Consider the following 43,824-nt stretch of genomic DNA (forward strand, 5'->3'; position numbering starts at 1 on the left):
CGCCCAGCTTCCCGTTCTCCATCGGCTGGGGGGTGCGGTACTTCAGGAACTGGAACGCCGCCCGCTCCCCGTTACGGCGCAGCACCGGCACTTTGGGCAGCACGTAGAACTTGGTGTCGGAGGCGTCGTCGCCCCAGATCGCGGCCTCGGGAAGATCGAGGGCGCCTTCCAGTCGCAGCATGGTCTTCTCCCTTCAGTTGGTCCGGAGCAGGTCGGCCACGTCCCGGCTTCGCTCCGCCCGTCCGCCGGACGCGAGCCGCTGCTCGCCGGTCAGCCGTAGCCGGTCGTGGGCGCCGTCGAGCGCGGCCCGCACCGCGTCCGCCTGCTCGGCGGTGAGCTGGGCCGACAGCGCGGCGGTCCAGGGCGGCAGGCCTGAACCGGCGCCCTCGGTGAGGGTCTGCCAATCGCCGCCGGCCGTCCGAACCTGCACGCTCACCCGCCGCACCTCGACCGGCGCGGGGCGCACGTCGGTGACCGGGCCGGCCACCCGGCCGCGTAGCGCGGCCGCCAGCGCGGCCCTGGCCTGCGGCGCCAGATCCATCCGGACGGTCACCTGGAGGAACGCGACGTCCCCGGCGGTCAGCAGGCCGATGGCGGCACGGCCCTGGGCGTCCCGTTCGAGGAACGGGCCGGGCGGCAGGTAGGCCCACAGGCCTGGCTCGCCGCGGTCGGGCCGCAGCTCGACGCCGTCCACGACCACGGTTTCGGGCTCGTCCACCGTGATGACCAGGTCGTCGGCGGGGGCGACGGGCTGCGACCAGGGACCCGGCACGCCGCCGCGGACCACCCGCCACCGCACTCCCGGCCGGAAGGGCGAGGACGCCGTCCAGCGGATCTCCTGCTGCGGGCGCACGGCGGTCAGCAGGACCGACTGGACCCCGGCCTCGCCCTTCCCGTCCTCCGGCCGCCACTGCACGGTGACCGGCGGGGCCGTGCTGACCACCCGGGCCCGGTGCCCGCCGGCCCCGGGCAGCGTCGCCAGGTTCAGGTCGATCTGCGGGTCCGGGGTCACGGGCTCGTCCACGGGCAGCTCGATCACCCGGCCCTCCCCGACCGGAGTGATCACCAGCGTGGCCGGCCGGTCGCCGGACTGCCACGGAACGGCCAGCGCCGCGGCGTCCGCCTCCAGCCGTCCGACAAGACGACCCGACTCGGTCAGCACCTGCACGGTGGCCAGCCTCAGCAGCGCGGCGTCGGCCCGCACGACGATCAGGGGCAGTGGGAAGGCCCCCCGGCCGAGGAGCAGATGCCGGGTCTCGGCGGGCCGCCACGTCCCGGCCAACTCGGTGTCCCCGTCCGGTGCGGCCAGCAGCGCACGCAGCCGCACCTCGCCGCGCAGCACCTCGCCCGGCGCCAGGACGAGGGTCGTCGTGCCGGCGCGGTCCGGCGGCGCCAGCGTGAGGCTCGTGTCGATCTGGTGGGGCCGTTTCGGCGGGGCGGGCGGCACGCGCAGGTCGGCCACCAGTGTCCGCAGCCCGGCGATCGGCTCGGGGAGATCGGCCAGCACGGTGACCGGCGTGTGCCCGGTCGGCAGCTCGGGCACCGTCACCCGGCGCACGTACCGCTCCAGCGAGCCGCCCGCCAGCGCCCGTGCCTCGGCGAACGGGTCGAAGGCGAGCAACCGGTGCACGGTGACACCGGCCGGCCGGCTCATGTCCAGCTCCACGGTGCCCTCCGGGACCAGCTCCGGCGGAAGCAGCCGAAGGCGCAGCGAGCCGTCCGGATCCATGAAGGTGAGGCGGGACAGCCTGAGCACCAGCGCCTCCCGCCGTGAGCGGACCTCCTCGGCGGGCACGTCGTCCGGGCCGCCGAGCAGTTCGTCCAGGGCGGCCCCCAGATCCTCGGGCTCGATGGCCGCGTGGACGCCGAACCGGTCGGCCAGCCGCGTGGCCAGCCGGCGCGGGTCGAAGCTCGCGGTGAACGGCAGGCGGGGGGCCACCGCCCGTAGCGACAGCCGCAGGCTCGCGGTGACCGGCAGCGTGGCATCCTCCACCAGCCGGGCGGCCAGCGTCGCCGCCCGGGAGGGCAGCACGGCCACGACCCTGCCCCGGCCCACCTGGTCGGGGGCCAGGGACAGCGGAGGGAGGAACTGCTCGCGGACGGTGGCGCCGAGCTGCACGGTGACGTTCAGCACCCCGCCGGTCGGCTCGGCCGGGACGACATCCGCCCCGTCGTCGGCCGGCGTGCCGCCGGTCACGGCGGCCAGGGCCAGCTCCAACCGGCCGACCGGCTCGAACGCCGTGCTCCGTTCCAGCGTGACCAGCAGCTCGGCGCGGCCGTCGGCCCCGCGCAACAGGGTCAGCCGGTCGGGCACCGCGATCACCAGCCCGTCCCGCCCGAAGGCCGCATAGCCGGCGCCCACCGGAGCGGCCAGATCGGGTAGTCCCTGCAGGTCGCTCATGCGGTGCCTCCGGGGGGAGTTCTGAGCGGGAACAGGATCGTCGCGTCGGTGCTCTGCCAGGGTCCGGTTCCGATCTCGCCCGACGCCCAGACGGTCTGCGTGCGGTGGCGCAGCGGCGCCAGCGGTTCCCCGGTCAGCAGGGGCCGCACGGGGGACGGCACGGTGAGGGCCGCGCTCGGCTCGACCTCGGTGAGCCGGACCGACCCGGCGCCCTCGACGGTGACGACGAACATCGCCACCCGCTCGCCCTGCGGCCCGGCGAACATCCCCGGCACCGCCTCCACGGTGACCGTCCGGGACCATTGCGGTTGGGCGCGGTCGTCGAAGACCGCCGCCCAGATCGCCGCCCGGTCCGGATCGACGGTCAGCCCGCGCTGGTCGAGCAGCAGCGCGTCGGCGCCCTTCGCGGGCAGCGGCTCGGCGGGGACCAGCGCGATCTGCAACGCCTGTCCCGCGGCCAGCACCGTGCCGGCCGGCGTCCCCTCGATCGCCATCGGCACCCGGCGCCCGGCCACCAGTGCGGTCGCGGCCAGCCCGTCCAGCCGGACCGGACTCTCGATGGCGTTGGCCAGCGTGGCGGTGATCCGCCCGGGAGCGGCCGCAGTCGGGCGCAGGGTCAGCACGTCCCCAGCGGTCTGCTCCAGCCGCAGGTCGAGGGGGACGTCGTCGGCCGGCCCGCCGCCCGCGGCCACCCGAACCTCGCCGCGCAGCAGGCTCAGCGACGCACCGAACAGGGCCTCGTAGGCCACGCGGAAGTCCGCCAGCGAGAACGTCTCAGCGTGCGAGACGCCCAGCTCCAGGTCGATCCGCGCATCGGCCCGCTCGGTGAGGGCGGTGGCGGGCGCCCCGTTCTCGGGCAGCGCCAGGCGCAGCAACGGCTGCGGGTCGGCCAGCATCTCCAGCCTGAGCGGCCCGGACGCCCCGAGCCGACGGGTCTGCTCGGTGAGCTCGGGCACGGCCTCGTCCAGCCGTTCGGGGGTGATGACCGGGCGGGCCAGGAAGTCGAGGGTGGCCCGCACGTCCGCCTGCCCGCCCCCGCCGATGGCGGTGACGCGCAGCGCGGGCGGCCGACCCGGGCCGGGCAGCCGGGCCAGCCGGAAGGCGTCCGGCAGGTAGAAGTAACGTTCCGGACGTACCGGGTCCTGCCAGTAGGAGTGGCTGCGGTCGCCGTGGGGGATGCGGATGCGCCGCATCGGCTGCACGGTCCCCGGCACGGCACCGCCCCCGAAGCGTGCCCGCTGGGCCTCCGTGATCAGCAGCGGGGTGGGCTGCGCGGTCCATTCGAGCAGCAGCGCGGCCTGCCGGTAGCCGGCCTCCCCCAGGGCTGTCGTCCCGCCTGTCGGCACGCCCACGGTGACGCCCCGCCTGACCACCAGGCGGACCGCGGCCTCCAGCGAGCTGAGCGCGGCCAGGAGCTGCTGGCGCAGCCCGGGCGTCCCCAGCGCCAGCTCGGCGGTCACCACGGTCCCGGTCTCGTCGAGCGAGACCTCCTCGAACGGCAGCTCCACCACCACGCCGCCCCCGTCGAGCACGGGGACGCGGTACTTCAGCGACACCCCGACCGCATGGGGCAGCTCGGACACGCCGGGGGCCCATGCGGGCGAGGGAACCTGGAAGAGCCCAACGACGAGGGTCTCGGTCCCCATGCGGTCGCCGATGCGGATGCGCGGCTCGGAGGAGTCCCCGACCCGGTCGAACGCCACGTCGTAGCGGGGCAGGGCGAACCGGGCACCGCCGTCGGGGCTCTCGAAGAGGTCGGCGTCGGTGGGAACGGCCACCGGCGCGATGGGCACGGTCAGTTCGTGCCTGGGCCGTCCGGCGTCCACCGGGCTCGGCGTGCCGATCGGCAGGGGAATGATCGCCTCGTCCGGCGGCCAGGTGATCAGCCCGTCCGGGATGTAGGGGTCCGGCCACACCAACGGCAGCCGCTCCTCGAGGTCGGGGATCGGCTGCTCCTCGAACGGCGGAAAGTCCAGCCTCTCCAACTCGCCGTCCAGCCCGCCCAGCGAGCGGCGGAAGATGTCCCCGAACTCGATCCTCCGCCGCCCGCGCAGGACCTCCCCCGGTAGTCGTCCGACGAGCACCTGGTCACCGGACAGCCCCAGCTCGGTGAGGTCCTCGCCGGGAAGCCTGACCACGAAGTCGCCGGGCAGCTCGACCGCGAATCCGTCCGTCATGGTCACGCTCTCCCGTCCGCCGTGTAGTCGAGATGCTGACCTCACGGCGGTCCGGGGCGCATGAGTAGCCCCTACTCGAATCGGGGCTTCGGCCGCAACCCGTTGCGGGCTCAGGCGCTCACGCGGGCCGAATTCGCTATCTCAATTCCCGGAAACACAGATAGTCGAGCGCCGCCAGCGGGTCCCCCTATCAGGTGGCGGCGTTGGTGGCGTTGCGGATCGGGCCGAGCACCGCGTTGACCAGCGCCCCGGCCATCGACTGCGCCCCGGAGATGAACCTCTGCATGACCGCCCGGCCCACCGATGCCAGGGCGCCGACGGCCTTGCCGGGCGGACTCCGGAAGAACGACACGACCCGGTCGGCCAGGGTGCAGCGGCAGTATTCGGGCACCGCGGGCTGCCCCAACCCAGCTGCGGACTCCCCGTTGTCGGCCGACCAGTTTCTCAACCTTCTGGTCGCTGATTGATCGTCATGTCGCGGCCGGCCGTGTATGCGTCGCGCCCCGCCCGCACGTTCTGCGAAACCGTCGCGGAGGGCTCGTAGTCCCGCGCCCACTGATCCAATTCTTCGGCGAACCCCTCGTTGCGCTGCGCGTACCATGCCAGCGCCTCGGCCAGCGCCCTCACCCTCGCCTCATCACCGGGCTCCTCGATCGCGTGCTCCAGCGACTCGGTCGAACGCTCGTCCCGTCCGAACACCTCGCGCACCCGCTCGCGGATGCGTTCTACCACCTCCAGGGCCGTGTGCTGGCCCATCCCCGAGACCGCGCCCGTGGCCGCCATCAGCGCCACCGCCTGCGATACCGCAGCTACATCCACCTCGCACTCCCCTTCTGCCGCATCCCGTTGGGACGATCGTAGAATGTGGGCGGCTATAACCGGACGCCGAATGCGCAATCCCGCTACTTACGGCACCTTCCGGAGAAGACGGCGTGGCAGCAGCCGAATGATCCAGGCGATGATCCGCATGGAACGGGGCGTCCACAGGACGGTCCGGCGACGCCAGACGGCTTCGGTGACCGCGGCCGCCACCGCCTCCGGACTGCTGGTCAATGGCCGATCGGGTAGGTGAGCGGTCATCCTCGTCCGTACCGGGCCCGCCCTGACCACCAGGACATCGACTCCGCTTCCGTCGAGGGAGTCGGCCAGCCCTCGATAGAAGGCGTCCATGCCGGCTTTGGTGGCTCCGTAGATGAAATTGGAGTGGCGCGGCCGTACGGCGGCCACGGACGACAACGCGACGATCACTCCATGCCCCTGGCGGCGCATGGCCCGCGCGAGGATGATCCCCACGTTCATGGCGGCGGTGAAATTGACCGTGGCCAGATGAGCGGCGGTGGCGGGGTCGTTTTCTGGAGCCGGCTGATCTCCCAGCACGCCAAAGGCCACGATCGCCACGTCGATGTCCCCGGCACTGAAACTCTGCTGAAGCGCAGTCTGCTGGGAGGCCAGATCCTTGGCATCGAAATCGACCGTATCCACGCGGGTGGCACGGGCGGTCAGCCGAGCGACGGCCGAGTCGAGTCGCTCGGACGGGCGTCCCGCGAGCACGACCCGTACCGGACGCCTGTCGAGGTAGCGGTCGACTATGGCCAAGCCGATCTCCGAGGTGCCGCCGAGCAGGAGTACGGACTGGGGAACGCCCAGCGCGTCGATCACAGGGACAGCCTCCTTGCCAGGTCGGAAGTGAAGATCCCGGCCGGATCCAGTGCGCGGCGCACTGCGCGGAACCGAGCCAGCTTCGGATACATCGCGGTCAGCACATCAGGCCGTAGCCGCGCATCCTTGGCGAGATAGACCCTGCCGCCCGCACCCGCGACCAGACGGTCGAGGCGGTCGAGACGGTCGGCCAACGCCGTGCAGGCCGGGAGATCGGCGGCGAGCGTCCAGCCCGCGGTGGGGAAGGAAAGCAGCCCAGAGCCGCCCGGCCCCAGGCGCTTGAGCACCGCCAGAGACACGCCCCGATCCGCCGATGCCAGCATCGTGATGACCCGGTGCAGGGTTTCGGCCGCGTCATGCGGGAGGACGAACTGGTATTGAACGAAACCGCCCCGCCCGTACGCCCGGTTCCAGGCGATCACCCGGTCGAGCGGGAAGAAGTAATCGGCCATGGGCCGGGCCACGCTGCGGGGAACCGATGGGGCACGGCGGTAGATCACGCTGTTCGCTGCGCCAATGACCTGTGGTCTGAACAGGGGCGACACCGGAACGGCAAGGGCGGGCGAGGATCTGACCGCGGCATATGCGAGCGGGTCCGTCCCGGGAGGCAATTCGTCCGGCTCTGCCGGCGAGCCGAGGGTGAGAACGCCACGGCCGGTCCGCGCTCCCGTACGGGAGAGATCCAGCCAGGCGACCGCGTGGTCGGCCGTCATCAGTCCGGCGAGCACCGAGTCGAGCCGACCGGCCCGCTGCCGCGTCACCCTCACCCATGCCGTCGTCACCGGGATCAGGCGTAGGGTGGCTCGCAGCACGACCCCTGTCAGGCCCATGCCTCCGACCGTCGCCTGGAAGACCTCGGAGCCCGGCGTCGCAGTACGCACGGAGCCGTTCCCGGTGAGCAGGTCGAATGCGAGCACATGGGCGCCGAATCCGCCCTGGCTTCCGTGGTTCTTACCGTGGACGTCGGCTGCGATCGCCCCGCCGACGGTCACGTGGCCGGTGCCGGGAATCACCGGCAGGCACCAGCCCGCAGGAACCACGGTGCGCAGTAGCCGATCCAGCGTCACCCCCGACTCCACGGTGACGACACCCTGCCGCGCGTCCCAGCTCACGATCCGGGCACGTCGCGTCATGTCGACGATCACGCCTCCGGCGTTCTGCGCCACGTCCCCGTAGGCTCGTCCACTGCCGCGCGCCAGCAGGCCACGCGGGCCGGCGCCCAGCACGGCGGCGATCAGCGCCTCGTCGTCGGCCCCCGTGATCACGCGGGCGGCGCTCGGCGCCGTACGGCCCCACCCGGTCAGCATCCTGCTCTCGGTCATGCGAACCCGCGTGCCGCGAAGATGCCCAGCCAAGTCATCCCGAGCGCCTGCAACGTCCTGTCCTTCTGCACCAGGTCTTCGGGATACGCCGCCCGCGCCCCGTTGATCGCCTCCATGTACCGGAGCAGGGCCAGCGCGAAGGGGATCAGGGACATCGCGGAGAAAGCATTGCCCTCACCGAAGGCCCAGATCGCGTAGGCCGTCATCGCAACCGCCACGGAGCACAACCACGCCAGCCGAAGATGCACGACCCGATATCGCGACAGTGACGGCCGGATCCGGACCTTGGCCGCGCCGAACACCACCGCCTCGCTGTAACGCTTACCTGTCACAACGAAGAGCGATCCCGCACAGGTCGTCACCAGCAGCCAGAATGAGACAGTGGCCCCGGTGGCCTGACCTCCAGCGATCACCCGCAACGGGAACCCGGAGGCCACCGCCAGCAGATCGGTGACGACAAGGTTGCGCAGCAGGAAACAGTAGGCCAGGGAGACCGCCGCATAGACTCCGATGACGCTGCCCAGCCGGATCGATAGGCCGAGCAGCAGACCGGTCGCCACCAGCAGGGCGCCCACGGCGATCGCCAAGCGCGGCGTCAGCGCCCGCGCCGCCACCGGCCGTAGCCGTTTGGTCGGATGCTCCCGGTCATGATCGGCGTCCCGTACGTCGTTGATGAAATAGACACCGGACGCGGTGAGCGAGAAGGCGACGAAGGCCACGACGAGCCGGGCGGCGGGGCGGGGCTCTGGGAGGACACCGGAGGTGAGGGACGGGGCGATGAGGAGGATGTTCTTTATCCACTGCCGCGGCCTGGCCGAGCGCAGCAGGTCGCGCAACGGCATCGCCTAGCCCAGCCTGGACACGACTTGGGCGAACGCCTCGTAGGCGTCGGAGGTGACAACGAAGTAGGAGATGCCGTATCGCTCGCGGTGCTCCTGGATGGCATCCACCAGCCTGCTGGTATCTCCCAGCAGCAGATGGGGCGACCGGAGCGCCTCCTTTGGAAGCAACCCTGTCAGCGGGGCAAGGTCGGCGGCCGTTCCCCACGCGTCGCCGGCCACCACTGTGTAGTAGACCCGGACGCTGAGCTCCAGCGCTTCGAACCGGGCCCCGGCCGCGGCACGGATCCAGTCCACCTTGGTGGCGGTCGCCGACGCTGTCATGGTCCCGGCGGCGGACGCATCCGAACGGCCCGACGCCAGGTTGGGGTTGAGGCTGACGATGTCCGCCTCACGCGCGGCCAGCGACAGGACCGCACGGCCACCGCCGCCCACCATCAACGGCGGCCGAGGCTGTTGCACCGGCCGGGGCAGCCCCGGCATCCTCTCGCAGGAGTAGTGGTCGCCGGAGAAGTCGAACCACTCGTTGCCCAGAAGGCCCTTGATGACAGCGATGGCCTCGGCGAGCCGGGCCACGCGCGTGGGCGGGTCGGGCAGGCCGATTCCGAGCCGGGCATGCTCATCGTGGTTCCAGCCGGCACCGATGCCCACCTCCAACCGCCCGCCGGTCAGCAGGTCGACGGTCGCCGCCTCCTTGGCCAGCAGCGCCGGATGGCGGAACTCGTTGGCGAGCACGTGGGAGCCGACCCGCAGAGTCGTCGTGGCGTCCGCGGCCGCCAGCATCGCCGGGATCGGCGCCAGCTGGTCGCCGAGATGGTCGATGACGAGCAGCGTCCGGTAGCCCAAGTCCTCAACGGCGCGAGCCATGTCGCGCCATCCGGCGGCGGTCCGTGCGCCCGCCGCTTCCACCCCGAAACGGAATGGCCGAATCTCCACCACGTCACCTCCGTGCGCACAGCCGGTGATCGCCGAGCCGCTGCCCCTTGCCATTTTCCGATATCGATCTCTAAATGGATACAGGGTTGGCGGGCATCGGCCACGGGCTCACTCTTACGCGAGGTGCACATGCTGGTTCCTTCCGTCGGGTGCGCGGTGGTCGGCTGCGGTGACGTCTCCACCAAATACCTGCGTACTCTGCGCGCGGCCCCGATCATCGACATCGTCGCCTGCTGCGACGTGCTCCCGGAACGGGCCCGCCGCCTGGCCGCCCGGTGTGCGCGGGCCGTCTCGGCGTCCCTTCCGGAGATCCTGGCTGACCCGGCGGTGGAGCTGGTGATCAACCTGACCCCGCCACAACAGCACACCGAGATCACCCTGCGGGCGTTGCGCGCCGGGAAATCCGTCTACACCGAGAAGCCGGTCGCCACCTCGCCGGAGGAATTGGCCGAAGTGCTGGTCATGGCCGGAAACGGCGATGCGATGTTGGGCGGCGCCCCCGACACCGCTCTCGGGCCCGCCGCCCAGGCGGCCCGCCGCGCCATCGACGAGGGCCGGATAGGACGGCCGCTCGGCGCCTCCGCGGCGCTACTGACGCCCGGCCACGAACGCTCCTGCCCCACTCCGGAGGTCTTCTACCGGAAAGGAGCGGGGCCGCTGCTGGACATGGGCGTCTACTACCTGACCATGCTGGTGAGTCTGCTCGGACCCGTGCGCGAGGTCGTGGGCGCGCACAGCCGCCCGTCTCCCCTGCGGGTGATCGATACCGGCCCCAGGGCCCGGACGTCCTTCGCCACGGAGGTACCAACCCATGTTGCGGCGCTGCTCGTGTTCGAGAACAGGGAGATCGTCACCCTGACGGCGAGTTTCGAGGTCTGGGGCACTCGGGTGCCTCATCTTGAGATATTCGGAACGGAGGGAACGCTGTCCATTCCCGACCCAAACTTCTATACCGGCGCGGTCCGGCTGAAGGCCGCCCGGTCCCGGGAGTGGATTCCGCTGCCCTACCCACCGGACGCACCGGTGGGACGCGGCATTGGAGTCATCGACATGGCGCACGCCCTGCGCGGCCTGACCGGGCAGCGACTGACCGGCGGCATCATCGGCCATGTCGTGGAGACCATGCTGGCTGTCGAGGCCGAGAAGACCGCCGCCACAACGTTGGCTTCCCGGTGCGATCGCCCGGCGCCGCTACGGTCTGCTCCGTCTCCCACCGGGTGCTGGTGGTGCGAGCAGTGCGGTGACGAGTGACCGCCGCGGCCTGGTCGCTCTGCCTCGCCCTGGTACTGGCCGGGCTGAGCCGGATCAACTGGCCCGTCCAGGCCGTCAGCCCTGATGGCCGTCGATACCTGACGGCGGGCTCCGGGCGGCCGGTGTCACTGCCCTTCATGCTGCGCTGGCTGCTGCCCAGGTTGTGCGGGGACTCCCTGCGGCGGTGGCGCTGGTGCACGACGGCCCATCTCGTCGCACTCCCGCCGCTGGTCACCGTGTGGATGGCACCCTGGGTGGCCGACGATCGCCTGCGGGTGATCGGCGGCCTGCTCCTCTGCGGCATGCCGGGCATCTGGCGGATCCAGTTGCGCTGGCCGGTGCTCGTGGACGGGACCGCGATGGCCTGGGCGCTGGGCTCGGCGATCTGCTTCCAACACGGGCTGTGGGTTCCCGGCATCGCGGCGGTCCTGGTCTCCGGATGCGTCAAAGAGACGGCCCCGGTGTTCGCCGCGTGCTTCGCCTGGCACTGGGTCGCCCTGGTCGGGCTGGCCGCCCCGCTGGTACGACGGCTGACCGGGACCATCGGGGAGGACCTCTTCGGCCAGCCGGACCTGCTGAAGGATCCGTGGCGAGCGGGCAGCCTCTACCACGCCGGCAAGTGGTTCGACCCGCTGGCCATGCTGACGCCCTGGGGTGCGGGACTCCTGGCAGCCCTCAGCGTCGACACCCGAATCGCGCCCATGCTCATCGTCACCGTGGCGCTCGCCTACGCCCAATTGCTCATCGCCACCGACACCGCGCGCCTGTACCAATGGGCGGCCCCGCCCGTGGTCCTGGGCGCTGTCCAGGTGATGCCCAGCCGCTGGGCCATCGCAATCCTGATCGTCCACCTGTGCAATCCATGGGCGGGCAGTGCCGAGACATAGAGGAGAAGATCGACATGACGGGCGTCGTGGGTTTTGGTGGCTCCATTCACGACTTCGCGACCTGGCTGATCACCAGCGACAACGGCAGCATCGCCATCGAGGACGAACGGCTCAGCAGGGTTCGGCATGCGCTGCTGGACCCCGACCCCTGCCGTGCCTCGCTGGCGTACTGCCTGGATGCGGCAGGGCTCCAGGTCGGGGACGTCCGGGCGTTCTCCGCCAACGACATGCTCACACCGTTGCGTACGTGGCAGCCAGAGATCCCGATCCAGTGGGTCAACCATCACCTGTCGCACGCCGCGAGCACGTTTTTCACCAGTCCTTTTGAGACCGCGGTGGTGTTGGTCGCGGACGGTGCCGGAAGCATCATCGGGGCAGGCTCGGCCGACCGGCACGAGCGAGAGACGACCACCTGGATGCTCGGTCACGGTAACGAGCTCACCCGGCTCGGGCAGGTCGTAGGCGCCAAGCGGGGGCCGGCCTCATCCAACGATCTCGATGCACTGATGTCCAACTCGCTCGGCGATTTCTACCGCGCGGTCACCGAAGGGATCGGGTTCGGGTTCATGCACGCGGGCAAGGTGATGGCGCTGGCGTCTTATGGCGACGGCCGTTTCACCGACACCCTGATGGAGGCCGTTGCGCTGCTCCCGGACGGACGGTTCACCATCACCCTGGACGGCCCCCACGGGGTGGTCGACCGGATACGGCGGCTGCGCGGCGATGGCGGACCCGGCGCGTTCGCGACCGACGCGTGCATCGCCCACGCGGGCCAGCAGATCCTGGAACGTGTCCTGCTGCATGTACTGGCGCATGCCTGGTCGGTGACAGGCTGCCCCAACCTGTGCCTGGCCGGAGGGGTCGCGCTCAACTGTGCCTTCAACGGCAAGATCATCAAGAACACCGGATTCGAACAGGTCCATGTGGTGTGCGCGCCCGGCGACGATGGGACCGCGCTCGGGGCCGCGATACTGGCCAGCCTCGAGCTCGATCCGCCCGCCTCGACGGTCCGGTTCCCGATCAGCCCGTACCAGGGACGTGAGTACGGTCCCGCACAGATCGATGAGCAGGTGCTGCGGCGTACCGCCGAGTTGCTCGATCAGGGCAAGGTGGTCGGCTGGTATCAAGGGCGCTCGGAGTTCGGGCCGCGGGCGCTCGGCAACCGCAGCATTCTCGCCGACCCCCGGCGTGTCGACCTGGCGAAGCGAATCAATGCTCGGATCAAGCACCGCGAGTGGTTCCGACCGCTCGCCCCGGTGGTCCTGGCGGACCACGCCGAGGAATATTTCGAGGCCGACTGCCCATCGCCGTGGATGCAGTTCGCCTGGCCGATCCGTGCGGAGCACCAGGCCACGCTGGCGGGAGTGTGCCATGTGGACGGCACCGCACGGGTGCAGACGCTGCGACCGCAGGAACAGCCTTCGCTGGCCCGGCTATTGATGGAGTTCGCCGCACTCGGCGCCCCACCGGTCCTGCTGAACACCTCCCTCAACATCCGCGGCGAGCCGATCGCCGAGACCCCGGACGAGGCCATGGCGGTGTTCCGCCGAAGCGAGATCGACGCCATCGTCATCAACGGCACGCTCCTGGAGCGTTAGTGCCGCGTTCCCCTTCGGGTGTGCCGCCTTTGCGGAACGCAGCACTAGCCGTCGGCTTCGAGAAGCCTGCCCGACACCGGGTCCATGGCGGGCAATCTGCCGAAGCGCGTCAGGCGTCGCCGCACGCTGTCCATCGGCCGCCCCAGATGGGCCGCCACGGCTGCGATGTCGTACCAGGCGTCGAAGCTCCGCACCAGCGCCGCGTCCTCAGCGTCGGTCCACGGCCGGTCCTCGGCGGCCAACGTCTCGGCGACGGCTTCGAGCAGCTCTCCGATCCGGGCAGGAGTTACCGGCTCCTCCTGCGGCGAGCGCACATGGACGGTCAGTTCCAGGGCTCTGGACTGCGCCTGGATCACATACTCTCCGTCCGCACCGGAAATGTTTCGGACAATCGCCTTCATCAGGGGCCTCCTCGGAGATAATCCGCTTGTCCCTCATGGTTCCTTCCCCGACGAGGGCTGGTGCGATGCCCGAAATGCAAGCCGGACGCGACCTGTACGTCGCCGGACGCGACCTCATCATTCATCAGCATCTGGATCGGTCTTTCGAGATCGTCGGCGGGTTGTACCAGCTCCCGCCGGACATCGCGGACTTCACCGGGCGCGAGGAGGCCATGCGGAGACTGGAGTCCTGGCTGACCGGCCCCGCCGGCACCATCGTGCTGAGTGCGATCTCCGGAATGGGCGGCGTGGGCAAGACCGCGCTCGCCGTGCGCCTGGCGCACCGGCTCAAGGGCGCGTTCCCGGATGGCCAGCTCTACGTCAACCTGCGCGGTGTGGAAGCCGAGCGGCTCGACCCGTCCGACGTGCTCGCCGGCTTTCTGCGCGCGTTCGGCGTGCAGGGATCGGCGATCCCCGAGGGCCTTGACGAACGCGCCACCTTCTACCGCGGGTTGCTGGAAGGCAGGCGGGTCCTCGTCGTCCTCGACAACGCCGCCTCCGAGGCGCAGGTGCGTCCGCTGCTGCCGGCCGCCTCCGGTTGCGCGGCCCTGATCACCAGCCGTGCCCGGCTGCCCGCGCTGGAGGGAGCGCGCGGCTATAACCTGGACGTGCTGACGTCCGAGGCCGCGACCGAGCTGTTCACCAAGATCGTCGGCGCGGAGCGTGCCCGGGCCGAACCGGATGCGGTGGAACGGCTCGTCGGGTTGTGCGGGCGCCTCCCACTGGCGATTCGGATCATCGCCGCCCGGCTGGCCGCACGGCCGCACTGGCGGCTGGCCCGGATGCTCGCCCGGCTGGAGGACCAGCACCGGCGTCTCGAGGAACTGAAGGTCGGTGATCTCAGCGTGCGCGCGTCGTTCGCCTTGAGCTATGCGGCACTCGCCGAGGAGGAGCAGTCGGCTTTCCGGCTGCTCGGCCTGGTGCAAGCGCCCGACTTCCCGGCCTGGGTCCTGGCGGCGGTGCTCGGCTCCGACCTGGCGGAAGCCGAAGACGTCATCGAGCGGCTGGCCGAGGTCCAGCTTCTCGAAACCACCGGCGAGGACAGCACGGGACAACTCCGGTTCCGCTTCCACGACCTGCTGCGCTCCTTCGCCCGGGAACGGCTGCGGGACGACGCGCCCCCGGACGACGTCCTCGAACGCATGCTCGGCGCGTACCTCGCGTTGTCCAAACGCGCCCTGTACCTAATGTCGCCCAACAGTAAGCGGGACGCACTGGCGCCCCGAGCACGGATGTGGTTGCCCGACGATCTTGATCCCGATAGCGTCATCGGCCCCCGGCCCATGGACTGGTTCGTGGCCGAGGAGGTCGGCATCGTCGCCGCCGTCGGCCAGGCGTATGAGCACCGGTTGTGGGACATTACCTGGGAGCTCGCCGATCCGCTGCATTACCACTTCCGGGTGCTCGCGCGGTGGGCCGACTGGGTAGCGACCCACGAACTGGCGCTGGAGGCGGCCAGGCTGGCGGGGAACCGAAGAGGCGAGGCGTGCATCCTGCGCAACCTGGGAAACGTCTACAAGGACCAGGGGCGCCCAGTCGAGGCCATCGCCTGTTATCAAGCGGGCCTGGTCATCGCGACCGAGTTGGATAGCACTCTGCTGAGCGCCTTCATGCTGAACGGGCTGGGCGAGGTCTGCCTGGACCGCGGCCGGATGACCGATGCGGGTGCTTACTTCGAACGATCGCTGCCTGCTTGGGCCTCGATCGACGATCTGACGGGCGTGGCCTATACCCACACTCACCTTGCGATGGTCTATATCCATCAGGGCCGCCTGAGTGAGGCCATGGAGCAGGCGGAACGTTCGCTGGCCATGCAACGCGAGTTCCGGGACCGCAGCGGGGAGAGCTACGCGCTGACCGCGATCGGAGACGTCCACCGCCTTCACGGTCGGCTCGAATCGGCCGTCTCCTGCTACGAGCAGGTTCTGCACACGGCGCGCGAGCAGGGTGCAGACCTCTCGGAGGCCGATGCCCTGGTCAGGCTCGCCTGGGTGCGCCGGGAACAGGGCGATATCGGCGCGGCGAAGGCGGCGTTCACCCAGGCGCTACCGGTCTTCCTGGAGTACGGGCAGCGGCGCGGAGAAGCCGAGACGCTGGCCGGCCTGGGCGCCATCGAGTCCGACGAAGGAAACCTCAGTGACGGAATCCAGCGCCTCGACCAGGCCCTGGGCGTCGCCGAGGAGCTTGACGACGTCCTGTCCCAGGGACGACTCTTGGTCCTGCTGGGCCATGCTCATCTGGCCGCAGGCGACCGTTCGGCCGCCACCGAACGCTGGCGGCTCGCACGGGAACGATTCCACGAGGCGGGCGCCGCACGCGAGGAGGAGGCCAGGGAACTGCTTTCAGGGCTCTAGCAGGATGACGCTCGCCTGCATGTAGTTGGCGTTGTAGCCCAGGTACCGGAAGCCGAGTTCCCGGCCGTCCACGAATTCCCCGAACGCCTTCAGCTCTCCTTCCTCGGCCTCGAGGTAGTTCCAATACTCGTCGAAGTGGATGACCGTTCCCGGTCCCAACCGCTCCCCCAGCAGACTGAACGCGGTGCGCGTCGATGAGTACAGGTCGCAGTCGACGTGGACGAAACCGATCTGGTCCGCCAGATCGGGCAGCGCCTGGGGGATCGCCTCGTGGAACCAGCCCTGGTGTACACGCACGCCCGGCGGGTCCAGCGGCGGCCGGGGGAAGGTGTAGTCCCCCCTCTTCGCCTCACCACCCCAGTCCTCGGGCAGTCCCTGGAAGGAGTCGAAGCCGTGCAGGATCATCTTCAGCCCTGCGCGTTCGGCGATGTCGCGGATCTGCATCGCACTCTCGCCGCTGCCAAATCCCAACTCGACCCAGCAGAGCAGGGCAGGGTCGACGGCGCGGATGCTGGCCTCCAGCAGGCTCGGCTGGTCGTAGAACACCGGAACCCCGGCGAACTCCCGGGCCTCGAACTCAGCCGCCCGGATCGCGTTGGTCACCTGCCGCCGGAAGGTGGCGGTGTGCGGTACTTCCTGGCCGCTGTTGCGCGGCCTATCGGTCCGTCCTGAGTCAGACAGTGGGGTTCTCCTTCACCATCGCCAGTGTTCCCAGTAGTTCGGCCGACTGGGACGCCGCAGTGATCAGAGCGGTCCAGTGCCGCAGCAGGAAGCAGTAGTCGGCGAATCCCCTGGTCACCTCCGCGATATGGCGATCGGCACCGGCGAGTGCCGCTCTCCCGGTCATGCGAAGCCGCGCGGCGACCGCGCCGTCGGCCGCCATCGCATCGGCCGCCTCCAGATGCGCAGCGGCGAATTCTTCAACGACTACCCGCAGGTGCGGGGCCTGCCGGGACACTGCACGCGCGGCCGACTCAGCCAGCAACCATGCGTCGGGTGCTTCCGGAGGACGCCAGAAATCCCGGGGGCGCGCTGCGATCTGCTCGGCCTGGTCGGCCCAAATCCGCCAGAACAGCAGGTAACGCAGATCCTGGAGCGTATAACCGACCGCCGCCGAAGGATCCAAGCGCTCACGCCGCGCCTCGTCATAACTGTGCCGCACCTTCCGCGAGTGGAACAGCACCGGAAACCTCACGGCCAGCAACAGGTTCCGCTGCATGAAGTCCGATCCCAGCGTTTCGGTGAGCGGCATCTCCGGCACCGCGCGGAAGACGTCCCGGACGCCGGAGACGCCCATCTCCACGCTGCCTGCCCGGTCCGCAGTGACGAAGTCGTCGAAATAACTACGGGTCGGCTCGGCCACCAGGTAGTCGTGCACCAGCTCGTCGATCTCCTGATCGCTCAGCTGCGGCTTGACCGTGCGTTCGATCCTGCGGATGAACTCCGCTCCCGCCGCCAGCAGATCACGACGGTCCAACGGAGGATCTCCTACACAGGTGCTGGCCACAAAGAACACCTGCGGTTCCTGCAGCGCCCGCAACTCCAGCTCGCCAGGGTACGAGGGCACCCCGTCGAAACGCATGGGCAACGTATCCGAATCCCGGCGCAGCAGCACACGAGCTCCCAGCGCAGCCGCGGCAAGCGCCGCCAGATTCGGCCCCGCTCCGTAAGACACCCTCTCCGAAACCAAGAGCCGCACCAGCCGTTCCCGGTCAGCCGACTCGGTGACCGCCGCCTCCACCACGGCTCGGACATACTCCGCGCGACCTTCCGGCACGAGATGGTAGGCCGTCACGGAACACTCGGCGCTGAGCCGCCTGAGTAGCGCCGCATGCTCCGCAATCCATCCGGCCGGGAAAGACTCGATGACCAGGAACGGAATTTCCTCTCCCCGCTCCCGTTCTAGGGCCAGACACTCGCCCGCATAGGACTCGATCGCCGCAAGACAACGCCGGTGCGTAGGAACGTAAAGCAGACACCCTGCCACTAGCGCCCCCACGGACAGACCATCGATCGGAGCATCCTCCGCACTGTAAGCCGCCCCCGCAGCCCTGTCCATGCCAAGCCTCAGTCCCCGGCTCCCAATCCGCGGGTCCGAGGTTCAAGCCCTTGGCGAAGCACTCATTCCGACCTAGGCAAACGCGAGTTGACCAACTTCGTCAAACTCAGCTCACAGGATCGCCTGGCCTGGTATACCCGACACTGCAGTTCGCCGATCTCCACCAGAAGCAGGGCGTTCGCTGTACCGGCCATGCCGGCGCGACGACGCGGTTGGGCCGGTGGTGCGCTCGATGGGGACCCGAGGCGGGGTTACTGGTGTGTGAGCGCAGGCCGGCAGGATGGTGCGGCGGCCGCTGCCGCCTGCTTTGAGCAGCGGGAGGATGACGGCGTACCGCTCGGTTCCGGTCAGTGCCTCGAACGCCTCGCGGGCGGCGTCGGCGGCGAGGGCCACTGGCCCTGGTCTTGTCGGCCGTACAACGTGGTGAGCTGGGCGGCCAGCTTCGCCAACTCGTCCCGGACGGTCTGCGGGCCCTCCACGATGACGAGGTCACCCCAGCCCGCGAGCTGGCGGGCGATGTCCAGCGCGGTCGGCGCGGTGAGCGTGACACGGACCCGCTCGCCTTGGGAGATCACCTCGCAGTGGCGGCCGAAGTAGTCGCGTAGGACGGGCAGGTGGCGGGCGTCGACGGTCGCGGTGGCGGTGGTCGTCGCGCGCCGTGCCTCCATCGCGGTGACGACCTCGTCCCAGGCCGCCGCGAGATCGAAGTGCGTCGGACGCTCGGCCGGTTCCTCCGTGACCTCGGCGTCGGTGACCCGGTCGACGCGGAAGGTCCGCTGCCCGTCGGGGGTTCCGGCGATCAGGTACCAGGTGTCGTCCTTGTCGACGAGGCCGAACGGCGCGACGACGCGCTCCCGTCCGGAGTAGGTGAGGCGGGCCTTTCGACGCCGGACCACCGCGTCCTCCAGCAGATCGACGAGCACGGGCCGCGTGCGGCGGTGCTCGCCCCAGCGGGCCGGATCGACCACGACCGCGTCCGCCGCCGCCTCGGCCTCTTGCCGGAACGTCGACGGCAGGGCGCGCACGAGCTTGCGCAGCGCCGCCTTGGCCTCCGGCGCGATCGCGGCGGCCGGGCCGAGCAGCAGGAACAGCGCCCTGGCCTCGGAGGCCTTGAGCCCGGACAGGTCGGTGCGGGCGCCGCCGAGCAGTGCCCAGCCGCCGCCGCGTCCGGCCTGCGGGTAGACGGGGACGCCCGCGGCCGACAGGGCCTCCAGGTCACGGCGGGCCGTGGCGACCGAAACCTCCATCTCGGCGGCGATCTCCGCCGCCGTCACCCGGCCGCGCGACTGCATCAGCAGCAGGACGGCCACCAGACGATCCGCTCTCACGCTTCGACGATGCCAGAAAAGTGCTCATTCCATGAGCACTTTGCCTGGAAGCATCGATCTCACAAGCCACCGAACGGAAGGCAGAAGGACATGCTCCGCGGACTCACCACCGTCAGCTTCTACGCCCATGACGTCGTCGCCGCCCGTGACTGGTACGCCGAGTTCCTCGGCGTGCGGGCCTACTTCCAGCGGCCCGAGCAGGGCGACCCGGCCTACGTGGAGTTCCGCGTCGGCGACTACCAGCACGAGCTCGGCATCATCGACACGCGGTTCGCTCCGGACGGCTGGAGCACCGAGGACGGCGGAGCGATCGTCTACTGGGCCGTCGACGACCTGGAGGCGGCTTGGGAGCGGCTGTTGGAGATGGGGGCCGCCCCGTTGGAGAAGCCGACCGAGCACGGCCCCGGGTTCGTCACCGCCTCGGTGCGCGACCCGTTCGGCAACATCCTCGGCGTCATGATCAACCACCACTACATGGACGTCCTCGCGGGCCGGAAGGGCTGACCACGATGACCGATAACGCCCTGCTCCTGGCCGACGCCGCCGCCTGGAGGGCATGGCTCGCCGAGCACCACGAGACCGCCCGCGACGTCTGGCTGATGATCGCCAAGAAGAACGGCAACGCGACGACCGTCACCATCGACGAGGCCTTGGACGAAGCGCTGTGTCACGGCTGGATCGACAGCCACCGCAGGGCGTTCGACGGCGACTACTACCTGCAGCGCTACTCACCGCGCACCCGCCGAAGCCCTTGGTCCAGCATCAACGTCGCGAAGGCCGAGGCGCTGACGGCCGCCGGCCGGATGCGCCCGGCCGGCCGCGCCGCGATCGAGACCGCCAAAACCACCGGCCGCTGGCCCGCCTAGCACACGCTTTGTGGACCGGCGGATGCGAATCTACGAGCCCGGTTGTGACCAGGGGGCGGGCTGGCAGCCGACGCCCCCCGCAAGGCCGCCGAACAGGCCTACGACTCCGCACCAGCCGTCCCGTTCGAAAGGCGCGATCCTTTGGCTGGCGGCGATCTCGCTCCCACCGTCCCTCCCACCGACGTCAGCCGCGGAAGACCAGCCGGCTCAAACGCCGCACACCACGCGCCGAGCCGCGGAACGCTCTCTCAGCCGCCCACCCACAGCACCGGCCCGTCCCTCCTGGAAACACCCCGCAGACTTCTCGGCAACGAGGGCCTGGCCGTGCTCCCCAGACGCCCCGGAGGTCCTTCGGCAAGGCGTCATCGAGGCGTGGGCGAGGCACTCCGGGGTGCACCCCGGAGTGCCCCCTTCCGTATCCGCGCCGCCCTGCTCACTGGAGCCAGCATCCTCGCGGTGCTGCCCGCGGCGGCTGCCAGCCAGGCCGTCGGACCCGCCACCGTCCCCAGCCAGGTGCGGGCGCCCTCCGACTGTCCCAGCAACAAGATCTGCTTCTGGGACGGCGCCAACTTCTCCGGCACCGGCTGAGCCTTCGATCCGCCCGTCTTCGCCAACTGACGGAACGCGCAGGCATCGGGGTACGCCGGGCCCCGAAGCGTTGTCAACACCACCGGCTATAAGGTCGTCCTATACCGGGCCAGCGTCTGCAACGTCGGCGCCTACCAGATCGCCGCCATCGCTCCCCGCCCTCGACCGCTACGGCCGCTCGCTGAAGGACCTGGTCAACATGGCGGGACTGTCCGAAAGTTGGTGGCCAGTGCGGTGACCGTGAATGTTCACCGGTCCGGTGACGCACCGGTCGAGGTCGGTGAGGCCGGCGCTCGCCGCCCTCACGCAGACGGCGACGTGGTCACCGATGAGGATTGGGCGGCGCGGACGGCAGGGCCGATGAGAGCCCGGTGGCCGGTCGCCCCGCACTCGAGGTGATCAATCCCGGCCTGCCCGATCCTCACGGGAGGGGATCGACCCGGGTGTTCTGGAAGGACTCCTGTAGCCACCGGCCCTGGTGCCGTGTCATCACGTTGGTGTTGGTCGACAGCGAGTCGTCGCGGCAGTCGCTCTGTCCCGCGTCGACCAGGCAGGTGGTGCGCACAATGATCGCGAGCCGTGGTCCGGCGAATCGCACATGCTCGTCGAGGTACCGGATGGTGTTGTCGGGGATGTACTTGTCGAAGTAGTACTGCATGCCGACCGCGATGCCCTGGCGGGTGCGTAGGTGGTCGCCGTTGAAGGTGACCACGTCACCGTTGAGGGTGAAGGTGGCGGCGAACGCGGCGCCGTCCTGGCGGGCCCAGGCGTCGGCCTGCCGCTGCCGCAGACGCTCGAACTCTTTCAGCGCATCGTGCGTCGCCCCGTGTGCGTTCTGGGTCGGCGCGCTGCGGCCCACCGCCGGCAGGGCCGTCGGAACCATAAGGCCGCCGAGTACCACGACGGTGGCGCCCAGGACGGCGGCGCGCTTCGTCCGCTGGGAAGGCATCTCGTTTCTCCTATTCAGGAAAGGAACCGCTACAGAGCGGACGTTAGGCCCGCCGGGTCGGTCGAATCGTCGGCCCGGAGTTGCGACCTGGGCTACATCCGGGGATGTACGGCGTTGCCGGGGCGTACTCCATCGCCCGCTCCAGCTCGGGTCGAGAGGCCGGCTTCCCGGAGGCCTTGTCGATGAAGACCTTGTCGCAGCCGGTGGCCAGGAGCGCGTCGCGCTGGGAGTCGGGGTTCTGGTCGCGGGTGGAGACCCGGGCGTAGCCGATGCGGTGTCCCATCAGTACCCCCTCAGTGGCCTGCCAGGAACGGTCACCCACGGCCCCTCGGGGAGTGGAGGTGGCCAGGAGGGTCAGGGGGCGGGGCGGCTCGGTGGTAGGAGAAAGGGTGTAGTCCTGGCGGCGCGGACCTGAGCTTTGCTGACCTGGGCCACGCGAATCTATACAGCGCGATCTTAACGGGCGCAACGCTGACCGGCGCGAACTTGTATTGCGTGAGCATGGACGGTGCAAACCTGGGCGAGGCGTACCTGGGCAGCGTGAACCTAAGCGACGCAAAGCTGCACAATGCGACCTTGGAGGGCGCGGACCTGTACCGGGCGAATCTGCGCGGAGCGCATCTGCACGAGGCACTCCTGGGCGATGCCAAGCTGATCAACATGAACCTGCGCAACGCGGACCTTCGCGGAACTGGCCTGACGGAAGACAAAGCGCGGTCGATCCCCACCAGGATCAATGAGCAGCTTGACCACCCAGAATCGGCAGGCGTGGGCAAGTGGTGCTCGCTGCTGGCGGCGCCGGCGCGAACCCGACCCGCGTGAGGATGGCCCGTGCGGCCGGACCGGGACTGGCCCCAGGCCGCACGCCCGGCCCGGATCGTCCCGCCCGGCGGCCGTCAGGCCGCCGCTTGACGGTCCGCCAGAGCATTCCCGGCGAATCTCAGGCGCGCGCACGCTCTTCCCGCTGCCGGATGAGCTCCTCAACCGCGCTCGGCAGCGTCGTCTCGAAGTCGATCAGCTTCGCCCACGTTGGGGTCACGACGATCCGGACCATGCCGTCGTAGAGCGAGCGGACCCCGGCCTCCCACTCGACCCGCTGCTCGGGCGTCATCTGGTAGCTGCCGTTCATCTGCAGGTACTCGTCCGGGATGCCCTCGACGAGGTCCAGCTCGGCCCGGCCGCGGATGAGCAGGATCTTCGGCGGGTGCACCTCGGTGTCAATGGTCAGGGCGACCATCGGGTTCGCGCGCAGGGATCGAAGCTTCGGCGCGTTCGTCGAGGTGCACATGACGATCTCCGCGCCGTTCCAGGTGAACGCGATCGGGATGTTGCGCGGTGTGCCGTCCTGGGCGACATAGGCCAGGCGGGTCAGGTCGCGGGCCAGCAGTTCCTGGCTGAGCGGCCGGTTCAGAATCTCGGTGATCTCGTTCTGGTCCATGGTCGTTCCTCCGTCGGCCGGGCGGCCCGTCGTGGCCGCTGATGTCCCTGGGACGGAGCCCGCCGGTCGTTCTCGACATCCCGAGTGCACCGATTTCGGGAAGGCCTACGCCAGCGTGACGTCCATGCCCCTCTTGGCCAGGACATCAAGGACCTCGGCGAACAGGTCGTAGGACTCGCCGTCCGGTGTCAGGGCCCGGGACAACCGTGTCAACGCCCTTCCGGCTCCAGCCGGACCATGATCGTTTAGATCTCAACCACTGGCGTGTTTACGTCATGGAGTCGAGCAGTTCCGATGAGTAGCCAAAGCTGGGGGTGAGCAAGGACGCTTCTGGCGCTTCCGTACACGAGGGCCAGGGCGGCCACCGACAGGAGGACACGTAGATGACGACCAAGACCAAGGCCGCAGGTCAGGGCAGCGGCAAACTCCGGCGGGCCATCGCCGCCGGCGGCGCGGTGCTGGGGGCGATGACCCTGCCGGCAGTCTCTCCGCCGGCCGCGTTCGCCGACCCGAACCAGACGTGCGGCGATCGCCAGGGCGTGTGCATCAAGATCGCACGCGAGGGCACCTCGGTCGACTTCGCCCAGGCCTACCACGACGGCCGCACCGGCGACTGGGAGGGGAAGATCGACCTGACCAGGGAGGGATTCACCACGATCCAGGGTCCCGTGGGACGGCCACCTGGACCGGCCACGCAGAACCATCGCCTGGTCTATCAGCCCGGCGCGCGGATCTGCGCCCGCGGCTTTGAACTGCCGGGCTGGCGAGCCAAGGGCGTGGCCTGCCTCACCGTGTGAGGCCATCATCGCGACGGCTGGTCCGGGTGCGCTGGAGCGTACGGGGTGGTGCGCTCCAGCGCCCTACGGGCGCGGCGGGCCGATGATCGGACAGAGTGTCGGCTCTGTCCGGTGTAGCTGTTCAGTACCCCTGTCTCCGACCTGCCGGAACCCTGGCCACCATGCATACTGTTCCGATCCTCCTCACGGCCCGGAGGCGGTGATCGTCGGCTGGCCGGTGTCGGTAGGCTCGCCGGAAATCTCCCGTGGAAGGACGGCTGCCGCACTGTGGACCTGGGCATCATCGGGCAGGCGGCTGGGCTGTTCGCCGTCACCAACGTCGACGACATCCTCATCCTGGCCCTGTTCTTCGCCCAGGGCGCCGGGCACCGGGGGGCGACGCGCAGCATCACGGTCGGCCAGTACCTGGGGTTCGCTGCCATTCTGGCCGTCGCCGTAGCGGCCGCGTTCGGCGCCACGTTCCTGCCCGAGGAAGCCATCCCCTACCTGGGCCTGCTGCCGCTCGTGCTCGGCATCAAGGGCGCGGTGCAGGCGTGGCGGCACCGCAACGACACCAAGGAGGACGAACAGGCCGCCGACGGCGGCCCGAAACCCTTGGAGGTGGCCGCGGTCACCTTCGCCAACGGCGGCGACAACATCGGGGTCTACGTCCCGGTCTTCGCCACCGCGGGCGCCAGTGGCATGAGCGTCTATGTGATGGTGTTCCTGATCCTCGTCGCGGTGTGGGTCGCGGCCGGCCGGTATTTCGCCACCCGCCCCGCCATCGCCAAGGCGCTGAGCCGGTGGGGGCACATCCTGCTGCCCGTCGTGCTGATCGGCATCGGCCTGCTCATCCTCACCGAAGGCGGCGCCTTCGGCCTGTAGCGAGTTCGCCGGACGGCTCGTGGTGCCAATGGCCAGACCCTGAGGGGCGTCGTCGACTACTGATCGTGAGCTCAGCAGTTCCCGTACTGTAGGGCCGCCTGCCACGGAATGGGCGTTTTCACTGGGCTGAAAAGTGACTGAATCCGGCCGTCGAGGCCCCGGAGGGCTGGCCAAAGAGCGCTAGGCGCCTTGGGCGCATGAAGAGCGTGTCCTACGTGGTGGCTGCTCGTTGATCTTGGCGTGCCAAGCAGACAATGGAGCTGGATCGTGCCCGACGGGCTGTGCGAGGTGGTGCGGCCGCTGCTGCCGCCGCCGAACAAGCGGCCGCAGGGTGGTGGGACGGCGAACAGGCGACCACACAGGCCCGAGCCCCGTGGACCGGGGAAAGCCGGGCTCCACGCTGCACGTGGTGTCTGACCGGCACGGACTGCCCCTCGTCATCGGCCTCTCGGCCGGCAACGTCCATGACAGTCACGGGCTAAAGCCGATGGCCATCGTCCTCCACATGAGACAGCGCTCTTGGGAAGGACACGCTGGACAGGCCGTCAAGCTTCATGCCGATCAGGCCTACGACATCCCTGAGCTGCGGCGATGGCTGGCGCGACAGCGGATCGAACCCCGGATCGCCCGCAAGGGCATCGAGCCCGACGACCGCTTGGGACGGTATCGCTGGGTGATCGGGCGGACCATCGCCTGACCGTCCGCCACGAACGCGATCCCCGCAACTCCCTGGCCTTTCTCGGCCTCGCCGCCGCCATCACCTGCTACAAGCGGCTCAGCAAAGCCACCACGTAGGACACGCTCTTATACGAGCCGAGTCACGTGACCGCCTTGAGAACGAAAAGCTCAAACCAAACCCCTCTCAGGGCGTCCTTGCTGATCGCGGGCAGGAACGACACGAACAGCGCGTCGTTCCCGGCCTTCGCCAGGCGAGGCCGGCCGACCGGCGGCGGGGTAGTCGACGTATCCGCGGACGCCGCCCGTGTAGTAGGTCGCGCGGTCCGGTTTCGCCAGGGGGATGCCCTCGCGCAGGCGCTCGACCAGGTCCGGGTTGCTGATGAAGGGCCGGCCGAAAGCAGCGAGGTCGATGGTGCCCTCCCCTATCAGGCGCGTGGCCTTCTCCAGGCTCTGGCGTCCGGCGAGGACGAGGGCCGTGTCGCCCAGGACGGGCCGCCATTCCCGCAGGAACGCGGAGAGCTCCTCGCCCGCGGCCCTGCCGATCTCGGAGCGGTGGTCACTGTTGTCGCTCACATGGATGTAGGCGATGCCGCGGGAGGCCAGCTCATCCCCCAGTGCGCGATAGGTCTCGTCGGTCTTGTCGTCGGCCGGCATGAAGTTGATGGTGCTGTAAGGCGAGAGCCGGATGCCCACGCGGTGGGCGCCGATGCGGTCGGCGACGGCATCCACCACCTCCAAGGTGAAGCGGATGCGGTCGGCGACCGTAGTGGCCCCGTACCGGTCCATCCTGTCGTTGACCCGGGAGTTCAGGAACTGTTCGAACAGGTACCCGTTGGCTGCCTGCAGTTCGATGCCGTGGAAGCCCGCCGCATCGGCGTTGGCCGCCGCGGCGGCGAAGTCCGCAACGACCCGGGCCACCTCGTCGGCGCCGAGGGCCCGGGGAGGGGTCGCGGGCAGCATGCCGGTACTGCCGTCCGGCCGGTAGGCGAAGGCCACGGTTCCGACGGCGTTCGCCGTCGAGCTCACCGGAACCTTCCCGTTCTCCTGCAGCGACACGTGCGAAGCCCACCCCACGTGCCACAGCTGCGCGAACATGCGCCCCTTCTGGGCGCGTACCGCGTCGGTGACACTCCGCCACCCGGCGACCTGCTCGTCGGTGTAGAGACCCGGCGTGAAGGCATAGCCGGTTCCCTCCTTGGAGACGGGGGACCCCTCCGACACGATCAGGCCTGCATCCGCCCTCTGCGCGTAGTAGCGGGTCGTCATGTCGTCGGGCACCCCCGTCAGCGCTCTGGCTCGGGTCATCGGTGCCATCACCACGCGGTTGGGAAGACACAGGCCGCGCAAGTCGAACCCGTCAAAAAGGCTGGTCACGGAAGATCCTTTCAGAACTCAATGCAATCGACCTGTGCCGGTATCTGTGAGCCTCCCGCACGCGATCACGTCGCCGCCCCGAAGCCCGTCACGCACCGCCTCGCCGTCCGCGGAGGCGGTGGGCGATGTGCGTCCGGTGGAAGAGTGTCGGGCGGCAGGTCAGACGGTGCCCGCAGCTTCCAGTCTCGCCAGGTCGGCGGGGGTAAGGCCGAGGAGGCCGGTGTAGACCTCGGCGTTGTGCTGGCCGAGGAGAGGGCCCAGGGAGTGGACCGTGCCGGGGGTGTCCGACAGTTTGGGAAAGACGTTCTGCATCGGGAAGTCGCCGAACTCGGGGTGAGCGAGGCGGATGATGGCTTCGCGGGCTTTGAAGTGCGGGTCGGCGAGCATGTCCTTGGCGCGGTAGGTCAGGCCCGCGGGGATGCCGTTCTCGTGCAGCAGTTCCAGCAGCGGTTCGGACTCGTATGTGGCGGTCCACTGGGCGATGAGGTCGTCGAGTTCCTCGGCGTTGGCGCCACGGGCGCCGTGGGTGGCGTAGCGGGGGTCGTCGGCCAGTTCGGGACGGCCCATGATCTCGGCGAGGCGGGTCCAGACGGTGTCACGGTTGGCGGCGATGAGGACGGGGCCGTCCTTGGTGGGGTAGACGTTGCTGGGTGCGACGTTGGGCAGGACGGAGCCGGTGCGTTCGCGCTGGTATCCGGCCAGTTCCCATTCGGGGACGAGGGATTCCATGAGCGCGAAGACGGCTTCGTAGAGGGCGGAGTCGACGATCTGGCCCTTGCCGGTGCGCTGCCGGGCGTGCAGGGCGACCAGGGTGCCCAGGGCGGCGAAGGTGCCGGCGAGTTCGTCGCCCAGGGAGATCCCGGCGCGGGCGGGCGGGTTGCCGGGGTCGCCGGTGACGTAGCGGATGCCGCCCATGGCCTCGCCGATGGAGCCGAAGCCGGCGCGCGGCGCGTACGGGCCGTCCTGCCCGTAGCCGGTGACCCGGGTGATGATGAGGCCGGGGTTGGTCTCCCACAGGGTCTCGGGCGCCAGGCCCCAGCGCTCCAGGGTGCCGGGCCGGAAGTTCTCGATCAGCACGTCGGCCTCGGTGATGAGGCGGCGGGCGAGGTCCTGGCCCTGGGGCGTGCGCAGGTTGAGGGTGATCGATTTCTTGTTGCGGGCCAGGATCGGCCACCACAGGGACTGGCCGTGTGGTTTCTCCCTGCCCCATTCGCGCATGGGGTCGCCGGCGCCGGGCGGCTCGATCTTGATGACCTCGGCGCCGAAGTCGCCGAGCAACTGGCCGCAGAACGGGCCGGCGAGCAACTGACCCATCTCGACGACCCGCAGGTCGCCCAGGGCGCGGGGGGAGTCGCTGGTCACTGGTCCTCCTTGAGGTTGGCCGCGGCCGCGCGCAGATGGGAGCGCATGACTGAGGCGGCCCATTCGGGGTCTCTGGCGGCGATCGCGTCGACGACTTCGCGGTGGTGCGCCATGCTCCGCGCCATCGTCTCGGCGTCGTAGCGGTGGAAGGTTCCGAGGATGAGGGGTGCGTGCATGACGGACGTCAGCATGGCCGGGAGCCTCTGGTTGCCGGAGGCGTCGATGAGGGCGGCGTGGAAGCGCGAGTTGAGCTGGGCGAGGCGGGCCAGCTCGCGCTCCGCCGCGGCCCGTTCCATCGCCGCGCACAGGCCGCGCAGCTCGATGAGGACGGGCTCCTCCAGGCCGATCCGGGCGGCGCGGGCCGCCGCGTACGGCTCCAGCAGTGTGCGCAGCTCGAAGATCTCCTCCAGGTCGGCGGCCGTCCACAGGACGACCCGGGCGCCGCGGTGCGGCAGCACCTCGACCAGGCCGTCCGCACCGAGCCGCTGCAGCGCCTCCCGGACGGGCGTGCGCGAGAGCCCGAGCATCTCGGCGAGCTCGGCCTCCCCCAGGCGGGTGCCGGGCGCGGCCTCCCCGGAGAGGATCATCTGGCGCACCGCCTCGTAGGCGGTGTCAGTGGCGCGCTGACCAGCGGGCATCGACCCTCCTCAGTTCCATTGCATACAACGTAGGGGAACTACCGGAAATAAACCAGCAAACTTGCGGAGATAAGAGACACATTGCATACAACAGTGCTGGAAGTCGACCCGCGTGACGGACTCCAGAACGAAGAACGCGCGCTCTCACCCGAGGACAGGATCGCCCTCATCACCCGCTGCGTCGAAGCTGGGGCGCGCAGGATCGAGGCCGTGTCCTTCGTCAACCCCAAGCGGGTCCCGCAGATGGCGGGCGCCGAGGAGGTCATGGCGGGGTCCCCCGCCGGGAGGGCGTCTCCTACAGCGGCCTTGTGCTCAACCGGCGCGGCCTGGACCAGGCGCTGGAGGCCGGGGTGGACGAGGGCGCCGCCGTTCTGGACACCAGCACCGGCGGTTTCGGCCGCTGCCCGTTCGCCCTCGCCGCCACCGGCAACATCGCCACCGAGGATCTGCTGTACATGCTGCACAGGAGCGGCATCGAGACGGGCCTCGACCTGGAGGCCGTCGCCGCCACCGGCATTTGGCTCGGTGAGCTCCTCGACGAACCCGCCCCCGCCCTCCTCGGCCGCGCCGGCCCCTTCTGACCTCGAAGAGAAGACGCCCGCGCCGCCCGGAGGGGGCAACGCGGGCGTCTCACCCGTTCAGGAGAGAAGAGGAAATCCGATCAAGCGGGCTGGGAAAGGTGGCGGGGGTTGGCGACGACGAGCTTGTCGACGACGGAGGCGCGGACGGCGCAGACCACCTCGTCCATGCGGTCGTCGAACCTGCCGTTGCGGATCCCGAGCGCGAGGTCGGCGTCGGTCGCGCAGCCCAGGGCGCGCAGCCGTTCGCGCTGGGCCACCCAGTGCAGATCTCCCAGCAGCAACTCCCGCCGGGCGATGCGCAGGGCCGAGACCGCGACCCTGTTGTGGAAGCGCAGCCGCTCGTCACCCGGCTCGGCGGACGCGAGGTAGGCGCTGACGGCGTCGATGAGCGAGGAGGCTCCCGGCCGGTCGTGCGGGCCGGGCACGGCGGCGGGGCCGGATCCGTCCAGCCCCTTCAAGGGGTCGGCGACCGCGACGGGCTCCGTCAGCCCGAGGGACAGCAGCAAGTCGTGCTCCTGCTCGCAGACCCTCCGCCCCAGGACGGCGAACTCCACCGAGGCGTCAGAGCCGCTCAGGTACCGCTCGGCCTGGTTGCGGCACAAGACCGTCCAGCGGAGCGTCCCGTACACCTCCCACCAGTGCAGTTCCTCCTCGGACGGGGGCGTACCCCCGGCCTCGGCGTATCCGGCCAGCAGGTCGGCGCGCGGGCCGAAGCCGCCGACGGGTTCGGGCGAGCCGAACCGCCACGCCTTCACACACAGCCAGCCCAGGTCCTCCCACGGGTCGCCGACGTGGGCCAGTTCCCAGTCGAGGACCCCGCGGACACCCCTCTCGTCGACCATGAGGTTGCCGTTGCGGAAGTCGCCGTGCACGACCGTGCGCCCTCCGGACGCGTCCGGGCGGTTGCGCTCCAGCCACCGCAGCGCCAGTTCCACCGCCGGGCGGGGTTCGGCGAATGACTCGTAGAGCGCGGCGAGTTCCTCCAGGGGATCGCCATCCGGCAGGCCGGGCACGGCGTCCGGCCGCAGCGCGTGCAGCCGGGCGAGGATCCCGCCCAGCTCCCGGGCCAGCGCGGGGCGCACCGCCGCGAACCGCTCGTCGCGCAGCAGCCGCCGCGGGATCGTCTCCCCCGCCAGCCGCTCCATGATCAGGTATGGGGTGCCGCGCAGCGCGTCCCCGTGGTCGACGAGCGCGGGCACCGGCACCCCGGCGGCGGCCGCCGCCATGAGCAACCCGGCCTCGCGGGCCATGGCCGGAGCGTCGGGCCTGCCGGGCGGGTCCAGGCGCAGGATCAGCGGCCGCCCATCCGCCTCGAACGCCCAGGTCTCCCGGCTCGCCCCGCCCGAGAGCCGCTTCAGGCCGCCGACCGCGACCGGCCGGCCCGCCAAGACCTCCAGGCGGGACGCGAGCTCCTCCGCCGGCCCGCCGCTCATCGCCGTGCCGCGCGCTGGGCGGCGGCCAGGGCGTGCAGCGGGTCGGTGCCGCGCGTGTCGGCGTACTCCTCGATCCGGGAGATCCGCCCGTCCTCGGTGACGGTGGCGAAAAGGCACGTCGCGACCTCGATGGCCGTCCCGTCCGACAGGCTCCCGCGCAGCACGTGCCGCTGGACGAAGCCGGACGGGAGGGTGTCGCGCCGGATCTCGTCGTAGGAGATCCCCCGCAGGTTCGCCGACAGCCAGCGCAGGGTGCGCAGGTTGTCCTCGACGCGCTGCTCGGAGCCGCCGCCCGCGCCGGGACCGTTGTGCCAGATCAGCGCGTCGGGGGTGTAGACGGCACGCAGCGTGTCGAGGTCACCGCCGGTGATGGCGGCGATGAAACGGTCGGCGAGTTCTTCGTACACGGTCACTGCTCCTAGGCGGGTTCACGGGGCGGGCGCCAGGCCGAGGGCCCGGATGTTGAGGGCGTCCAGGGTGTCGAGGAGCCTTTCGGTGCCGGCGTGGTCCTCTTCCTGGACCAGCCAGAGGTAGAGGGAGTGGTCGACCATCGCGGCGAGGGCGCGGGCGGTCATCTCGGGGTCGAGTGAGGCGTCCACGAGCCCTTCGCTCTGCCACCGCTCGATCGCCCGAGCGGATCGGGCGACGGAGACGGCGCGGTGCTTACGCCGCAGCTCCTTGAAATCCTCATTGAACGTGGCCACCTGCTCGATGATCGCCATCATCCTGGCGTTGCGCAGATAGGCCTCGTAGTAGGCGCGGTTCGCACGGCGGATACGGGCGGCGGGCGACGGACCCGGGGACGGGAGGACGCCGTGGTCGGTCATGTCGGCGAAGAGCCGGTCGGCGACCTCCAGGAAGATCGCCTCTTTGGTGGGGAAGTACCTGTAGAAGGAGCCGTAGGCCACCTTGGCGTGCCGCGCTATATGGGCGACCCGGGTGTCGAGGAAGCCGCGCTCCTCGAACACCTCGCGCGCCGCGACGACCAGCTTCTCCCTGGTACGCGCGCCGCGCTCGGTGAGGGGGGTCTCGCCGCTCTGCATGGCTCTGGTTCCTTCCTGTCCGTTCCTGTCCAGGGTTGACAACCCGATGTTCGCAGGAACAGGATCCGAGCATCGGATAAGTTGATATGACTGTCAAGTCAGGTTCGAGGAGTGCACGTTCATGACCGTGCGGGAGCAGCGTCCATGCTGATCAACGACATCATCGAGTTCGCCGCGCGCAAGCATCCCGGGCGCACCGCCCTGCGCTTCGAGGAGCAGGTGATCACCTTCGCCGGGATGCGCGACCGCATCCGGCGCGTCGCCAACGCCTTGCGCACCGTCGCCGAGCCCGGCGACCGGGTGGCCGTCCTGTCGGGGAATCGGCCCGAGTACGTCGACCTCTATTACGGGGTCCCCGCCGCCGGAATGGCGCTGACGTTCCTCAACCACCGACTCCACCCGTCGGAGATCGCCGCCCTTGTGAACCACGCCCAGGCGTCCGTCCTCATCGTCAGCGGCGAGCACCTCGGGGCGATGAGCGAGCATCGCGCCGCCATGCCGACCGTGAAGACCGTCATCGCCCTGGACGGCGGAGGCGACGCCGACTACACCGAACTCGTCTCGGCCGCCTCCACGGCCGAGCCGCCTCGGGTGGACGAGGACTCCGTCGCCTGGCTCGTCTACACCAGCGGGACCACCGGCAGACCCAAGGGCGTCATGCTGTCCCACAAGAACCTGCTCACGGGTGTCATCAGCTCCGTCGCGCACTGGAACGTGCCCGACGACCAGGTGTTCCTCTTCTGCTTCCCGCTCTGCCACGTCGGCGGCTACGTCGTCCTGGTCAACCACCTGCGCTCGTGCACGGTCGGCATCCTCCGGGCCTACGACAACGCGACGTTCTTGCGCCTGGTCGCAGAGTGGAAGGTCACCAACACCGGCCTCGCCCCCACGATGATCGCGTTCCTGCTGCGCCACCCCGGCATCGAGGACGAGGACCTCGGCACGCTCCGCGCGATCGGCTACGGCGCGTCCGCGATCCCGGCCGAGGTGCTGCGCCGCGGCATGGAGGTGCTCGGCTGTGACTTCTACCAGGGCATGGGCATGAGCGAGCTGGGCGGCAACATTCTGCACTTCGGCGAGGCCGAGCACCGCCGCGCCGCCGCCGGCGAGACCCACCTGCTGGCCGCCGCCGGCCGTCCCATGGACCTGGCGTCGATCCGGATCGTGGACCCCGACTTCAACGACGTCCCTCCCGGAGAGCCCGGCGAGATGCTCGTGCGCGGCGACCAGGTGATGCTGGGCTACTGGCGCGAGCCCGAGCTGACCGAGGCCTCGTTCCGCAACGGCTGGTTCCGCACCGGCGACGTCGTCCGGCAGGACGCCGAGGGCATGGTCTACATCGTCGACCGGCTCAAGGACATGATCATCACGGGCGGGGAGAACGTCGCCTCCCGCGAGGTCGAGGAGATCCTCTACCGGCACCCGGCCGTCCAGGACGTCGCCGTCTTCGGCGTCCCCGACCCCCAGTGGGGCGAGTCCGTCTGCGCCGCCGTGGTGCTGCGCGAGGGCTCGGCGGAGGATCCCGACTCGATCATCGCCTTCGCCCGGGAGCACCTCGGCGGCTACAAGGTGCCCAGGCGGATCGAGTTCATCCGCGAACTGCCGCGCAACATCGCGGGCAAGGTGCTCAAGCGCGACCTGCGGGCCGTCCACATCGCAAAGGATCAGACATGACGAACACGACCGAGCCGACCAACACCGAGTTCGAGCTGGGCGGCATCAACCATCTGGCCCTCGTCTCGGCCGACATGCAGCGGACGATCGACTTCTACTCCGGCGTCCTGGGCATGCCGCTGGTGAAGACCCTGCAGCTGCCGCACGGCATGGGCCAGCACTTCTTCTTCGACTGCGGCGGCGGCAACTGCATCGCGTTCTTCTGGTTCCCCGAGGCCCCCGACGGCGTCCCCGGGATCTCCTCCCCCGCGACCCGCCCCGAACAGGGCGAGCTCGTCAGCGCGACCGGCTCGATGAACCACGTCGCCTTCCACGTGCCGGCCGCAAGGTTCGAGGAGTACCGGGAACGGCTCAAGGCCAAGGGCGTCGAGGTCAGCCCGATCCTCAACCACGACGACAGCCTCTCCGGAGTCTCTCGCAGCCTCCATGAGGGGGTGTTCGTCCGGTCCTTCTACTTTCAGGACCCCGACGGCGCCCTGCTGGAGTTCGCCTGCTGGACGCGCGAGTTCACCGAGGCGGACGTCTCCCACGAACCCAAGACCGCCGCCGACCGCGTCGCCCCCGCGACGGCCTGAGAGGAGCCACCCATGCCCCGTCTTCGCGAGGTACCCCGCGCCGAGGTCACCGACGAGCGGATCCTCTTCTTCTACGACCGCCTGTTCGCCCCCGACCGGGACCCGGCCGTCGACCACGGCACCGCCACCGGAACCCCGGGCGACTGGTGGACGGTCTTCGCCCAGGACCCCGACGTGTTCCGGCACGCCGTCCGAGGCTTCGCCCTCTACCGCAACGCCAGGCTCGATCCCCTCCTGCGCGAGCTCGGCCAGTGCCGGGCCGGGTGGGCGCGCGGCAGCCAGTTCGTCTTCTCCCAGCACTGCAAGCAGATGCGGGCACTGGGCATGCCCGAGGAGAAGATCCAGGCGATCCCGCACTGGCAGACCGCCGACTGCTACGACCGGCTGGAGCGAGCCGTACTGGCCTACACCGACGGCATCGTCCTGGACGGCGGGCGGGTCGCCGACGAGATCTTCGCCGTCCTCAAGGAGCACCTGAGCGACCAGGAGATCCTGGCCCTCACCTACATCACCTGCCTCTACGAGATGCACGCGACGATGTCCAAGGTGCTCCGGCTGGAGTTCGACGACCGCCCCGAGCCGGTCACCGAGGTCGCCGCTCCCGAGGGTTACGGTGCCCGCGACATCTCCGCCGACCTGGCCGGGGAGAACTGATGCTCTTCCCCGTGCCCGGCAGGATCCGCGACCTCCGCGACGCCGTCCACGCCTTCATGACCGAACGGGTCGAACCGGCCGAACCCGTGCTGAACGCCGGCGGAGTCGAGGCCCGGGAACTGTTCGAACGGCTGCGGAAGGAGGCCAAGGCCGAGGGCCTGTGGGCGCTCGGCCACCCCGCCGAGCTCGGCGGAGGCGGGCTGCCGTTCCTGGACTACGTGTACGTCAACGAGGTGCAGGGCCGCAGCGAGTGGGGCCAGCTCGTCCTGGGCACGTTCACCCTCCAGGACTCGATCATGCTGCACAAGTACGCGAGCCCGCGCTGGCGGGAGCGCTACCTGGCGCCGATGGTCGCCGGAGAGGTCTCGCCGAGCTTCGCGATGACCGAGCCCGACGTCGCCGGCTCCGATCCGACGGGCCTGCGCACCACCGCCGTTCTGGACGGCGACGAGTGGGTGATCAACGGCCGTAAGTGGTTCACCACCGGGGCCGCCGCCGCGGCGTACACGACCGTCATGTGCCGCACCGAGCCGGACGACGCGCCGCCCCACAAGGCGTTCAGCATGATCATCGTCCCGACGGACACGCCCGGCTACCGCATCGTGCGGGAGACCCCCGTCCTGGGCATCCACGGCGGCCACTACGAGGTCGACTACGACGACGTACGCGTCCCGGCCGACAACCTGCTGGGGCCGCGCGGCCACGGCTTCGTCATCGCCCAGGACCGCCTGGGGCCGGGCCGGATCTTTCACTGCATGCGGTGGCTCGGCCAGGCCCAGCGCGCGTTCGAGCTGATGTGCGCCCGGCTGGAGCAGCGGACGGCCTTCGGGGAGAAGCTGGGCGCCAAGCAGCTCATGCAGCAGCACGTGTTCGACTCCTACGCCGAGATCCAGGCCGCCCGGATGCTCACCCTCCAGGCCGCCGAGCGGATCGACGCCGGCGACCAGGCTCGTGTCGAGATCGCCACCATCAAGGTGGTGGGCGCCCGGATGGTGCACAACGTCATCGACCGCGCCATCCAGGTCCACGGCGCGGCCGGGCTCACCGACGATCTGCCCCTGTCGCGGATGTACCGCCACGCGCGGGAGGCCAGGCTCTACGACGGGCCCGACGAGGTCCACATCCAGAGCACCGCCAAGCGCATCCTGCGCCGGGTCGGCGCCGGTTCCTGACGGACTTCCGCAGTTGAAGCGGCGGGCCTTCCCCGGTTTCCACCGGGGAAGGCCCGCCGCGCATCAGCCGTACGGAGAGAAAAAGTGTCAGGCGTCGTGGTAGTTGAGCTTCAGACCCGGACGCGGCCACTCGATCTTCAGGAGCTGCCCGGTGCTGGAGGCGGTGACGTAGGCGGTGCGCATGTCCTTGCCGCCCCAGCAGATGTTGGTGATGCCGGGGTCGTCGTCGACGTCGATCTTGACGAACTGGACGAGCTTCCCGTCGGGACCGACCACCGAGATGCCCGCGTTGACCATGGACGCCACGTTGACGTTGCCGTGGGCGTCGACGCCGAGGGAGTCGAAGTTGACGTAGTTCGGAGCGGTGTAGAGGAAGTTTCCGTTCCCCGAGCCTCCCAGGGACTTCCCTCCCACGATCTGGCCGGGGCCCGTCACGTCCCACCACCAGACGCGGGCGGTGTACGTCTCGCTGACGTACAGGCGCTCGCCGTCCGGGGAGAGGCCGATGCCGTTCGGGCCCTCCATGCCGGCCGCGATGGTCTTGCAGGACGAGCCGTCGGCCTTGGCGTAGTAGATCCGGCCCTTGTCGCAGGTGTCGCCGTCGCTCTTGCCGTAGTCGGTGAAGTAGATGCCGCCGTGGGCGTCGAAGACGAGGTCGTTCGGGCCGCGCAGGTCGCGTCCGTCGTCGTCCTTGGTGTAGAGGGTCTCCACGGAGCCGTCCGACAGGTCGACGGCCTGGATGCTGCCGCTGGTGTAGTCGGCGGGGATGCCGCCGGCGAAGACGAAGCCGCCCACCTCGAAGCGGTGCATGCCGCCGCAGTTGGCGATGTATACACGTCCGTCCGGGCCGAGGGCGGCGCCGTTCGGGCCGCCGCCGACCTCGGCGACGACCGAGGTCGTGCCATCCGGCGCGACCCTGGTGAGGGTGCCCCGGTGGATCTCCACCACGAGGACGTCGCCGTTCGGCAGCGCGACCGGGCCCTCCGGGAACAGCAGCCCGTCGGCCAGCTTCGTGATCTTCATTTTCTTCCTCCGCAGGTGCCTGTGCTCTGCCCGGTCGCCCGCCCTGGTCCCGGCGGCGGCGGTGCCTCCGGCCGTGATCACCAAGCCGGTGGCCGCGACCCCCAGTCCCGAGAGCAGCGACCGGCGAGTGAACCGATCTCGTGGCGTGTCCATGTCCAACCACCCCTTCGTGCCGGCCGGCCGCGAGGCCCGCACCCACTCCCCCGGGCACGGTCACGCCGCTCGGCCTGCCGGCGGACGGGCGGGATCGGGTGGGACGCGCGGACCACGCCCGCACGGCGGCATACCTCGGTACGGCCCGCCGTGCGTCGGCAGTAGATCCCTTGACCCCAAGATTGCACACAATCTGGCCAAAAATCCAGCTCTTAAGCCCAGAAAATCGACTGATTGTATGCAGTCTAGGTTGGGAGGAATCCTAGGCGGTGTGCGGGAGCGCGCAGGGCGGCAGATCGTGAGCGCGCCGGCGTCCTGGATGCGGGCCAGGCGTGCCTGGCGGCTGCCGCGCCGGTGGTGATCGAGCGGTGCGTGTACCGTGCTGGTCGACGGCCGGCGGGTGGTGTCCTGCCCGATGCCGGCGGTCGCGGCCGATGGTGCTGAGGTCACCACCGTCAGCGGTCTGGCGGCCGAGGGTGGGGTGTCGCCGTTGCAGCAGGCGTTCGTCCGACACGACGGGTTCCAGTGCGGTTACTGCACGCCGGGGCAGATCTGCTCGGCCGTCGGGATGCCGGCCGAGCACGCGGCGGGCCGACCCAGCGCCGTCACCGCCGATGACCTGCCAGAGGGCCCGGCGCCTGAGTTGGACGCGGCGGAGGTACGCGAGCGCACGAGCGACAACCTGCGCCGCCGCGCGCGTATCCCTCGATCGTGCGAGCGGTGCTCGGCCCGCGGGGCGGCATGCCTCGGACACGGGCCAGGTCGACACGCCGGCGGCTCACACCTCAGGGGCCCCCGTCTCCTTCAGCTCACCGCCGGCCAGCCGCAGCCACCGGTTCACGCCAATCTCGCGCAGGAACCGCTCGTCGTGGCCGACCACCACGAAGGCCCCCTGGTAGGAGTTCAGGGCGCTCTCCAACTGGCCCACGCTGACCAGGTCGAGGTTGTTCGTCGGCTCGTCCAGGAGCAGCAGGTGCGGAGCCGGCTCCGCGCACAGCACACAGGCCAGGGTGGCGCGCAGCCGCTCACCTCCGGAGAGCACCCCGACGGGCAGATGGGCGCGAGGCCCCCGGAAGAGGAAGCGGGCGAGCAGGTTCATTCGCTCGGCCTCCGGTCGCTCCGGGGCGTAGTCGGCGAAGTTCTCGGCGACCGTACGGTCCGGGTCCAGCAGGTCGAGGCGCTGCGAGAGGTAAGCGATGCGTCCGTCGGCCCGCTTGATCTCGCCGCTCTGTGGTGTCAGGTCGCCGTTGAGCAGACGCAGCAGCGTGCTCTTGCCGGCACCGTTGGGACCGGTCAGCGCGATGCGTTCCGGGCCCCGGACGGTCAGGTCGACGCCCTGGCCGGCGAACACGTCCTTGTCGCCGAGGCGGACGCGGAGCTGCTCGCCGAGGAACAGGTTGCGTCCGGCGGGCACGTTGGTGGCCGGCAGGTCCAGCGTGATGCGCTGCTCCTCGCGCAGCGCACGCCCGGCCTCGTCCAGCCGGGCCTTCGCCTCGCTGACCCGGCCGGCGTGCATCTGGCCCGCCCGGCCCGCGGACTCCTGCGCGCCCCGCTTCATGGTGCCGGCGAAGATGCGGGGCAGACCGGCGTTCTTCAGGTTGCGGGCGGCGTTGCTCTGCCGACGTTCGGCGCGCTCGCGAGCCTGCTGCAGCTCCCGCTTCTCCCGCCTCAGCTCCTGCTGGGCGTTGCGGACGTTCTTCTCGGCGACTTCCTGCTCGGCCCGCACGGCCTCTTCGTACTCGGTGAAGTTGCCGCCGTAGAAGCGCAGTTCGCCGCAGTCGAGTTCGGCGATGCGTTCCATGCGGTCGAGCAGGGCGCGGTCGTGGCTGACCAGAAGCAGGCAGCCGTTGAAATCCTCCAGCACGTCGTAGAGCTTGTGCCGGGCGTCGAGGTCGAGGTTGTTGGTGGGCTCGTCGAGCAGCAGCACGTCGGGCCGCTTCAGCAACTGGGCGGCGAGACCGAGGGAGATGACCTGGCCGCCGCTGAGGGTGCTCAGGCTGCGATTCAGGGTCAGGCCGGCCAGACCGAGGCGGTCGAGCTGGGCGCGGGTGCGTTCCTCGATGTCCCAGTCGTCACCGATGGTGGTGAAGTGTTCCTCGTCGACGTCCCCGGACTCCACGGCGTCGATGGCCTGGATGATCCCGGCGACGCCCAGCACCTCGGCGACCGTGAGCTCGCCGGTCAGGGGGAGGCTCTGCGGGAGGTAGCCAAGGGTGCCGGCCACGGAGACCGACCCGGTGCCGGGCCGCAGTTCACCGGCGATGAGCTTGAGCAGCGTGCTCTTGCCGGTGCCGTTGGGCGCGACGAGGCCGGTGCGGCCAGAGCCGAGGGAGAAGGACAGGTCCCGGAAGACGGGGGTGTCGTCGGGCCAGGTGAAGGACAGGTTCGAGCAGACGACGGAGGCGTCGGACATGGAGGTGACCTCGTGGGAGGGGGCAGAGAAGACATTCCCGCCCCGGCAGCAGACAGGGGAAAGGGAGACGACAGCGAGGCCACGTCGGCGGCGCTTCCACGCACCGGCACGGTGGCCTGTCGGGTCCGGGTATCACCCGGAGATGTCGTCGTCCACCACCATGTCGTCTGGACTCCTCAACGAACGATCAACGTCTCCGCCAGTCTAACAACAGGGGGCGTCGGACCAGGGACACGACGGGTCACGGGGCTTGAGCACCAACGAAGCGACCAGTGGCGGTAGCGGACTGAAGGCTGCCGGGTTGTCGCCACTGGCCGGTCGGATGTCCGTCAACGGTACCCGCAGTGAGCGATCTTGGGTGGCCGAGGGCGAGGCAGAGGTCTCGGAAGTCACCACGCAGCCTGGTGACGCCATCGGCCGGGAATTGCTGCCGCTGTTCGGGATCACCGATCCGGCGGACGAAACAGAGTTCTTCGAGCAGATGGTGCGAGACCGGCGCCTGGTCATCAGGCTCCGGGTGACGCACCTGTACGGAACGGCCTTGGACGGTCCCGTGACGCGATAGCGGCAACCGGCCGATGGATCGGCCGCAGGGCGAGCTACGAATGAACGCCCCAGCTTGCACTGCGGCCACATCCCTTCGGGGATTGCGAGCAGCTTCTGAGCACTCCCGTGCGGCCGCGGTGATGCTGACGGTCGACACGCATCCGCATTGTGCGCTGATACATGAACGGGTGGCGCAACTGCATGTCGGCAGACGGCGGCACCATGACGCGCGAGAGCCGAGAGCCGCAGGCGGGTGCCCATGCCCGGAACGGTGCCTGGAAGTGTGCGCGAAAGCTCGGCGGGCTAGCCATGGCACCGAACGTCGCCGACACCGCCGCGCATCCCAACGGGGAGATCACCGACGGTTTCACGTTGACGATCGAAGCGCTGCAGGCCGCAAGCGCCGACTTCCGGCGGCTCTGGGCCGAGCACGAGGTGGCGGTCCGGCGCGTCGACCGCAAGACCATCCTCCACCCGCGGGTGGGCCGGCTGACGATGGACTGCGAGACTCTGGTCACTCCCGACCAGGGCCAGCAACTGCTGGTGCTCACCCCGGCGGACGCCGAAGCCCGCGAGCGGCTGGAGCTGCTGCGGGTGCTCGGCATCGAGGAGTTCCCCACGGGAGCCACGGACACGCCCGTACGGTGAAGCGGCCGACCCTGGACGAGGACACCGGTTAAGGTGGTTTCATGCAAGCGAGCACAACCGGACGGGTGCTGCACGACCCCAAGGGAGGGTCGTTCCGGTTCGACGCCGGCGCCGTCTGCCTGGACTTCGCCCACACCGGCGGTGCGGGACGGTACGCGGTGTTCGAGACCCTCCACGAGCCCGCCGACCTGGCTGAATGGCTGGCCCAGCCGCCGCTGGCCGCAGTCATGACGGTCCCCGTGACGACCCGCGAGCTGGCTGCGGCCAAGGCCCTCCGCCAGGCGGTCTGGGACACGGCGCACGCCCGGGCGGCGCACCGCCCGCTCCCCGCCGAGGCGATAGCCACCATCAACCAGGCCGCTGCCAAGGCGCCACTGACCCCCGAGCTGGCCGCCGACGGCACGACCGCCAGGTGGGCGACGCCCGTGCGGGCGTCGCAGGCGCTGTCGGCCCTGGCGCGGGAGATGATCGAGTTGCTGTCCGGGCCGCTGTCCGAACGCATCCGCGAATGCGCGAGCGACAACTGCCCGCTGGTGTTCGTCGACACGTCCCGTCCCGGCACCCGGCGCTGGTGCACGATGGAGCGATGCGGCAACCGCCATAAGCTCCGGGCTCTCCGCGCCCGGCGGGCGGACCCGTGAGGCAGCCGCAGAGTACGCGTGGACAGGCGGCCGAGCGCCTGACGAGTGGGCCGTGGCGTTAAGCCCTGGTCAGCGCTGTCGGATCAGCCCGCTCCGCACACCCGCCAATTCCCACACTCATCCTCCTCACCGCCGGCCACGCCAGTCGACGTCCCCGAGCCCCAGGCCGAGGAACGACAATTCGTCCTGGCAGCCCGCCGGCAGTACCTGGACCATGCCGACGATCAGACCGCCCGCGACGGCGCCGCCGAGCGAGTCCAGACCGCCGATGATCGCGGCGGGGAAGGCGGTGAAAACGACGACCTCCATGCTCAGACTGACGCCCGGACCGGGGATCGAGTAGAGGAGCCCGAGCGAGACACCGTTCGCCGCCAGCTCCAGCAGGTTGGTCATAAGGAGGGTCTCTCTGTGAGCCTGTCGGCCGCGAGGTCCGAGGCGAGTGCGGGCTCCTCGGCTTCCCCGGAGCCCGCGGCGTGCCGCGCGGGGTCACCGCCGAGGTAGGCGCCGATCACCTCGGGATCGTGCCGGACCTGTGCGGGCGTGCCGTCCGCGATGACCCGGCCGAAGTTGAAGACGGTGACGCGGTCCGGCCCACGCGGTGGAGGCTCCCGGACTATCCGCCTTCTGGTGACTACCGCCTGTCAGAGCGGACCAGGGAGGGACTCACCTGTACATGAAACGGCGATCCGGAGCGCTGACCGGACGACAATGACGCGACCGTCCCGGAGAATTCTTCGGCCTTTGCTGTTGCCAGCCCTGTTGCCCGAGAACATACTGCACCGTAAGGGATCCGGTGCCGTATCGGGCCGATCATCCCGGTAAAACCCGTCATCGACTTGATCCCCTTGTGCCCGGAGGCATCAGGGTTATGTCCGGGGAGGTGGCCGCAGGTATTCACCGTTTTACGTTCCCTCGGTCCCGCCGATCGCCGGGCGGCCTCGCCTGCCCGTCCCTGGAGGAATGAACCCATGCGCAAACCTGTCCACGGCGGCACGGTCATCGCCGCCGCCGCAACGGCCGTCATCGGCCTGACCGCACTGCCCGCTCTCGCCGCCACGTGGACCGTTACCGGGAGCGTCGGCCCCTACAGGGCCGTCAGCGTCAATACCAAGCTGACCAAGGGCTTCTATACATTCTCCTGCATACCGTTCGCCGCCGGCGCGAGCGTCACTCTCAACGGGTCCCTTCCCAACGGCACCGGCCTCACCAGCCCGATCGGCAACGTCACCTCCTCCGCCTGGCTCGGCTGCTCGGGCCCGGTCGGCTTGGTCACCATCAGCCATACCGGGGCCTGGCTCATCAATCCCGCCAGCCAGTCCGGCGGCCCGACGTCCCCGGTCACCGGCTCGATCAGCAACATCGGCTTCACCATCGCCGGGTCCGGCTGCACCGCCACCATTACCGGCTCTGTGAACTTCATCTACAACAACGCCGGGACCCTGCAGCTCACCGGGGGGACGGGCCTCACCGTAACCAGTGCCAGTTGCGGAAGCTACCTGGTGGTCAACGACCAGCCGGTCCTTACCGGAAGCTTTGCGGTCACCCCCAACACCATTCGCATCAAAACTCCCTGACGGGCTGAATGTTCCACCTCGGAGCTGGACGGCGGACCAAGTTCAGCCGTCCGGCTCCGGCGACGTGTTCACGCCCGTCTTCCCTTACATCGACAATGCCCATCAGGGTACTGGTGGCACCGTCAGCGCTCCTGCACACGCGGCAAAGGCCATGAGCTCGGCGAATACAAGAAACTCCCCAAGCGCGCCCCTTCAAGGACGCGCCCTTAATGAATGCGGCGCTGCGACCTTTAAGGGCCGACACCTCCTGCCCGAGACACATTGCTCACCCAGCGGCAGCGCCGCCATCCGGCATCGGTGGGCGAGGCGCGTCCGGTCGTCTTGCCGAAGACGCCGTGCCCGTTCGCCGCTTGAGCCTTGATGAGGCTGGGGACGGCTGGTAGCGGCGGGAATGTGAGGAACGAACGCGGGGCTTAGGAAGCGTCGTGGGGCATGCCGGTCGTGTGGGGGGTCGTGTTGTGCGGCTGGTCATCGTGCTGGGGCGTGTGATGGTGAAGGGCGACTTCGGCGGCCCAGCTGGCCAGGAGGCGGAGTTTGTCCTCTGAGTCGCTGCCGGGTTCGGTGCCGTAGGCGACCAGGGTGAGGTCGTCGGCGGGCAGGTCGAGGGATTCGTAGGTGAGGTGGAGGTCGCCGACGACGGGGTGGTGGAAGGGTTTGGCGCCCAGGTGGTGCTGGCGGACGTCATGGCGGGCCCAACGGGTGCGGAAGTCCTCGCTGCGGGTGCACAGCTCACCGACCAGGTCGGTGAGGTCTTTGTCGTAGGGGTCGCGGCCGGCTTCGGCCTGCAGGAGGGCGACGGTGTCGTTGGCGGCGCGTTCCCAATCGCCCCAGAACCGGTGGGAGCGGGGGTCAAGGAAGGTGAACCGGGCGTGGTTGGGGATAGCGCCGC

General features: G+C 69.9%; 46 protein-coding genes and 3 pseudogenes (1 of these 49 cut by a window edge). 22 read left to right on the forward strand and 27 right to left on the reverse strand.

The window, feature by feature from the left end; all coding sequences use genetic code 11:
• The 9 genes from C4U03_RS31005 to C4U03_RS31045 all read right to left on the reverse strand — a co-directional run.
• Nucleotides 1–181: the 5' portion of a hypothetical protein gene (locus tag C4U03_RS31005; protein WP_103942888.1), read on the reverse strand. The gene continues 1,988 nt to the left of window position 1, outside the view; the window shows 181 of its 2,169 coding nt (coding positions 1–181); the start codon lies at nt 179–181; its stop codon lies off the left edge, out of view.
• Nucleotides 182–193: 12 nt separating this feature from the next.
• Entirely contained in the window at nt 194–2,401 is a 2,208-nt protein-coding gene (locus tag C4U03_RS31010) for a hypothetical protein (protein WP_103942890.1), read from the reverse strand.
• The gene (locus tag C4U03_RS31015) at nt 2,398–4,578 is read right to left on the reverse strand and encodes a hypothetical protein (protein ID WP_103942893.1); all 2,181 of its coding nucleotides are present in this window, start codon (nt 4,576–4,578) and stop codon (nt 2,398–2,400) included. Before C4U03_RS31015 ends, C4U03_RS31010 begins: the two co-directional genes overlap by 4 nt.
• A 190-nt stretch (nt 4,579–4,768) precedes the next feature.
• Entirely contained in the window at nt 4,769–4,969 is a 201-nt protein-coding gene (locus tag C4U03_RS31020) for a hypothetical protein (RefSeq protein WP_235018255.1), read from the reverse strand.
• 53 nt (nt 4,970–5,022) lie between these two features.
• Nucleotides 5,023–5,397 carry a hypothetical protein gene (locus tag C4U03_RS31025; RefSeq protein WP_103942897.1) on the reverse strand — a complete coding sequence of 125 codons (375 nt, stop codon included), beginning with the start codon at nt 5,395–5,397 and terminating at the stop codon, nt 5,023–5,025.
• 87 nt (nt 5,398–5,484) lie between these two features.
• Nucleotides 5,485–6,237, reverse strand: coding sequence for a decaprenylphospho-beta-D-erythro-pentofuranosid-2-ulose 2-reductase (locus C4U03_RS31030; protein WP_103942898.1), 753 nt, complete (start codon nt 6,235–6,237; stop codon nt 5,485–5,487).
• Nucleotides 6,234–7,559: an FAD-binding oxidoreductase gene (locus C4U03_RS31035; protein ID WP_103942900.1), complete on the reverse strand. Its 1,326-nt coding sequence runs from the start codon at nt 7,557–7,559 to the stop codon at nt 6,234–6,236. Before C4U03_RS31035 ends, C4U03_RS31030 begins: the two co-directional genes overlap by 4 nt.
• The gene (locus C4U03_RS31040) at nt 7,556–8,401 is read right to left on the reverse strand and encodes a decaprenyl-phosphate phosphoribosyltransferase (protein ID WP_103942902.1); all 846 of its coding nucleotides are present in this window, start codon (nt 8,399–8,401) and stop codon (nt 7,556–7,558) included. Before C4U03_RS31040 ends, C4U03_RS31035 begins: the two co-directional genes overlap by 4 nt.
• Before the next feature lie 3 nt (nt 8,402–8,404).
• The gene (locus C4U03_RS31045; RefSeq protein ID WP_103942903.1) at nt 8,405–9,388 is read right to left on the reverse strand and encodes a TIGR03621 family F420-dependent LLM class oxidoreductase; all 984 of its coding nucleotides are present in this window, start codon (nt 9,386–9,388) and stop codon (nt 8,405–8,407) included.
• Nucleotides 9,389–9,463: 75 nt separating this feature from the next.
• Between C4U03_RS31045 and C4U03_RS40090 the strand changes: the two genes are divergently transcribed.
• Genes C4U03_RS40090 through C4U03_RS31060 form a run of 3 tightly spaced genes read left to right on the forward strand, consistent with a single transcriptional unit; the run spans nt 9,464 to nt 13,070 of the window.
• Nucleotides 9,464–10,585 carry a Gfo/Idh/MocA family protein gene (locus tag C4U03_RS40090; protein WP_160147149.1) on the forward strand — a complete coding sequence of 374 codons (1,122 nt, stop codon included), beginning with the start codon at nt 9,464–9,466 and terminating at the stop codon, nt 10,583–10,585.
• Entirely contained in the window at nt 10,582–11,472 is an 891-nt protein-coding gene (locus C4U03_RS40710; protein ID WP_160147150.1) for a hypothetical protein, read from the forward strand. The genes C4U03_RS40090 and C4U03_RS40710 overlap by 4 nt, the downstream gene beginning before the upstream one ends.
• A gap of 14 nt (nt 11,473–11,486) precedes the next feature.
• Nucleotides 11,487–13,070 carry a carbamoyltransferase family protein gene (locus C4U03_RS31060; RefSeq protein WP_160147151.1) on the forward strand — a complete coding sequence of 528 codons (1,584 nt, stop codon included), beginning with the start codon at nt 11,487–11,489 and terminating at the stop codon, nt 13,068–13,070.
• Between the two features lie 44 nt (nt 13,071–13,114).
• Here C4U03_RS31060 and C4U03_RS31065 read toward each other — a convergent pair whose 3' ends face one another.
• On the reverse strand, nt 13,115–13,471 hold the full coding sequence (locus C4U03_RS31065) for a hypothetical protein (RefSeq protein WP_103942909.1): 357 nt from the start codon (nt 13,469–13,471) through the stop codon (nt 13,115–13,117).
• 65 nt (nt 13,472–13,536) lie between these two features.
• On the opposite strand from C4U03_RS31065, the gene C4U03_RS31070 reads away from it, so the two are divergent.
• Nucleotides 13,537–15,864 carry an ATP-binding protein gene (locus tag C4U03_RS31070; RefSeq protein WP_160147152.1) on the forward strand — a complete coding sequence of 776 codons (2,328 nt, stop codon included), beginning with the start codon at nt 13,537–13,539 and terminating at the stop codon, nt 15,862–15,864.
• On the opposite strand, the gene C4U03_RS31075 is transcribed toward C4U03_RS31070, so the two are convergent.
• From C4U03_RS31075 to C4U03_RS31085, 3 genes are all read right to left on the reverse strand, one after another.
• Complete coding sequence (locus tag C4U03_RS31075) at nt 15,853–16,467, reverse strand: class I SAM-dependent methyltransferase (protein WP_103942913.1); 615 nt, start codon at nt 16,465–16,467, stop codon at nt 15,853–15,855. The genes C4U03_RS31070 and C4U03_RS31075 overlap by 12 nt on opposite strands.
• A 70-nt stretch (nt 16,468–16,537) precedes the next feature.
• Nucleotides 16,538–17,923 (reverse strand): DUF6271 family protein, encoded by a 1,386-nt coding sequence (locus tag C4U03_RS31080; RefSeq protein WP_103942914.1) that lies wholly within the window; start codon nt 17,921–17,923, stop codon nt 16,538–16,540.
• 347 nt (nt 17,924–18,270) lie between these two features.
• Nucleotides 18,271–19,251, reverse strand: a complete 981-nt coding sequence (locus tag C4U03_RS31085) for a helix-turn-helix transcriptional regulator (RefSeq protein ID WP_103942916.1) — start codon at nt 19,249–19,251, stop codon at nt 18,271–18,273.
• Between the two features lie 90 nt (nt 19,252–19,341).
• Here C4U03_RS31085 and C4U03_RS31090 point away from each other — a divergent pair, with 90 nt between their 5' ends.
• From C4U03_RS31090 to C4U03_RS40715, 3 genes are all read left to right on the forward strand, one after another.
• A complete protein-coding gene (locus C4U03_RS31090) occupies nt 19,342–19,755 on the forward strand; it encodes a VOC family protein (protein ID WP_103942918.1) in 414 nt (137 codons plus the stop codon).
• Nucleotides 19,756–19,760: 5 nt separating this feature from the next.
• On the forward strand, nt 19,761–20,117 hold the full coding sequence (locus C4U03_RS31095; RefSeq protein WP_103942920.1) for a YdeI/OmpD-associated family protein: 357 nt from the start codon (nt 19,761–19,763) through the stop codon (nt 20,115–20,117).
• Nucleotides 20,118–20,489: 372 nt separating this feature from the next.
• Entirely contained in the window at nt 20,490–20,705 is a 216-nt protein-coding gene (locus C4U03_RS40715; RefSeq protein ID WP_160147153.1) for a peptidase inhibitor family I36 protein, read from the forward strand.
• A gap of 421 nt (nt 20,706–21,126) precedes the next feature.
• Here the strand turns inward: C4U03_RS40715 and C4U03_RS31105 are convergent, their stop codons facing one another.
• Nucleotides 21,127–21,654, reverse strand: a complete 528-nt coding sequence (locus tag C4U03_RS31105; protein WP_103942924.1) for an SgcJ/EcaC family oxidoreductase — start codon at nt 21,652–21,654, stop codon at nt 21,127–21,129.
• A 43-nt stretch (nt 21,655–21,697) separates the two neighbouring features.
• Nucleotides 21,698–21,937 (reverse strand): recombinase family protein, encoded by a 240-nt coding sequence (locus tag C4U03_RS31110; protein ID WP_103942926.1) that lies wholly within the window; start codon nt 21,935–21,937, stop codon nt 21,698–21,700.
• A gap of 128 nt (nt 21,938–22,065) precedes the next feature.
• On the opposite strand from C4U03_RS31110, the pseudogene C4U03_RS43060 reads away from it, so the two are divergent.
• Together C4U03_RS43060 and C4U03_RS31115 are read left to right on the forward strand one after the other, a co-directional pair.
• A pseudogene (locus tag C4U03_RS43060) lies at nt 22,066–22,131 on the forward strand (hypothetical protein); the annotation flags it as partial.
• 24 nt (nt 22,132–22,155) lie between these two features.
• A complete protein-coding gene (locus C4U03_RS31115) occupies nt 22,156–22,476 on the forward strand; it encodes a pentapeptide repeat-containing protein (protein ID WP_235018263.1) in 321 nt (106 codons plus the stop codon).
• A 118-nt stretch (nt 22,477–22,594) separates the two neighbouring features.
• Here the strand turns inward: C4U03_RS31115 and C4U03_RS31120 are convergent, their stop codons facing one another.
• Nucleotides 22,595–23,092 (reverse strand): pyridoxamine 5'-phosphate oxidase family protein, encoded by a 498-nt coding sequence (locus C4U03_RS31120; protein WP_103942930.1) that lies wholly within the window; start codon nt 23,090–23,092, stop codon nt 22,595–22,597.
• 383 nt (nt 23,093–23,475) lie between these two features.
• Between C4U03_RS31120 and C4U03_RS31125 the strand changes: the two genes are divergently transcribed.
• From C4U03_RS31125 to C4U03_RS41370, 3 genes are all read left to right on the forward strand, one after another.
• Nucleotides 23,476–23,889 carry a hypothetical protein gene (locus tag C4U03_RS31125; RefSeq protein WP_103942932.1) on the forward strand — a complete coding sequence of 138 codons (414 nt, stop codon included), beginning with the start codon at nt 23,476–23,478 and terminating at the stop codon, nt 23,887–23,889.
• A 267-nt stretch (nt 23,890–24,156) separates the two neighbouring features.
• A complete protein-coding gene (locus C4U03_RS31130) occupies nt 24,157–24,753 on the forward strand; it encodes a cadmium resistance transporter (protein WP_103942934.1) in 597 nt (198 codons plus the stop codon).
• Between the two features lie 373 nt (nt 24,754–25,126).
• Nucleotides 25,127–25,450: a transposase gene (locus C4U03_RS41370; protein WP_268817555.1), complete on the forward strand. Its 324-nt coding sequence runs from the start codon at nt 25,127–25,129 to the stop codon at nt 25,448–25,450.
• Between the two features lie 149 nt (nt 25,451–25,599).
• Here C4U03_RS41370 and C4U03_RS31140 read toward each other — a convergent pair whose 3' ends face one another.
• The 3 genes from C4U03_RS31140 to C4U03_RS31150 form a co-directional block, all read right to left on the reverse strand.
• Nucleotides 25,600–26,805 (reverse strand): alkene reductase, encoded by a 1,206-nt coding sequence (locus C4U03_RS31140; RefSeq protein ID WP_103942936.1) that lies wholly within the window; start codon nt 26,803–26,805, stop codon nt 25,600–25,602.
• A gap of 159 nt (nt 26,806–26,964) precedes the next feature.
• Nucleotides 26,965–28,167, reverse strand: a complete 1,203-nt coding sequence (locus tag C4U03_RS31145; protein WP_235018257.1) for a CaiB/BaiF CoA transferase family protein — start codon at nt 28,165–28,167, stop codon at nt 26,965–26,967.
• Nucleotides 28,164–28,805 (reverse strand): GntR family transcriptional regulator, encoded by a 642-nt coding sequence (locus tag C4U03_RS31150; protein WP_103942940.1) that lies wholly within the window; start codon nt 28,803–28,805, stop codon nt 28,164–28,166. The genes C4U03_RS31145 and C4U03_RS31150 overlap by 4 nt, the downstream gene beginning before the upstream one ends.
• 69 nt (nt 28,806–28,874) lie before the next feature.
• On the opposite strand from C4U03_RS31150, the pseudogene C4U03_RS31155 reads away from it, so the two are divergent.
• Nucleotides 28,875–29,386: pseudogene (locus C4U03_RS31155) on the forward strand (hypothetical protein).
• A gap of 80 nt (nt 29,387–29,466) precedes the next feature.
• Here C4U03_RS31155 and C4U03_RS31160 read toward each other — a convergent pair.
• Genes C4U03_RS31160 through C4U03_RS31170 form a run of 3 tightly spaced genes read right to left on the reverse strand, consistent with a single transcriptional unit; the run spans nt 29,467 to nt 31,862 of the window.
• A complete protein-coding gene (locus C4U03_RS31160) occupies nt 29,467–30,819 on the reverse strand; it encodes a phosphotransferase family protein (RefSeq protein ID WP_103942942.1) in 1,353 nt (450 codons plus the stop codon).
• Nucleotides 30,816–31,232, reverse strand: coding sequence for a nuclear transport factor 2 family protein (locus tag C4U03_RS31165; protein WP_200827591.1), 417 nt, complete (start codon nt 31,230–31,232; stop codon nt 30,816–30,818). The genes C4U03_RS31160 and C4U03_RS31165 overlap by 4 nt, the downstream gene beginning before the upstream one ends.
• A 15-nt stretch (nt 31,233–31,247) precedes the next feature.
• Nucleotides 31,248–31,862, reverse strand: a complete 615-nt coding sequence (locus C4U03_RS31170) for a TetR/AcrR family transcriptional regulator (protein ID WP_103942945.1) — start codon at nt 31,860–31,862, stop codon at nt 31,248–31,250.
• Nucleotides 31,863–32,006: 144 nt separating this feature from the next.
• Here C4U03_RS31170 and C4U03_RS31175 point away from each other — a divergent pair, with 144 nt between their 5' ends.
• The 4 genes from C4U03_RS31175 to C4U03_RS31190 are packed head-to-tail and all read left to right on the forward strand — an operon-like array spanning nt 32,007 to nt 35,937.
• Complete coding sequence (locus tag C4U03_RS31175) at nt 32,007–33,536, forward strand: long-chain-fatty-acid--CoA ligase (RefSeq protein ID WP_103942947.1); 1,530 nt, start codon at nt 32,007–32,009, stop codon at nt 33,534–33,536.
• Nucleotides 33,533–34,111, forward strand: a complete 579-nt coding sequence (locus tag C4U03_RS31180; protein WP_103942949.1) for a VOC family protein — start codon at nt 33,533–33,535, stop codon at nt 34,109–34,111. Before C4U03_RS31175 ends, C4U03_RS31180 begins: the two co-directional genes overlap by 4 nt.
• 12 nt (nt 34,112–34,123) lie before the next feature.
• Nucleotides 34,124–34,765: a carboxymuconolactone decarboxylase family protein gene (locus C4U03_RS31185; protein WP_103942952.1), complete on the forward strand. Its 642-nt coding sequence runs from the start codon at nt 34,124–34,126 to the stop codon at nt 34,763–34,765.
• Entirely contained in the window at nt 34,765–35,937 is a 1,173-nt protein-coding gene (locus C4U03_RS31190) for an acyl-CoA dehydrogenase family protein (protein ID WP_103942954.1), read from the forward strand. Before C4U03_RS31185 ends, C4U03_RS31190 begins: the two co-directional genes overlap by 1 nt.
• A gap of 87 nt (nt 35,938–36,024) precedes the next feature.
• Here C4U03_RS31190 and C4U03_RS31195 read toward each other — a convergent pair whose 3' ends face one another.
• Nucleotides 36,025–36,960: an SMP-30/gluconolactonase/LRE family protein gene (locus C4U03_RS31195; RefSeq protein ID WP_200827592.1), complete on the reverse strand. Its 936-nt coding sequence runs from the start codon at nt 36,958–36,960 to the stop codon at nt 36,025–36,027.
• Nucleotides 36,961–37,480: 520 nt separating this feature from the next.
• On the opposite strand from C4U03_RS31195, the pseudogene C4U03_RS31200 reads away from it, so the two are divergent.
• A pseudogene (locus tag C4U03_RS31200) lies at nt 37,481–37,804 on the forward strand ((2Fe-2S)-binding protein); the annotation flags it as partial.
• A gap of 87 nt (nt 37,805–37,891) precedes the next feature.
• Here C4U03_RS31200 and abc-f read toward each other — a convergent pair.
• A complete protein-coding gene (abc-f, locus tag C4U03_RS31205) occupies nt 37,892–39,526 on the reverse strand; it encodes a ribosomal protection-like ABC-F family protein (protein ID WP_103942956.1) in 1,635 nt (544 codons plus the stop codon).
• Nucleotides 39,527–39,776: 250 nt separating this feature from the next.
• On the opposite strand from abc-f, the gene C4U03_RS31210 reads away from it, so the two are divergent.
• The 3 genes from C4U03_RS31210 to C4U03_RS31220 all read left to right on the forward strand — a co-directional run bounded on the left by C4U03_RS31210 (nt 39,777) and on the right by C4U03_RS31220 (nt 41,361).
• Complete coding sequence (locus C4U03_RS31210) at nt 39,777–40,091, forward strand: pyridoxamine 5'-phosphate oxidase family protein (RefSeq protein ID WP_200827593.1); 315 nt, start codon at nt 39,777–39,779, stop codon at nt 40,089–40,091.
• 290 nt (nt 40,092–40,381) lie between these two features.
• Nucleotides 40,382–40,720, forward strand: coding sequence for an MmyB family transcriptional regulator (locus C4U03_RS41380; protein WP_235018258.1), 339 nt, complete (start codon nt 40,382–40,384; stop codon nt 40,718–40,720).
• A gap of 41 nt (nt 40,721–40,761) precedes the next feature.
• On the forward strand, nt 40,762–41,361 hold the full coding sequence (locus C4U03_RS31220; protein ID WP_235018259.1) for a CGNR zinc finger domain-containing protein: 600 nt from the start codon (nt 40,762–40,764) through the stop codon (nt 41,359–41,361).
• Between the two features lie 126 nt (nt 41,362–41,487).
• On the opposite strand, the gene C4U03_RS41385 is transcribed toward C4U03_RS31220, so the two are convergent.
• Nucleotides 41,488–41,754: a hypothetical protein gene (locus C4U03_RS41385; RefSeq protein WP_200827595.1), complete on the reverse strand. Its 267-nt coding sequence runs from the start codon at nt 41,752–41,754 to the stop codon at nt 41,488–41,490.
• Complete coding sequence (locus C4U03_RS31230) at nt 41,751–41,978, reverse strand: ABC transporter ATP-binding protein C-terminal domain-containing protein (protein WP_103942960.1); 228 nt, start codon at nt 41,976–41,978, stop codon at nt 41,751–41,753. The genes C4U03_RS41385 and C4U03_RS31230 overlap by 4 nt, the downstream gene beginning before the upstream one ends.
• A gap of 351 nt (nt 41,979–42,329) precedes the next feature.
• On the opposite strand from C4U03_RS31230, the gene C4U03_RS31235 reads away from it, so the two are divergent.
• On the forward strand, nt 42,330–42,935 hold the full coding sequence (locus tag C4U03_RS31235; RefSeq protein WP_103942962.1) for a hypothetical protein: 606 nt from the start codon (nt 42,330–42,332) through the stop codon (nt 42,933–42,935).
• A gap of 413 nt (nt 42,936–43,348) precedes the next feature.
• On the opposite strand, the gene C4U03_RS31240 is transcribed toward C4U03_RS31235, so the two are convergent.
• Nucleotides 43,349–43,824 (reverse strand): MmyB family transcriptional regulator (locus C4U03_RS31240; RefSeq protein ID WP_456119809.1); only part of this gene is annotated, 476 nt, incomplete at its 5' end.

It is taken from the genome of Thermomonospora echinospora (assembly GCF_900108175.1).
GTDB lineage: Bacteria > Actinomycetota > Actinomycetes > Streptosporangiales > Streptosporangiaceae > Thermomonospora > Thermomonospora echinospora.

Excerpts from the sequence above, each read along its gene's own strand:
- C4U03_RS31095 (WP_103942920.1), top strand. The coding sequence starts at position 19,761 with ATGACCGATAACGCCCTGCTCCTGGCCGACGCCGCCGCCTGGAGGGCA.
- C4U03_RS31110 (WP_103942926.1), bottom strand. The coding sequence starts at position 21,937 with ATGGGACACCGCATCGGCTACGCCCGGGTCTCCACCCGCGACCAGAAC.
- C4U03_RS31015 (WP_103942893.1), bottom strand. The coding sequence starts at position 4,578 with ATGACGGACGGATTCGCGGTCGAGCTGCCCGGCGACTTCGTGGTCAGG.
- C4U03_RS31170 (WP_103942945.1), bottom strand. The coding sequence starts at position 31,862 with ATGCAGAGCGGCGAGACCCCCCTCACCGAGCGCGGCGCGCGTACCAGG.
- C4U03_RS31190 (WP_103942954.1), top strand. The coding sequence starts at position 34,765 with ATGCTCTTCCCCGTGCCCGGCAGGATCCGCGACCTCCGCGACGCCGTC.
- C4U03_RS31045 (WP_103942903.1), bottom strand. The coding sequence starts at position 9,388 with ATGGCAAGGGGCAGCGGCTCGGCGATCACCGGCTGTGCGCACGGAGGT.
- C4U03_RS31160 (WP_103942942.1), bottom strand. The coding sequence starts at position 30,819 with ATGAGCGGCGGGCCGGCGGAGGAGCTCGCGTCCCGCCTGGAGGTCTTG.
- C4U03_RS31150 (WP_103942940.1), bottom strand. The coding sequence starts at position 28,805 with ATGCCCGCTGGTCAGCGCGCCACTGACACCGCCTACGAGGCGGTGCGC.
- C4U03_RS31040 (WP_103942902.1), bottom strand. The coding sequence starts at position 8,401 with ATGCCGTTGCGCGACCTGCTGCGCTCGGCCAGGCCGCGGCAGTGGATA.
- C4U03_RS31010 (WP_103942890.1), bottom strand. The coding sequence starts at position 2,401 with ATGAGCGACCTGCAGGGACTACCCGATCTGGCCGCTCCGGTGGGCGCC.
- C4U03_RS31065 (WP_103942909.1), bottom strand. The coding sequence starts at position 13,471 with ATGAAGGCGATTGTCCGAAACATTTCCGGTGCGGACGGAGAGTATGTG.
- C4U03_RS41385 (WP_200827595.1), bottom strand. The coding sequence starts at position 41,754 with ATGACCAACCTGCTGGAGCTGGCGGCGAACGGTGTCTCGCTCGGGCTC.
- C4U03_RS40090 (WP_160147149.1), top strand. The coding sequence starts at position 9,464 with ATGCTGGTTCCTTCCGTCGGGTGCGCGGTGGTCGGCTGCGGTGACGTC.
- C4U03_RS31235 (WP_103942962.1), top strand. The coding sequence starts at position 42,330 with ATGCGCAAACCTGTCCACGGCGGCACGGTCATCGCCGCCGCCGCAACG.
- C4U03_RS41380 (WP_235018258.1), top strand. The coding sequence starts at position 40,382 with ATGGCACCGAACGTCGCCGACACCGCCGCGCATCCCAACGGGGAGATC.
- C4U03_RS31080 (WP_103942914.1), bottom strand. The coding sequence starts at position 17,923 with ATGGACAGGGCTGCGGGGGCGGCTTACAGTGCGGAGGATGCTCCGATC.
- C4U03_RS31195 (WP_200827592.1), bottom strand. The coding sequence starts at position 36,960 with ATGAAGATCACGAAGCTGGCCGACGGGCTGCTGTTCCCGGAGGGCCCG.
- C4U03_RS31070 (WP_160147152.1), top strand. The coding sequence starts at position 13,537 with ATGCCCGAAATGCAAGCCGGACGCGACCTGTACGTCGCCGGACGCGAC.
- C4U03_RS31185 (WP_103942952.1), top strand. The coding sequence starts at position 34,124 with ATGCCCCGTCTTCGCGAGGTACCCCGCGCCGAGGTCACCGACGAGCGG.
- C4U03_RS31125 (WP_103942932.1), top strand. The coding sequence starts at position 23,476 with ATGACGACCAAGACCAAGGCCGCAGGTCAGGGCAGCGGCAAACTCCGG.
- C4U03_RS31175 (WP_103942947.1), top strand. The coding sequence starts at position 32,007 with ATGCTGATCAACGACATCATCGAGTTCGCCGCGCGCAAGCATCCCGGG.
- C4U03_RS31090 (WP_103942918.1), top strand. The coding sequence starts at position 19,342 with ATGCTCCGCGGACTCACCACCGTCAGCTTCTACGCCCATGACGTCGTC.
- C4U03_RS31220 (WP_235018259.1), top strand. The coding sequence starts at position 40,762 with ATGCAAGCGAGCACAACCGGACGGGTGCTGCACGACCCCAAGGGAGGG.
- C4U03_RS31115 (WP_235018263.1), top strand. The coding sequence starts at position 22,156 with ATGGACGGTGCAAACCTGGGCGAGGCGTACCTGGGCAGCGTGAACCTA.
- C4U03_RS31035 (WP_103942900.1), bottom strand. The coding sequence starts at position 7,559 with ATGACCGAGAGCAGGATGCTGACCGGGTGGGGCCGTACGGCGCCGAGC.
- C4U03_RS31060 (WP_160147151.1), top strand. The coding sequence starts at position 11,487 with ATGACGGGCGTCGTGGGTTTTGGTGGCTCCATTCACGACTTCGCGACC.
- C4U03_RS31120 (WP_103942930.1), bottom strand. The coding sequence starts at position 23,092 with ATGGACCAGAACGAGATCACCGAGATTCTGAACCGGCCGCTCAGCCAG.
- C4U03_RS31105 (WP_103942924.1), bottom strand. The coding sequence starts at position 21,654 with ATGCCTTCCCAGCGGACGAAGCGCGCCGCCGTCCTGGGCGCCACCGTC.
- C4U03_RS31180 (WP_103942949.1), top strand. The coding sequence starts at position 33,533 with ATGACGAACACGACCGAGCCGACCAACACCGAGTTCGAGCTGGGCGGC.
- abc-f (WP_103942956.1), bottom strand. The coding sequence starts at position 39,526 with ATGTCCGACGCCTCCGTCGTCTGCTCGAACCTGTCCTTCACCTGGCCC.